We start from the raw sequence: 56711 nt of genomic DNA on the forward strand, positions 1-56711 counted from the left end.
GCCCATTGCTACGGTAGCGTCAGGCTGCGGCGACCAGTTGCAGGTGGTTCGTGTTGAGCAGCCGGACCCCGTCTGGAACGAGCAGGATCATGCGATCGCGGGCCAGCCGTGTCAGCGTCCGGCTCACCGTTTCGATCGTCAGGCCGAGGAAATCGGCAATGTCCTGGCGGCTCATCGGTAGCGGCACGGTCACCGACGAACGGCCGATGCGGGCCCAGCGCTGCTGCATGGTCAGGAGGAAGCAGATGATCTTCTCCTCGGCGCTGCGGCGGCCGAGCAACATCATCTGCTCCTGCGCCAGCGTCAGTTCATGGGTCGCGAGATCATGCAGCCGGCGCAGCAGGAAGGGTTTTGCATCAGCCAAGGCGGAGTAGGTCACACGCGGGAAGGCGCAGGCGCCGACCGAATCGATCGCATCGACAGAGATGCTGGCGGTTTCGTGCATCGACAGGCCGATGAAATCGCCCGGCAGCGCGAAGCCGACGATCTGCCGGCGCCCATCGGGCAGGAGCGTGTAGAGCCGCGCCGTGCCGGAGGTGATGTTGTAGACGGTCGGCGCGGCCTGCCCCTGCACCAGGAGCGTGTCCTTCGGGCCAAAGCGGACCGGATGGGCGAGCGCGTTGAGCATGGTCAGCTCTTCCCCCGAAAGGACGGAGCAGACGCTGAAGGGCCGGGTTTCGCAGGTCAGGCAGTTCGGCTCGGCGCGGAGGCCGGCGCAGCCATGGTGCAGGTTGTGATCCACGCGCATTCCTCACGGGCCTGCGGCGAGGGGTGTTCGCGGCGAAGGCCCGGCATGACTTCATAGCCGGTTATCGCGGGGCGGTCACCTGTCGTATTGCATTGCGGTATAGCCGTTTCGGCCGATCCGGTGCCCAGCGGCGATGGCGTCTTCAACTCGTCCGCGCTAGCTCTTTGCTGCCGATCATCCAGGGAAATCAACCATGACGATCACCATTGCCACCCCCCAGAGCCGGCGGATCGCACGCGGCGGCAAGGCGATCTATGGGGCGCCGCTGGGCATCCTGATGCTGGAGGCGCGATTTCCGCGGATTCTGGGCGATATGGGCAATGGCGCCACCTGGCCCTTCCCTGTGCTGTACCGGGTCGTTGGCGGTGCCAGCCCCGACAAGGTCGTGCTCAAGGGCGCGGCCGGGTTGCTGCCGGACTTCATCGCGGCGGCGCAGGATCTCGTCCGGCTCGGTGCCGAAGCCATCACCACGAATTGCGGCTTCCTGTCGCTGTTCCAGCGCGAGCTGGCGGCGGCGGTCGGCGTGCCGGTAGCGACCTCTTCGCTGATGCAGGTGCCCTGGGTGCAGGCGACGCTACCGCCCGGCAAGCGCGTCGGGTTGGTCACGGTCTCGGCCGGCAGCTTGAGCCCTGCGCATCTCGAAGGCGCGGGGGTGCCGCTCGACACGCCGGTCGCCGGCACGGAGAACGGGGTCGAGTTCTTCCGGGTGCTGATCAAGGCAGAGAAGGACGACATGGACATCGATCTGGCGGAGCGCGATGTCGTCAACGCGGCGTTGGATTTGATCGCGCGGCATCCCGATATCGGGGCGATCGTGCTCGAATGCACGAACATGCCGCCCTATGCCGCGGCGGTTCAGGCTGCGACCGGTCTGCCGGTCCATGACATCTATTCGATGATCACATGGTTCCATACGGGTCTAAGACCGCGCGTTTTTAGATAGAAGATCGGACCGAGCCGGGACACGCTCGCCTGTCTGTTATCTCGCTTTCGCGCGAGCGCTTGCATTGGGTGATCTTTTGCAGCGACAAAGATAGCGGCGCGAGCCATCGTGCGGGTCTATTAAACGAGTTTTACTCGAAAGGCAGAGCCAGAAATATGAGCTCTGAGGTCAATGTCGAAATGGGGCTCTGGGTATCAGCGTGAAGCGTGCCCCGTCCTCGATCCGAGTCGTAATTCTTTGGGTTCACCAATGGCGAGCCTACTGAAATTATTGGGAGCCGTGATCGCGAAACAGATGGTGTCAGAACGAAACGTTGGCAGCTCAAGCTATAGGTTGCTGACGCTAAGGATTCTCACTTTCATTGGACTGTCTCTGCCAAGTATTGCTTCGGTAGGCGCGGCAGAGCAGGCTCTTGTTTTTATGAACGGTACTTGGATCGGTGAGGGATATATGCTCACACTAGACACTGACCGGATGCAGGGAAATCAGCGAGCTGATTTACCTTTTCAACGTGAACCACTCCTATTGAGGAACGTATCAGCAAAGATGGTGGTCTTCGATATTGGGACAAGCCGATTCATCGGGTTGTTCGATCGCGATAATCTGACGTTGACGGGCCTTTCTTTCGATCGTAACATTCGCTTGCGTCGCGTGAAGCCTTAAGAATTGCCATTTAGTTCTCGCAATCGCGACTCGACCCAGGATCTCTTTTCTCAAAAACTTACAGGCAAAATTTCCTTTTCTGGTCGTGATTGGCCGGCGTCGTTTTCAATGGAAAAGCGATACTGATCGATTCAACCCAGCTTGGGCGGTGTTCTACTAGGCCGTAAACCCATAAGCGCGAGGGGCCGATTCCAGCGGCGGCGTTTTCGTGATTCAAGCTCCGAAAGAAGAGTTTGGCGATGGGACGCTACGAACTCAGCGATTTCGAATGGATGGCGATCGAGCCGCATCTTCCCAATAAGCCGCGCGGCGTGCCGCGGGTCAATGATCGCCGGGTTCTGAACGGCATCTTCTGGGTGCTTCGATCGGGTCGGCCCTGGGCGGACGTGGCGGCGCGCTACGGCCCGCCGTCCAGATAGATGCTCTTCACATGCGCATTGATGGCGGCGATGTCGGGCAGGGTGCCGCCATTGCGTTCGCGCAGATGACCCTCGTGCCAGTACCAGTCGTCGAAGCCGACATTCAGCCGGTGATAACCGGCCTCGGCGAGCAGGGTGCGCATGGTCTCGCGACGTGGTTCGACGAAGTTATGCTCGATGGTGAAGAGCGCGATGGCCTGCCGGGCGAGATCGATCGTTCTGAGGATGTCGAGCTCCGAGCCCTCGGTGTCGAGCGAGACATAGTCGAAACCGGCTTCGCCGCTGCCATCGGCCTGCGCCATCGCGTCGAAGGTGACGGTCTCGACGGTGATCAGGCCATTCTCGCTGATCGCCTGTCTTCGATGCTCGGCATAGCCGTCGGCCTCGGCATATTCGGCGAGCGTGCCGATCTCCTGCGAGGCGACGAAGGAGAGGAACTGCCCGCCCTCGCGATGAACGGCGCGTTCGAGGCAGGTCGCGCGGCGGCTGGCGGCGAGCTTCGCGAACAGGAGCGGGTTCGGCTCGACCAGCACGCCGCTCCAGCCATGGTCGGTCTCCAGGTAGAAGGTGTTGCTGTGGAGAATGCCGTCGAAGGCGCCGATCTCGGCGAAGCGCCCGCCACGCCGACCCTCGCACATCGCCAGAACCCAGCGCTCCTGCTCGATCTGCGCGTTGGTCGGGGTTTCGAAGGCGGCCTGCCAGGAGAGGCGGGGAGCGGATGGTCCGGACGGCACGATGAATGTCTCCCGAGGGCGGGATGACAGCCTAGGTCAGCGCCCTCGCAGAAGGAACCTCATCGTCATCCCGGATCGGCGCGGCTGCGCCGCTTGTCCGGGATGATGACGCGAATGGCCATCCCTGCGGAGGCACGTTGATTTGCCTCAGTGAATCTCCGGCTCCGGAATCTTTGCCGTGCCCTCGAGATAGTCGAAGTCGCAGCCCTTGTCGGCCTGGCGGATATGGGCGGCCGACATCTTTCCATAGCCGCGCGGATAGTCGCGGTCGGGCGGTGTCCATGTCTTCAGGCGCCCGGCGATCTCGGCGTCGGTCAGGTTGACCGAGATGGTTCGGGCCTCGACGTCGACGCTGATGACGTCGCCGGTCCGGACCGCCGCGAGCGGACCCTTGATATAGGCCTCGGGCGCGACGTGCAGGACGCAAGCGCCGTAGCTGGTGCCCGACATGCGGGCGTCAGAGATGCGCAGCATGTCGCGCACGCCCTGCTTCAGGAGCTTGCGCGGGATCGGCATCATGCCCCATTCCGGCATGCCGGGGCCGCCGACGGGGCCGCAATTCTTCAGGACCATGATGTGATCGGCGGTGACGTCGAGCGTCTCGTCGTTCACCGCCTTCATCATCGCATCGTAATCCTCGAAGACGAGCGCGGGGCCGGCATGCTTCAGCAGGCGCGGCTCGGCGGCCGAGGGCTTGATGACGCAGCCATCGGGCGCAATGTTGCCCTTGAGCACGGCGAGCCCGTTTTCGGTCGAGACGGCCCTGTCGAGCGGCCGGATGACGTTGTCGTCATAGACGGTGGCGAGCGCGATCGTTTCTGCGATCGGCCTGCCGGTCACGGTCATGGCGTCGGTGTGGAGCTTGCTCTCGAGCTGCTTCAGCAGGGCTGGCAGGCCGCCGGCATAGAAAAAGTCCTCCATCAGGAATTCGCCCGATGGTCGCAGATTGGCGATGACCGGGACCGTGCGCGAGAACTTGTCGAAATCGTCCGGCGTCAGCGAGACGCCGGCACGGCCGGCCATGGCGATCAGGTGGATGATGGCATTGGTCGAGCCGGCCACCGCCATGTGCACGGTCAGCGCGTTCTCGAAGCTCTTGCGCGTCAGGATGCGGTCGGGCGTCAGATCCTCCCAGACCATCTCGACGATGCGCTTGCCGGCAGCGGCGGCCATGCGGGGATGCGCTGCATCGGCGGCGGGGATGGCGGAGGCGCCCGGCAACGTCAGACCCAGCACCTCGGCATGGCTCATCATGGTCGCCGCCGTGCCCATCACCATGCAGGTGCCATGCGAGCGGGCGATGCCGCTTTCCATGTCCTTCCACTGGTCGTCGGTGATGTTGCCGGCTTCCTTCTCGGCCCAGTATTTCCAGACGTCGGCGCCGGACCCCAGCACCTTGCCGGCCCAGTTGCCGCGCAGCATCGGCCCGGCGGGCACGAAGATGAAGGGCAGGCCGGCGCTGCAGGCGCCCATGATGAGCGCTGGCGTGGACTTGTCGCAGCCGCCGAGCAGCACGGCGCCGTCGAGCGGGTGGGAGCGGATCGATTCCTCGGTCTCCATCGCCAGGAAGTTGCGATAGAGCATCGTCGTCGGCTTCTGGTACTGCTCCGAGACCGACATCACGGGGATTTCGACCGGGAAGCCTCCGCTAGCCCAGACGGCGCGCTTCACCGCGTCCGCACGGTCGCGCAGATGGGTGTGGCAGGGGTTGATCTCGGACCAGGTGTTGATGATGCCGATGACCGGCTTGCCCATGAACTCGTCATGGCCGAAGCCCATCTGCAGCGCCCGCGAGCGATGGCCGAAGGAGCGCAAATCGCTGGCGCCGAACCAGCGCTTCGAGCGCAGCGTGTCGGGCGTCTTGCGGGGGTGGGACATCGGCATTTCCTCGGGTCGTTTTCTTGAATCATTCTACGCCGTCATTGCGGGCGTAGCGAAGCGGAGACCCGGAATCCATCGTAAGACCTTGCGCTTTGCGATGGATCCGGGATCGGCGCCGCTTCGCGGCTTGCCCGGGATGACGGGGAGGGTGTGAGAGAGGTCTACTCCGCCGCCGCGCGCAGCGCGCCCCAGCCGGAGACGATCTGGCGCAGTTCGGACTTCTCGGCCGCGTTCAGTTCCGGCAGGCCGGGCAGGCGGACAGGGCCGACCGGCGTGCCCAACAGCCCGAGCGCCTCCTTGACCACGGTGACATTGGCGCCGTTGCCATATTTGGTGCGCAGCGTTTCGAAGCCGGCGATGGCATCGACCTCGACGCGGGCGGCGGCGTAGTCGCCTTTTTCCAGCGCGTGCCAGACGGCCAGCGAACGCTCGGGCGCGACATTGATCAGGCCGGAGGTGAAGCCGCGGGCGCCGAGCGCATAGAAGGGCGCGGCCCAGCCCTCGGCGAGGCCGCAGATCCAGTTCGCACTTGTGCCCTGCGTGGCGCGCACGCATTCGGCCAGCAGCATCATGTTGTTCGAGGCGAACTTCACGCCGGCGACGTTCGGGTGGGTCGCGACGCGGACGAGGTCCTTCACGCCGATCGCATCGGAGCGGATATAGGCCACGAGCGGGAGCGTCAGTGCCTCGGCGATGGCGATGATGTAGTCGGCCTGGGATTGCGGTGCCGCAAAGGGGTCGAGCGGGTGATGCACCATCACCGCATCGCAGCCCGCCGTGGCGGCGAGCTTGCCGGTCGAGACCGCCTCCCTGAGCGAGCGGCCGATGCCGGCCGTGACCCGCGCCCTGCCGGCAGCGGCTTCGGCGGCGACCGCATGGCTGCGCACGACCTCGTCGGTCGTCATGGGATAGAACTCGCCGGTGTTGCCGGCCGAGACGATGTTGTGAATGCCGGCTTGTGCGATACGGGCAACGATTTTGCCCGTCACCGCCCAGTCGGCCTCGCCATCGGCGCTCCAGGCCGTGACATGCACGCCCGAGATGCCGCGCAGCGCCGTCCTCAGGGCGTCCCGGCGACCCTTGTCATTCGTCATAGTTCAACCCTTCCGCATCGGCGCCGAAGACCTGCCGCACATGGGCTTTCGCCGAGCGGACGATGTGGGCGCGCATCCGTTGTTCCGCGAGCGCGGGCTCCCTTGCCCTCAGCGCGTCGAAAATCGAGCGATGTTCCTCGAAGCCCTGGCCGCGTTCGGACGGTTCGGACAAAAGCGCGATGCGCTGGGCGTGATCGTACATGCGCTGGCCGTCGAGCCGTCGCTCCAGATAAGTGCAGCCGGAAATGCGGTGGATCGCGCCGTGATAGGCCTCGTTCAGCGTGACGATGTCCTCAAGCGCGCTGTGCTGCGTGGCGTGGGCCATCTCCTCGATCAGGCGCGCGATCTCGGCGATGTCGGCGTCGCTTACCCGGTTGGCGGCGATATGGGTCATGACGCTTTCGAGCGCGGCGCGGCCGAGCGCCATCTCCAGGGCCTGACGTGCCGAGAATTCGACGAAGACGCCGCGGCGCGCCTCGGTGCGGACCAGCCCCTCGCTTTCCAGCCGGCGGATGGCATCCTTCACGGGGGTGGTACTGACACCGAGCATTTCGGCCAGATGACGCTCGTTCAGGCGTTCGCCGTTGCGGAACCGGCCCGCGACGATCGCCCGGCGCAGGCGCTCATGCACATGCTCGCGCAGGGAGCGCAGCAGATGCGGCGCGACAGGTTCGATCGTGAGCGGCTCAGACATCGTGGTTCCGACAGGTGGCGCGGATGGCGACCGCGAATCCCGCTGGAGGTCGCGCGGCCCTGACGCCATCCCCGCATCACTCACCACAAAGGACAAGCGGCATCAAGTCTGAAATTTCAGATTTCAAATCTGGAATCCTGTGCTATGTCCGCCATCAAGGGCCCGGTAACGGGCCACGCCGGCCGCGAACGCGCCGGCGCGAGGACACGCAAAACGGGAGGATTACCGATGACGATGACACGCAGGGCGATGATCGCCGCGGCATGCCTGCTGAGCGCTCCGGCCGCGCTGGCGCAGGCCGACTATCCGGGCGGCAAGGTGGTGACCATCGTGGTGCCGTTCGCAGCGGGTGGCACGACCGATCTGCTCGGTCGCGTGCTGGCAGACCGGCTCGGCGCCAGGCTTGGTGGCAAGTTCATCGTCGAGAACCGGCCCGGCGCCGGCGGCAACACCGGCGTGGCGGCTGTCGCCCGTTCGACGCCTGACGGCTATACCCTGACCATGGGCACGGTTTCGACCCATGCGATCAACCCGGCCGTCTACGCCAAGATGCCGTTCGACCACATCAAGGACTTTTCGCCGATCTCACAGGTCGCGAGCGTTCCCAACATCCTGATGGTCAATGTCGACCTGCCGGTGAAGACCGTTCCGGAACTGATCGACCTGCTCAAGAAAAACCCGAACAAATATTCGTTCGGTTCGTCGGGAGCCGGCACCTCGACCCATATGGCGGCGGAACTCTTCAAGGTCTCGACCGGCACCGACATGGTGCATGTGCCCTATCGTTCGAGCGGGCAGGTGACGCAGGACCTGCTCTCGGGCCAGATCCAGATCACCTTCGACAACATCACCATCGCCTGGCCGCATGTCGAGGCCGGCAAGATCAGGGCGCTGGCGACCGCCACGCCCGAACGCCTCGCCGTCGCCAAGGACATGCCCGCGCTGGCCGAGTTCATTCCGGGCTACGCGGCGGCCTCCTGGCATGGCTTCTTCGCGCCATCGGGCGTGCCCAAGGAGATCGTGGCCAAGCTCTCGGCGGAAACGCAGGCGATCATGCGCGAGCCGGCCGTCATCGAGCAGATGAAGAAGCTCGGCGTCGATCCCGTCGGTTCGAGCCAGGAGCAGTTCACCGCTCACATCGCGGCCGAAACCAAGCGCTGGGCCGATGTGGCGCAGAAGGCGAATGTCCGGATCGAGTGATCCGCCGCAGCAGGCGTCATGGTCGGGCTTGCCCCGACCATCTCGGGAACCAGAGGTACCTGGTCATGAGATTCTCGGGGCAAGCCCGGGAATGACGCCCGCTCCACGTCTACCGCGTAACGAAAACCGGACAACGCCGCCATGACATCGACTGCCCTCACCGACGACAACCGCACCAAGCTCAAGCGCGTCTCGACCGCGACGCTGACGACGGCCCTGTTCAAGCGCGGATTCCGCAATGTCTTCATCCAGGACGTGCGGCCGCTGAGCCAGAAGTCCGAGTCGATGGTCGGGGAGGCGTTCACGCTGCGCTACATCCCGGCGCGGGAGGATCTCGATCATCTCGGCACATTCGAGGGCACGCAGCATCCGCAGCGCCGCGCAGTCGAAGACTGCCCGGCGGGCCATGTCATGGTGATCGACAGCCGCAAGGACCCGCGCGCGGCGTCCGCCGGCGGCATCCTGGTGTCGCGGCTGATGCAGCGCGGCGTCGCCGGCATCGTCACCGATGGCGGCCTGCGCGACTCGCCCGAGATCGCCGGGATGGCGATCCCGGCCTATCACAACCGACCGAGCGCGCCGACGAATCTGATCCGCCACCATGCGCTCGACATCAATGCGCCGATCGCCTGCGGCGACGTCGCGGTCTATCCCGGCGACATCATCGTCGGCGACGGGGAAGGCGTCTGCGTCATCCCCGCCCATCTCGCCAACGAGATCGCGCCGGAGGTCTACGAGCAGACGGCCTATGAGGATTTCGTCGCTGAACGCGTGCGCGGCGGCCAGGGCCTGTTCGGACTCTATCCGGCCAATGCCGAGACCAAGGCCGAATTCGCGAAATGGCGGCCCGGCTGGTCCTGAGCGCAGGCCGGACACTCATCCGAGAAGACGGCGAAGCCGGCCGCGACACGGGCTGACAGGGACGCTGCCACCGCGGCGCGTCTCGCCATGACCAGAACCATAAAAAACGTGGAGGGAACAATGGTTGAAACATCGCGTCGTCGCCTGCTCGCGGGCGGTCTTGCCGCTGTCGGTTCCGCGCTTGCGGGCCCGGCTCTCGCACAGGCCTTTCCGTTCAAACCGAACCAGCGTTATCCCGACCCTTCGGTCGACATCCTGGACCCCAGTTTCGCCAAGTACCGGATCTATTCGAGCACGGTAGAGCAGCTCGCCACCGGCATGCGCTGGGCCGAGGGGCCGGTCTATTTCCCGGAGGGGCGCTACGTCCTCGTCAGCGACATCCCCAACAACCGGATCATGAAATACGACGAGCGGAAGAACAGCTTCACGGTCTTCCGCGACAACGCCAACTTCGCCAATGGCAACACCCGCGACCGGCAGGGCCGACTGATCAGCTGCGAGCATTCGGTGACGCGGCGCGTCACGCGCACAGAGAAGAACGGCAAGATCACAGTGCTGGCCGATGCCTTCGAGGGCAAGCGCCTGAACGCACCCAACGACATTGTCGTCAAATCCGACGATACGATCTGGTTCACCGACCCGCTGTTCGGCATCAGCGGCGAGTGGGAAGGCTCGCGCGCCAAGTCCGAGCAGGCAACGACCAATGTCTACCGCATCGGCACCGACGGCAAGCTGACCGCTGTCGTCACCGATCTGCTCAACCCCAACGGCCTCGCCTTCTCGCCGGACGAGAAGAAGCTTTACGTGGTGGAGTGGCGCGGCACGCCTAACCGCAGCATCTGGAGCTTCGACATCGATGCGCAGGGCAAGGCGTCGAACAAGACCAAGGTGGTCGATGCCGCCGACTTCGGGGCGCTCGATGGCTTCAAGGTCGATCGCGACGGAAATCTCTGGTGCGGCTACGGCAGCAACGGGGCGCTGAACGCCGAGGCTGCCGATACGGGAGGCCGCAAGGTCTTCGGCCTGCGCGGCAAGTCGGACGATCTCGACGGCGTCATGGTGTTCAGCCCGGCCGGCAAGCCGCTGGCCTTCATCCGCCTGCCGGAGCGCTGCGCCAATCTCTGCTTCGGCGGGCCGAAGGGGAACCGTCTCTACATGGCGAGCAGCCACTCGCTCTATGCGCTTTATGTCGAGGCCCACGGCGCCGTGTGAGGTCACCAGCCCTGCGGCATCGGCATGGGGCGATGCCGCAGGGAAACCCCAAGGTCGAGCGGTGTGGCGGCCGGCGCGGTCCCCACGAAAGGCGCAACGGCCCCGTTAACGGGGATTTGAGACCTCTCTGCGAGGGTCGGGCTCATCGATGCGTGCTGGAGCGACGGGCGAGCCCATGACGATGCGCAAGGCCATTCTGCCATGATCGCAGGCGGGACGTGGCCGGCGCGCTACGACGCCTGGGTCAACCGTCAATTCGGCATGGCCAGTCTCGGCGCGGCGGATGCGGCAGCATTGCGGGTGGCGCAGGCCGAGATGTTCGCGCGCATCCTTCCGCCCGTCCTGATGTCCAACCTGCTCTCGTCGGTCCTCATCGCGATCACCGCGATGTTTCGCGGCTGGTTGTGGTTTCCGCTACTGTGGAGCGCTTTGGTCGTGACCAGCGGTGTCTTCGGCATCCTGCGGATATCGCGGCTCAATGCGCGCAAGCGTGAGGACGCGCCCTCGGCGAAGTTCAACGACCGGATTCTGATCGACTCCGCCATCCTGGCCGCTCCCTGGGTGGTGATGGCGGTGGTGATCAATCCGACCGCCGCGCCGGACATGGAGGTGCTGACGGCGACCCTGCTGGCGGGGCTGGTCTGTGCGGGCACGTTCACGATGGCCAGCATGCCCTCGGCCGCGTTGCTGTTCGCCGGACTGATCTTTGGCGCGCGTATCATCCATATCGCGCTGTCGCCGGTCGACCGCATGCTGGAGAACCTGGCCTTCCAGATGATCTACGGTGCGGTCATGCTGGTGTCCCTGCGCAGCATGGCGCAGCTTTTCATCGACCGTGTCCGCGCCATCGGCAGCGCGCAGGGACTCAGCCTGGAGGCGCAGGCGCAGGCGCGGATCGAGGAGAAGCGGCGCGAGGAGGTGGAGGGCCAGGCGGAAGCGTTCCGGCGCGAGATCGGCGGCATCCTGAAATCGGTCTCCCTGTCCGTCGTCCATATGAGCGGCGCGGCCGAGCAACTCGTCGCGATCTCGCACAGATCACAGGACAAGCTCGCCGGTGTACTGACCAAGGTCGGCGATGCCCGGACCGATATCTCGTCAGTGGAGGTCTGCTCGCATCGGTTGACCGAGACGGTCGCGCTGATCCGCAACGAGGCCGACCGGACGACGCAACTGGTGCGGACCGCAGCCTCGGACGTCGCGGCCTCGATCGCCGTCAAGGCACAGTTGCGGCAGGCCGTGCGCGATATCGGAGAAGTCTCCGACCTGATCCGCGAAATCGCGTCGCAGACCAACCTGCTCGCCCTCAACGCCACCATCGAGGCGGCCCGCGCCGGGCTGGCGGGGCGCGGCTTTGCCGTCGTCGCGACCGAGGTCAAGGGGCTGGCGGCACGCACGGAGGCCGCGACGCAGGAGATTTCCGAGCGCATCGAGGAGGTCCGTGCCGCCACCGAACGCTCGCAGGCTGCCGTCATGAACATCAGCGTCTCGACGGATGCGATCGTGGCGGCGACCGGGGGGATTGTCGTCGCGGTCGACCAGCAGGCCGACGCGATCTGCACCATGGTCGACCTCCTGGCGCGTACGGTGCGGGAAACGGAGCTGGCGGCCGGTGCGATCGATCTCGTCGTCGCGGATGCCGCGCTCACGATGGACAATGGCCGGCAGGTTTCCGATGCGGCCGCGGGCGTTGATGTCTCGGCGCGGCGCCTCGACGAATCCGTCGCGCGGTTCTCCCGCGAGATGGTCAGGGGCTGATCACGCCGCCGGAGCTGTGCCGTAGAAGGCGCGATACCAGGCGACGAAGCGGGCGATGCCGGTCTCGATCGGGGTGTCCGGCCTGAATTCGACCCGCGCCATCAGGTCCGACACATCGGCATAGGTGGCGCGCACGTCGCCGGGCTGCATCGGCAGATGCCGCTTGATCGCGGCCTTGCCGCAGGCGGCCTCGATCACGGCGATGAAGCGGTCGAGCCGGACTGGCGTGTGATTGCCGATATTGTAGATCCGCCAGGGAGCCGCGGCCGTGGCCGGGCCGTGGGTGTCCCCACCAGGCGCGGCGGGCTCGGGCGGCAGGCCGGCCAGCCTGACGATCGCCTCGCTGATATCGTCGATATAGGTGAAGTCGCGGCTCATCTCGCCCTCGGCGTAGACGTCGATCGGCCTGCCTTCGAGAATCGCCTTGGTGAACTTGAAATAGGCCATGTCCGGCCGGCCCCAGGGGCCGTAGACCGTGAAGAAGCGCAGACCCGTCGCGGGGATGCCGTACAGCGCGGCGTAGCTGTGCGCCATCACTTCGTTGGCACGCTTGGTCGCGGCATAGAGCGAGACCGGATGGTCGGCCCCGTCATGCTCGCTGAAGGGTACCTTGGCGTTGGCGCCGTAGACCGAACTCGACGAGGCGTAGACCAGATGCGCAACCGGGTGATGCCGGCAGGCCTCCAGCACGGAGAGGAAGCCGTCGAGATTGGAGTGGGCATAGGCGCGCGGGTTGTCGAGCGAGTAGCGTACGCCGGCCTGCGCGGCGAGATGGATGACGACCTCCGGCCGGAAGGTGGCGAAGGCGGCCTGGAGCGCATCGTAGTCGGCGATGTCGACCGGCTGGAAGCTGAAGCCGTTGCGCGGCAGCAGCCGGTCGAGCCGGGCCTGCTTCAGCGCCGGATCGTAATAAGGCGTCAGGTTGTCGATGCCGAGAACCTGGATGCCGCGGGCAAGCAGCGCTTCGGTGACGTGAAAGCCGACGAAGCCGGCGGCCCCCGTCAGCAAAACGCGTTGCGGTGAAACGCTGGTCATCTGGCCGGTGGCGCCTTGTCAGGGAATGAGGGCGGGAGGGTGCCGGAACCGAACTCCCGCAAGGCCAAACCCAATGTTTCAGATCGCGGTGCGTGTCAATGAACCGGGCGGGCGCGCTCGGCGGCGACGGGGACCGCGCCATCGTCGAGGATTTCATCCAGGGCGCCGGTCTCGATTCCGAGGTCGTCGTCCTGGAGCATGCGCCAGCCCGAGCCTTCCAGATCGGCATACTGGCCGGTGCGCATGCACCAGAAGAAGCCGGCGAGGCCGATCAGGCCGAGTCCGAGCGCGAGCGGGAACAGGACTACCAGGATGTTCATGAGGCATGCCCTCCGGCGGTGTCCGGCCCGCGTCTGGCGGCGCGCAGCGCATTGAGCGTCACGACCAGCGAGGAGCCGGACATGGCGGCGGCGGCGACCAGCGGCGTCGCCAGGCCGGCGATCGCGATCGGCACGGCGACGGCGTTGTAGAGCACCGCGAACCAGAGGTTCTCCATCATCAGCGCGCGGGCCTTGCGGGCAATGGCGATGCCGGACGCTACCGGCCCGAGGCTGTCGCCGAGGAAGACGATGTCGGCGGCAGCCTGGGCGAGATGGGTCGCGCTGATCGGGGAGATCGAGACATGCGCCTTGGCGAGAGCGGGCGCATCGTTCAGGCCGTCTCCGACCATCAGCACCTTGCAGCCGCGCGCCGCCAGACCATCCAGCACATGCAGCTTCTCGTCGGGGCGAAGGCCGGATGTCCAGTTGGCGATGCCGAGCTCCCGGGCGACGGCGGCGACCGCGGTCTCCCTGTCGCCGGAGAGGATCATCACCTCGAGGCCAAGGCTCCCGAGCGCATCGATGCAGGAATGGGCATCCGGCCGCAGCCGCTGGCCGACCGCGAAGACGGCGCGGTGCTCACCGTGCCGCCAGGCGATCAGCGAGGCGGTAGGGAAGGCGGCTCCGACGCATTCGGCCAGGGTCCCGGCGTCGCAGAACGCGGCACTGCCGAGGCGCATCTCGACGCCGTCGACGATCGCGGAGAGGCCGAAGCCGCGGTGCTCCAGCGTATCGGCGCAGGGGGCGGGGCTGCCGGCCGCCCGGCTGATCGCCTGGGCGAGGGGGTGGCGGCTCGCGGCCGCCAGTGCCGCCGCGGCGCGCATGGCATCGGCGCCGATCTCGCTCGCGTTCAGCAGGTCGGGCTCGGGCAGGGTGAGCGTGCCGGTCTTGTCGAAGACGACGAGGTCGGCCTCCGCCAGCCGCTCGAGGGCGTCGCCCTCCTTCAGCATGATCTGGCGACGGAACAGCGCGGAGGCTGCGACCACCTGAACCGCCGGGATCGCGAGGCCGAGCGCGCAGGGGCAGGTGATGATCAGGACGGTGATGGCGATGATCAGCGCCTGCTGCCAGGCGAGACCGAAGGCGATCCAGCCGACGAGGGTCGCCAGCGCCGTGGCGTGGACGATGGGCGCATAGAGCCGCGCGGCCCGGTCGGACAGGCGGACATAGCGGGAGCGGCTCTCGACGGCCTGCGCCATCAGCCGGTCGATCTCGTCGAGCAGCGTGCCCGCGCCCGCGGCCTTGACGCGCACGGTGAGCGCGCCGGACAGGTTCATCGTGCCGGCATAGACCTGTGCTCCGGTCGCGATCGGGGCCGGGTCGGTCTCGCCGGTGACGAGGCTGCGGTCGATGTCGGACTGGCCGCTCTCGACGATGCCGTCGACGCAGACGCGCTCACCCGGCTGGACCAGCACAAGGTCGCCCGGCGAGACGGCGGCGATCGGCACGATCGTCGTGGTTCCGTCGGCCATCAGCCGCGTCGCGGTCTCGGCCTTGAGCGCCGCCAGATTGCCGGCGAGGTCGCGCGTACGCCGGCGCATCATCTGGTCGAGATAGCGGCCGATCAGCAGGAAGAAGATCAGCATCACGGCGCCGTCGAAATAGGCGTGCTCGGAGTGGTTGGCGGTCTCGACGACCGACATGCCGAGTGCCAGAACGATCCCGAGCGTGATCGGGACATCCATGTTGACGGCGCCGGCCCGCAGAGCCCGCAAGGCGCTCTCGAAGAAGGGGCGCCCGGCATAGGCTGCCGTCGGAAGCGCGATCAGGGCCGAGAGCCAGTGGAAGAAGTCGCGCGTGACCGGGTTGATGTCACCGTTGTTGCCGGACCAGACGGAGACCGAGAGCAGCATGATGTTCATCGCTGCGAAGCCGGCGACGGCGAGATAGCGCAGAAGCCGCCGCTCCTCCTGCGTGACGCTGTCGCGTTCCGCGGAGGGCAGGAAGGGATAGGCCTTGAAGCCCAGCGCCGCCAGGCGTTCGATCACGCCTTCGGGCCTGAGCGCGCCCTCCTTCCACTCGACGGTGACGCGCTTGAGGGCGAGGTTGACGCGTGCCTTCAGGATCGCGGCATCGCGGCCGAGCCCGCTCTCGATCGCATGCATGCAACCGGCGCAGCGGATACCCTCGACCGCCAGCTCCATGCCCGCGACACCGCCTTCACCGTGGCGGACGAAGACGGAGAGATCCTGCTGCGTCGCCATCGCTCAATCCTTCAGGATGACGCGACTGCGCGAGACGAAGACCTGCTCCTCCCCGCGCATCGCCGCGACGGCGAGCGTCCAGCCGCCGCCATGAACAGCGGAGAGCCTGGCCTCGTAGTCGCCGGGGGCCGTCTCGCGCAGGGTTGCGTCGCGGTCCTGGCGACGCGTCGCGGGATGCTCGAGCCGCGCGTCGACGGCGAGCCCGGTGACGGGCCTGCCGGCACGATCGCGCAGGGAGAACGTCACGACGGCATCGCTGCCGCTCCGGGCCAGATGCGCACTGGCCTGCCAGCCGCGCTCCGCCTGGGCCTGCATGCGCGCGATCTCGCCATTGAAACGCTGGCTGGTCTCATAGGCGCTCTTCACGTCGACGCCCGGCATGGTGCGGATGGCCATCGTCATCATCACCGCGTTGACGCCGGCGACGACGACGAAGAAGCCGATCATTCCGGCGAGCACCATGCGACCGCTCAGGCGGAAAGGGCGGTTCTGGCGCGGCTGCGCCGGCGCGGTGAGATCGACTGGCATGATGAAGGCTCCGCAGCAGGACATGGCTCTTGCCCCCTCAGGGTGCGATGAAATGGTCCGTCGCGGTCACGGTCTCGCCGGCGAAGAGATCGGAGGCGGTGAAGGTGATCGTCTGGGTCTTTTCGGAATGGCTGCCGACCGGAAGCGTGACCAGCACCCGGACCTCGCGCGAGGTGTCGGGCGGGACGGACACGATCGGCCGCAGATCGGCGGTGGGCGTCACGCCGACGGCCTCGATGCGCAGGCCAGGCACGCCATGAACCGTCAGCGCCACGGGGCGCTCGTCGGGCCGCTTATTCAGGATGCGGATGGTGTAGGCGTTGCGGATCGAGCCGTCGCTCAGCGTGACGAAAAGCGGGGCGCGATCGTGCAGGACGGAAATCTCGACGGTACGCCGTGTCGCCAGCTGGTACACCATAGCGCCGCCGACCACGAGGATCAGCGCGGCATAGATCATCGTGCGCAGGCGCAGCGGATTGTAGACGGGCTTCTCGCCGGCCATGCGCCGCTTGACGTTGTCGTCGGTGTCGTAGGCGATCAACCCCTTGGGACGGCTGACCTTTTCCATGACGTTGTCACAGGCGTCGATGCACAGGCCGCACTGGATGCAGTCGAGCTGGGCGCCGTCGCGAATGTCGATGCCGGTCGGGCAGACGGCGACGCATTGGCGGCAGTCGATGCAGTCGCCCGCCGGTTCACCCTGGGCGCGCAGCCGCTCGGCCTGCCGCAGCGAGACGCGCGGATCGCCGCGGTCGTAGCGGTAGGTGACGTTCAGGGCGTCGTCGTCGGTGAGCGCGGCCTGGATGCGCGGCCAGGGGCACATATAGTTGCAGACCTGCTCGCGCATGATGCCGGCGAGCGCATAGGTGGTGAAGGTCAGGATCGCGATGAAGGCATAGGCGGTGAACGGCGCCTGGAGTGTCGCGAGATCGCGCACCAGCGTCGGCGCGTCGGCGAAGTAGAGCACCCAGGCACCGCCGGTCCACCAGGCGATCAGCAGCCAGACGGCGTGCTTGGCGCTCTTGCGCCAGATTTTGTTGGGGGTCCAGGGACCTTCGTCGAGCTTGATGCGTTCGCGCCTGTCTCCTTCGAAGAAGCGTTCGACCACCAGAAACAGATCGGTCCAGACGGTCTGCGGGCAGAGATAGCCGCACCAGACCCGGCCGGCGACCGCGTTCATCATGAACAGCACGAAGGCCGCCAGGATCAGCAGGCCAGTGAAGTAATAGACCTCCTGCGGCCAGATCTCGATGAAGAAGAAGTAGAAGCGCGCATTGGCGATATCGGCCAGGACCGCCTGGTTGGGCAGGTTGGGGCCGCGGTCCCAGCGCAGGAAGGGCAGCAGGTAGTAGACGCCGAGGCAGAGCGCGAGGATCATCCACTTGGCGCGCCGGTAAGGACCGGACACGCTTTGCGGATAGACCTTCTTCGTCGCCGCGAAGAGCGGCAGATCGCCAAGGTCCGTCTCCTGGGAGGCCATCGCTACTGGCCCCCTCCGAGCGAATGGACGTAGATCGTCAGCGCCTTCACGGTCGTCGGGTCGAGGCGCTGGCCCCAGGCCGGCATCACGCCGGCACGGCTGTTGGTGATGGTCTCGGTCAGTGAGGCCATATCCATGCCGTAGAGCGAAATGGCGTCCGTGAGGTCGGGCGCGCCGAGCTCCTTGTTGCCCTTGCCGGCTTCGCCGTGGCAGGCCGCGCAATTCGTCGCGAAGAGTTCGCGGCCGCCGGCGAGATCGGCCTTGGGCTCGGTCGGCAGGCCGGCGAGCTCGCGGACATGGTTAGCCACGGCGCGAATCTCGGCCGGCTTGAGGACACCGTCCTTGCCGAAAGCCGGCATCTGGCTGAGGCGCGTGTCGTTGTCTCCGGCGACGCGGATTCCGTGCTGGAGCGTCTGCTGGATCTGGGCGAGCGAGCCGCCCCAGAGCCAGTCGTCGTCGTTCAGGTTGGGATAGCCCTTGGCGCCGGCTCCGCCGACGCCATGGCAGGCGGCGCAATTGTCGCCGAAAGCGGCCTTGCCCTGCGCCATCGCGATGCGGAAGAGCGAGGGATCGGCCTTGATCTGCTCGAGCGAGGCTTCGGATAATCCGCTCGCCTGAGCGCTGCGGTGCTGCTGCAGCAGCGCGAGGTCCTTGGCGATCTCGATGCGTGAGGCATAGCCGATCACGCCCTGCGTCGTGCTGCTGATCAGCGGCCAGGCCGGATAGATGATCCAGTAGCCGACCGACCAGACGATCGTGGCGTAGAAGATGCCGAGCCACCAGCGCGGCAGCGGCGTGTTGAGTTCGCGGATGCCGTCCCACTCATGGCCCGTGGTGGACTGGCCGGTATGGGCGTCGACTTCGTGATGGTCGTGAGGCTGGGCCATGGTTCAATCGTCCTGCAGCGGAGTGCGGGCAGCCTGCTCGAAGCGGGCGCGGTTGGCCGGCCAGAAGGCGTAGACACAGACGGCGAGGAAGATGCCGACGAAGTAGAGCAGGCCGACGGACTGCGCGAAGCGCGCGAGCCACTGATAGGTTGTGTCCATGATGACCTCGCTCAGCGGATGTTGGCTTTGTCGTCGTAGAGCTTGAAGTCGACGAGTGTGCCCAGCACCTGGAGATAGGCGATGAGGGCGTCGGCTTCGGTGATCCGGGTCGGGTCGCCGTCGAAGTCGCGGGCCTGGACCTTCGGGTAGCGCGCCTCGAGTTCGCCGGCCTTCGGGTGATCCGGCGTCGCCTGCGCCCGCAGATCGGTTGCCGCCTGCGCGATCATCTCGTCGCTGTAAGGCACGCCGCCACCGCGGTTGGCGCGCAACTCGTCGGCGATGTCGGCGAATTTCAGCTCGGTCTTCGCCAGGAACGGATAACCCGGCATGATCGACTGCGGCACCAGCGCGCGCGGATCGGCCAGATGGGCGCGCTGCCATTCGTCCGAGTACTTGCCGCCGACGCGGGCGAGGTCGGGGCCAGTGCGCTTGGAGCCCCACTGGAAGGGCTTGTCGTACATGCTCTCGGCCGCGAGCGAGTAATGCCCGTAGCGCTCGATCTCGTCGCGCAGCGGCCGGATCATCTGGCTGTGGCAGTTGTAGCAACCCTCGCGGACATAGATGGCGCGGCCGGCGAGCTCGAGCGGGGTGTAGGGCCGCATGCCCTCGACCTTCTCGATCGTGTTGCGGAGGTAGAAGAGCGGCGCGATCTCGACCAATCCGCCGACCGAGATCACCAGCAGCACGCCGATGATCAGGATGATGGAGTTGGTCTCGAAGATCTTGTGCTTCGACCAGAGGGATTTGCGCGGAGCTGCCGCGGGCAGATCTGAACTCGACATGGGGAGCGTTCCTCTACTCGGCCGGGACGAGATGCGGCTGGGTGGTCAGGTCTGCCTGGGGGGCGTCTGCCGTTCCGTGCCGGACAGTCATCCAGAGATTGAAAGCCATGATCAGCGCGCCGGTCAGGAACAGGGCGCCGCCGAGCGCGCGGATGACATAGAAGGGGTGCATCGCGGCGACCGTCTCGATGAACGAGTATTCGAGGAAGCCGAGCGAGGTGTAGGCGCGCCACATCAGGCCCTGGAGGATGCCGGAGACCCACATCGCCGAGATGTAGAGCACGATGCCGAGCGTCGAGATCCAGAAGTGCCAGTTGACCAGCTTGAGCGAGTACAGCTCCTTGCGGTTCCAGAGCCAGGGCACGAGGCAGTAGATCGCGCCGAAGGAGATGTAGGCGACCCAGCCGAGCGCGCCGGAATGGACGTGGCCGATGGTCCAGTCCGTGTAGTGCGACAGCGAGTTGACCGCCTTGATCGACATTAGCGGACCCTCGAAGGTCGACATGCCGTAGAAGGCGAGCGAGACGACCATCAGGCGCAGCACGGGGTCGGTGCGCAGCTTGTCCCAGGCGCCGGACAGGGTCATGATTCCGTTGATCATGCCGCCCCAGGAGGGCATCCAGAGCATGATCGAGAAAGTCATGCCGAGCGTCTGCGCCCAGTCGGGCAGGGCGGTGTAGTGCAGATGGTGCGGGCCGGCCCAGATGTAGATGAAGATCAGCGCCCAGAAGTGGATGATCGAGAGCCGGTAGCTGTAGATCGGCCGGTTCGCGCGCTTGGGCACGAAATAATACATGATCGCGAGGAAGCCGGCGGTCAGGAAGAAGCCGACCGCGTTGTGGCCGTACCACCACTGGAACATCGCATCCTGCACGCCGGACCAGACGATGTAGGACTTCGGCGAGAGGATCGAGACCGGCAAGGCGAGGTTGTTGCCGAGGTGCAGCACCGCGATCGTCAGGATGAAGGCGAGGTAGAACCAGTTCGCCACATAGATGTGCGGCTCCTTGCGCTTCGCTAGCGTCATCAGGAAGACCAGCAGATAGACGACCCAGACGATGGTCAGCCAGAGATCGGCATACCATTCCGGCTCGGCGTATTCCTTGCCCTGGGTGATGCCGAGCAGGTAGCCCGTGCCGGCGATGACGATGAAGAGGTTGTAGCCGAGGACCACGAACCAGGGCGACAGATCACCCGCGAGACGGGCACGCGAGGTGCGCTGCACGACATAAAAGGAGGTCGCGATCAGCACGTTGCCGCCGAAGGCGAAGATCACCGCCGAGGTGTGCAGCGGGCGCAGCCGGCCGAAATTGATCCAGGGCAAATCGAAATTCAGGATGGGGAAGGCGAGTTGCAGCGCGATGATCAGGCCGACGGTGAAACCGGCGATGCCCCAGAACATCGAGGCGATGGTGCCGAATTTCACCGGGTCCATGTTGTAGTTGGGCCGGCCGTCGATCTCCTGCGGAGCCGGGACAGCGCCCGGCTTGAAGCACCGATTCGCGATCAGGAAGATCGAGGCCAGTGCCGCCGCCATGCCGACGAAGGCATGGAAGGCGTAAGCCGGGTGGTCCGTCATCGCCGCGATGAGGAGAAGCCCGAGGAAAGCAACCGCAGCCAGCAATATGCCGGCGACCTCGCCCGTCGTCGCGTGTCTGATCGGATTGCCCGTCGTCGCCATGCCCAGCCCCTGCTCGTCCCGCCGCGCTCTTTGCGCACGCCGTCAGAGGTCACGCTTAGCGGGCGCGACGCAGGAGGGCCTTGATTCAGGTCAAGCAGGCCTGCGGCGGCGACTGCGCGAGCGGATTTCGAACTGCAGGGCCTGGCGACGGACGGTCGGAGGGGGCGCCCGGATGCAGGCCTCAGACCTCGAGATCCTCAGACCACGAGATCCTTGGCCGGGATCGGCTCGCCGCGCGAGACATGGGCGATGTTGGCGAACATGCGCGAGACGGTCGGCGCGAAGTTGTCGGCGGCCATCGCGGCGAGGTGCGGGGTGACGACGAGGTTGTCGAGCGTGAGCAGTTCGCTGTCGGCTGGCAGCGGCTCGACCGAGTAGACATCCATTGCCGCTCCCGCGATTTCGCGGTTTCGCAGGGCGACGACGAGATCGCTCTCGTTGACGACGCCGCCGCGCGCGACATTGATCAGCACCGCGGTCTTCTTCATCGCGGCGAAGGCCTTCGTATCGATCAGGTCGGTGGTCTCCGGGGTCAGCGGACAGTGCAGCGAGACGATGTCGGCTTGCGCCAGAATCTCGGACATCGAGGCGTATTGGACGCCGAGCACCGCTTCCTCGGCTGCGCTGAGCGGCTGGCGTTTCGTATAGAGGATCGTGCAGCCGAATCCCTTCAGCAGCCTCGCCACGTTCTGGCCGATCGCGCCAAAGCCGACGATGCCGACCGTCTTGCCCGACAGCATGAAGGTGTCGCCCGGCAGATGCCCCGTGCTCCAGTGACCCTTCTTCAGTTCGGCATGGCCGTAGCCGATATAACGCAGCGCCGAGAGCATCAGCCCGAGCGCGAATTCGGCGACGGGGATTGCGTTGCTGCCCGTGGTGCGCGCGACCCTGATGCCGAGCTCCTTCGCCGTGGCGATGTCGATATTGTCGTAGCCGACGCCCCATTTGTGCAGCAGCTTGAGCTTCTTTGCCGCACGCAGAACCTCGCCGGAGACGGCGACCTGGCCGGAGATGGCATAGTCCGCCTCCGCGATGATCTGCTTCATGTGCTCGTCGCCGCGTGCGGTGCCGTGGGTCAGCACGAAGCCGGGCGGTAGCAGCGCGCGCAGCCTGTCGGCGCGCTCGGGGCTGGTCAGGTCGAGGAGGCAGATGGTCTCGGTCATGGAGCGGTCCGTATCTGGCAGGGATCAGCAGAAAATCAGATGGTGAAGCGGGCGCCGACCCGGGCGAGGCCGCCCGAGATGGCGACGGGCGTGCCGTCGGCGCGCCAGCAGGCGGCGCCGGTCAGGGTGCCGTCCTCGTTGAAGCGGATCGCGTTCATGCCGCCGGCGATGCGGGGCATCCGGAGGATGCGGTGGCCACGCGCCCTGAGCGCTTCGGCGACCGGCTCGGGGAAGGCCTCCTCCAGTTCCAGCACGCCGCCTTCCGTCCAGATGCGCGGCGCCTCGACTGCCTCCTGCAAACTCATGCCGTGGTCGATCAGGTTGACGATCGCCTGCAGGGCGGAGGGGAAGATGCGCAGCCCGCCGGGCAGGCCTAGCGCGAAGGCGAGCTTGCCGTCCTTCAGCACGATCATCGGCGCCATCGAGGTGAAGACGCGCTTGCCCGGTGCGATCGAGAGCGCGCGGCCGGGATGGGGATCGAAATTGAACATGTAGTTATTGGTCAGCATCCCGGTGCCGGGGATCTGGGTGCAGGCGCCGAACAGGCCGTTGATGGTCTGTGTCGCGGTGACGACGTTGCCATCGGAATCCGCGACGGTGACATGGGTCGTGTCGGCTGATTCGCCGCCCGAGAGGCCGGCCTTCCAGTCCTGCGCCCTGTCCAGCTTGATGAGCGCCCGGCGCTCGGCCGCATAGGCCTTGTCGATCAGCCGCGCGACCGGAACCTCGACGAAGGCCGGGTCTGCGGTCGCGACAGCGCGGTCGGCGAAGGCGATCTTGAGTGCCTCCGCCAGCAGGTGGATAGCGTCGGGCGAACCGAAGCCGAGCGGGCCGATGTCGTAGCCCTCGAGGATATTGAGCATCTGCGCGATATGGACGCCGGAGGATGACGGCGGTGGCGGGCCGACGATCTCGTGGCCGCGATAGCTTCCCCGCACCGGCTCGCGCGTCTCGACCTTGTAGGCCGCGAGATCGTCGGGGCCGATGAGCCCGCCCTTCGCCGCCATGAATTCCGTCAGCGCCTTGCCGAGCGGGCCGTCATAGAGCGCGGTCGGCCCCATCTCCGCGATCAGGCGCAGGCTGGCGGCGTAGTCCGGCTGGACCAGGCGGGCGCCGGCGGCCATCGCCTTGCCCTCCGGCAGCAGCAGTGCCGAAAGACCGGGATCGCGGGCGAGATCGGTGGCATTGTCGGCGATGCAGTTCGAGAGATAGGGCGTGACGACGAAGCCGCGTTCGGCGAGCGCGATCGCGGGCTGCAGCACTTCTGCGAGCCGCAGCGTGCCGAAGCGGGCGAGCGCCTCGCACCAGCCGGCGAGCGCGCCCGGTACCGCGACCGCCTTGGGGCCGACGACGTTCTCACGGTCGCGGACATCGCGCTGCTTGCCAATCTCGTCGGAGAGGCAGTCATACATGTCGGCGGTTGCCCGCAGCGGGGCGGTCGAGAGCCCGTCGAGCACGACATGGCGGCCGTCAGTCATGCGGATATGGGCGACGCCGCCGCCGAGGATGCCGACCATCATCGGCTCGACCACCGTCAGGGCGAAAAGCGCGGCGACCGCCGCATCGACCGCATTGCCGCCGACGAGCAACATCTGCGAGCCCGCGGCGGAGGCGAGCGGATGATTGGTCACGACCATGCCGCGCGAGCCGGTCGCGGGGCGCTTCTCGCAGGTGAAAGAGGTCACGCGGGGAGCGGGAGGGACGGTGTTCATGGCGGGGATGCTTTCGGAGCGATGGCAAGCGGCGCCATCATCATCCGTCCTTGCAATGGAGGGGAGGGCCGCCGCGACATGGCGCGGCGGCATTGTCGTCAGGCTGGGATGGTCAGGCCGGGTTTCGTCAGGCTTCGACCTTGCTGGCGAAATGCGTGATGAAGCGGGCGCAGATGTCGGTCAGCTTCTCGGTCAGCGCGACGCCCGTCTCGGCCGAACACAGGCGCGGATCGCCCTTGGCGACGCCGAGATTATAGGTCTCGTCGTATTCGTTGGGCATCGCGACCTCGTGTCCCTCGAAGCTGGCGAGGCCGAGTCCCGTGAACGGCAGGTCGAGCACAGGGTCCCGCTTCAGCGGCTTGCCGTCGGGGATCAGGTCCTTGCGGATCAGCTCCGGGAAGAGGTGCAGGCCGATCGAGGTCAGCGGGTCGGAGCCGTGCCCCGCGACGGCCGCAGCCTTGTCGGCACCGCCGAGCACGCCGGGCAGCAGTCCGTAGCCGATGCGCCAGAGATAGAGGCTCGGAAGCACGATCTGCTCGCGCAAATAGAGTTCGCGGGCGACCTCCGAGATCGGGCCGACATTGCCGCCATGGCCGTTGATGACGATGATCCGGGTCAAGCCGTTGCGATGCAGCGAGTCGACCATCTCCGCGATGACGGTCGTGAGCGTCGCCTGCGAGATGGCGATGCCGCCGATCATCGAGCCGAACCAGTCGGCGCCGCCGAAGGGCAGGACGGGCGCGACCAGCGTGCGGGTGCCGGCCTTGCTGGCGCGGATTGCAGCCAGCTCGGCGATCTTCTCGGCCAGCAGATAGTCGCCCATCGGGGCATGCGGGCCCTGGTCCTCCTGGCTGCCCATCGGCAGCAGGATCACGGGATTATCCTTGTAGATCTCGCGGGCCTCGCCCCCGGTGATCGTGCCCATATGGACGAGGGGATCGGTCTTGGCAGCCATGGGCTTGGTCCTTGCTGGTTTGGATGATGTGAAGATCAGCGGCCGGCGGTGCGCGGATCGAGGGCGTCGCGCAAGCCGTCGCAGAGCAGGTTCATGGCGAGGATGGTCAAGGTCAGCGCCGCACAGGGCCAGACCAGCAGCAGCGGCGCCTGCTCCATCGTGGCGCGGGCGCCGCGGATCATCAGCCCCCAGGACGGAGCCGGCGGCACAACGCCGAGGCCGAGAAAGGAGAGGCCGCTCTCCAGTACGACCGCCGCGGCGACCGCGAGCGAAAGCTGAACCAGAATCGGCCCGGCGATGTTGGGCAGCACGGTGCGCAGAAGCAGGTACCAGGGCGGGGCGCCGAGCGCGCGCGTCGCCTCGACATAGTCGCGCCCCTTCACCGAGAGCACTTCGGCATGGGTGACGCGGGCGAAGCCCGGCAGATAGAGCACCGAGAGGACGAGGATCAGCGTCGCCGCGCCCGGCCCCAGCAGCGTCACGACCAGCAATGCGAGCAACACGGGCGGGAAGCAGAGCACCACGTCCATGCTGCGCACCGACAGGAAGGCCGCCGCGCCCTTGCCCCAGCCGCCGATCAGCCCGAGCAGAACGCCGACGGTGCCCGCGACCAGCGCCGAGGCGAAGGCAACGCTCAGGCTCGTCCGGGCCCCCCAGACCAACCGCGAGAACACGTCGCGGCCGAACTCGTCGCGACCGAGCCATGAGCCCGACATCGGCCCGGCGAGCCGGTTGGCGACATCCTGCCGAACGGGATCGGGCAGCGGAAAGAGCGGCGCGCAGAGCGCGGCCAGCACGATCAGGGCGACGAAGCCGCCGGGAAGCCAGAGCCGTTTCATGAGTGGGCGCCCCTCATGAGTGAACCACCCTTGGATCGAGCGCCGCGTGGATCACCTCGACGGCGAGATTGATCAGCAGGAACAGCACCGAGATCGTCAGCACGATGCCGACCACCATCGGATAGTCGCGACCCTCGACCGCGCGCAGTAGCGGCGTCGACATGCCCGGCCAGTTGAAGACGTATTCGACCAGAACCGTGCCGCCGAGCAGCGTGCCCATATGCAGGCCGAGCACGGTGACGACCGGGTTCAGCGCGTTGCGCAGCACATGCACGAAGATCACGCGGTTGGGCGAGAGGCCCTTGGCGCGGGCGGTGCGGACATAGTCGTTCGCGAGCGCGTCCAGCATCGCCGCCCGCGTCATCCGGAACAGCACGGCGGCGAGCCCCTTGGCGATGGCGATGGCGGGCAGGGTCAGGAGTTTGAGATGCTGCGCCGGGTCCTGTGAGAAGGCGACGAAGCCGCCGGCCGGCATGATCCGCAGCGTCTGGGCGAAGAGCAGGACCAGCAGCGTGCCGACGACGAAGACAGGCACGGCTAGAAGCAGGGCGGTGACGCCCGAGGCGATGCGGTCGAATCGTCCGCCGCGGTCGAGCGCGGCATAGACCCCGGCCGGCCCCCCGACGACGATGGCGAGCACGGTTCCGGCCGCGATCAGCTCCAGCGTGCGCGGCAGCCGCAGCGCGATCTCGCTCAGGACCGGATAGTCGTCGACCAGCGAGGTGCCGAGGTTGCCGCGCAGCAGCCCACCGAGAAAGGCGGCGTATTGTACGAGGATCGGCCGGTCGAGGCCGAGCTTCTCGCGCAGTTCGGCCACGGAAGCCGGGTCCGGCGAGATGCCGCCGGTCGAGAGCAGGAGTTCGGCGGGGTCTCCCGGGACCATGTGCAGCGCCAGGAAAACGATGGTCGCGACGAGCCAGGCGAGGCAAATCACCGTCGCCAGCTTGCGCGCAAGCCAGGCGGCGCTCATCCGAAATAGGTCTCTTCGAGCATGTTGCCGGACGAGTTCGAGAGTGCGCCCGGCAGGTTGGTGAAGCCCATCACGCCCTTGTCCATGCCATAGCCCTGCGAGCGCCAGGCGAGGCCGACGAGCGGCACCTCCTCAAGGGCGGCGCGCTGCATCTCCTTGTAGATCTCGACGCGCTTGGCCTGGTCGAATTCGGCGCGGCCCTTGGCCAGTGCTGCAATGGTGCGGGGCGCATCGACCTTGAAGGAGCGGCCATGGCTCGGCGAGAGCGTGGTATCGAGCACGACCGTCAAACCGTCGGGATCGTTGTTGTCCGACGAGACGCCGTGGATCGCCATGTCGTACTGGCCGCGCGAGCCGCGCGAGACCCGTGTCGACCAGTCGGGCAATTGCAGTTCGCACTGGATGCCGATGGCGGCAAGATGCTGCTGGACGATCTCGGCGGTGTCCTTGTGCATACCGAACTGGGCGGTGGCGAGCAGCGTGGTCTGGAAGCCATTGCCGAAGCCGGCCTCGGTCAGCAGCGCCTTGGCGCGGGCGGGGTCGTAGTTCCAGCCATGGGCGAGCTCCTTGTCCCACCAGGGCGTGCCCTCGACGATGGGCAGGCCTTCGAGCGGCTTGCCGCGGCCGAAGAAAGCGACCTTGACGATGTCGTCGCGCCTGACGGCATGGGCGACGGCGCGGCGCACGCGGGGGTCGTTGAAGGGCGGCTTCGAGCCGTTGAAGAGCACGTCCATGAACGGCCCCTCCTGGTTGTCGAGCTTCAGGCGCGGGTTGGATTCGACCGCGTCCATCGACTGCCACGGGACGTATTCGATCATGTCGACATCGCCCGATTGCAGCGCGGCATAGCGCAGATTCTCGTCGGCATAGGCGACGAACTTGATGCCCTTCAGCTTCGGAAAGCCGGGCTTGTAGAACTTGTCGAAGGCGGCGATCTCGACGGACGTACCGCGCTCCTGCCCGACGAGCCGGAACGGGCCGGCGCCGATCCAATCTGTCGGCGTCGATTTCCGCGACAGGATGAAGGTGTTGTAGTTGCCGAACCAGCTCGGCAGAGTCGCTTGCGGGGTCTTCGTCACCAGCCGGATCGTGGCCGGGTCGGGCATGTCGATACGGACGACCTCCTGGAACTGCGTGCGCATATAGGCGGTCGATTTCTCGCCTGCGATCTGCTCGATCGACCATTTGACGTCCTCGGCCGTGACCGGGTCGCCATTGTGGAAGAGGCAGCCAGGCCGGAGCTTGAAGACCCAGGCGCCGTCGCCGTCGAGCGACCAGGACGTCGCCAGCTCTCCGCGCAACTCGCCGTTCGGGCCGTAGGAGACGAGGCTGCGGTGGATCAGCATCTTGACCGTGCCGGCCGAGGCTCCGGTCGAGACCCAGGGCTGGAGGTTCGGCGGGAAGGCCGAGAGCCCGTAGCGCAGGATGCCGCTGGCGCGCTGGGCACGGGCAGGGCTGGAAAGAATGGGCAGCGTCGCGAACGGGGCAGCCAGGCCGGCTGCGAGCACGGTGCGGCGTGAGATCGTCAGGCGTGAGTCCGTCATCGGCTTTCTCCTCGCTGTCGTCGTTTCGCCGATGCGCTTGATGCGTCTGTCCGGCGTCCCCGTTCTGGCAAGAAGAGCGCCATTCGTGTCCGGTTGCCAGTCCCTCGGCGCATGCGCGTCATGCGCCGTGTATACGTGGTGGATTTTTGATGTCGGCACAGGAAAGGCCTAGACTGAAACCGGATATCAAGACTGGAGGCTGGCAGCGGTGAATGTGATGATGCCGGTCGCGGCGCAGGAAGCAGAACGGGGTCCGGCGCGGGAACGCGTCTACGCCTATGTCCGCGAGCAGATTCTGCGCGGTGTCTTCGCGGGCGGTTCCTTCATCGAGGAGGAAGAGATTTCGTCTGCCATGGGCGTCTCACGCACGCCGGTGCGGGAGGCCTTCCACCGCCTGGAGGCCGAGCGCTTCATCGATCTGCTGCCGCGCCGCGGCGCACTCGTCCGGCAGGTCACGGCACAGGAGCTCGCCGATCTCTACGAGACGCGGCGGATGATCGAGGGCTATGCGATCGCCCGCATCTGCCGCGAGAAGATCGTGCTGCCGGCGAGCATGGAGGCGATCCTCGACCGCATGGACGAGATCGCGGGGGCCGACCATTTCGCCCGCGTCGAGCTCAACCGCGAGTTTCATTTCGTCATGGTTCGGGCGCTCGGCAATGAGGTGCTCTCGGAACTCTACCAGTCGCTGGGCGCGCGCCAGCAGCGCGTGGCGATGCGCGCGCTCGCGGCCGATCCCGGCCGGATCGAACGCATTCGCCGCGAGCACCGCGATTTTCTGGCCGCCCTGCGCGAACATGACGAGGTCCGTTCCCGCGCCGTGCTCGAGGAGCATCTGCGCCCGGTCACGGGGGTGCTCTCGCGGCTGCCGGGCTATGTGCTGACCGGTGAGGCCGACGCGGTGGCGTGATCGCGCCATTGCCGAGGCCACCCCACCTATTCGTCTCATAGGAACTGTCTATTAGGCCGCGGCTGGCGGGCTGACCTATGGTCGAGGCAGACAGCCCGCCTCGGCCATCCGCGATGTCGACAGGCAACCGATGCAGCCGACCTGCAAAGCAGGCGCTGCGGCGGAGGGCTCGCCGAATCATAACAACAGGGGATCTGATCGATGACACGTTTCGCAATTGCATCGCTTCTGGGCGGCGTCGCCCTTACGCTGTTTGGAATGTCGGCGCAGCCGGCCCTCGCCGGCAAGGCCGACGACACCCTCAATGTCGCCTTCGCGCTCGAACCCGAGGCGCTCGACACCTATAAGATCGCCGGGCGCGAGGGGCTGATCCTGGCCCGGCACATCTATGACGGGCTGCTCTACAAGGATCTCGACACCGGCGAGATCAAGCCGGCTCTGGCCTCGGCCTGGCGCTTCGTCGATCCGATGACGATGGAGTTCGACCTGCGCGAGGGCGTGACCTTCCACAACGGCGCGAAGTTCAGCGCCGACGACGTCGTCTACACGCTCAACACCGTGCTCGATCCCAATTACGGCACGCGCTTCCGGATCTCTGTCGACTGGATCGAGAAGGTCGAGAAGGTCTCGGACTACAAGGTCCGGATCAAGCTGGCCAAGCCCTTTGCGGGCGCCATCGAGATGCTGGCGGACGCCCTGCCGATCTATCCGGCAGCCTATTTCAAGGAGGGCGGCTCGGCCGGCATGGCGGCCAAGCCCGTCGGCACCGGCCCCTACAAGCTTACCGAGATGACGCCCGGCATCCGCTATGCCTTCGAGCGCTTTGACGGGCACTATGCCGGCAGCCCCAAGGGCAAGCCCGCGATCGGCAAGATCGTGGTGCGCACCATCCCCGAGCTGAACACCCAGTTCGCCGAACTGCTCGCCGGCAAGCTCGACTGGACCTGGCGGATTCCGCCCGACCAGGCGGCCCGGCTCGCCAGCCGCGTCCAGATCGTCAACGGCCCGATCATGCGTATCGCCTATGTCGGCATGACCGTGACGGCCAAGGGCAAGGATTACCCGACGAAGAACGTGCTGGTGCGCCGCGCCATCAACCACGCTGTCAATCGCGAGGCGATCGTCAAGGCCTTTGCCGGCGGCGCCTCGCAGGTGCTGAACGCCGCCTGCAATCCCAAGCAGTTCGGCTGCGCGCAGGATGTCGCGAAGTATGATTTCGACCCCGCCAAGGCCAAGGCGCTGCTGACCGAGGCCGGCTTCCCGAACGGGATCGACATCGAGATGGTCTTCGCCGCGATGCCGCGTCCGGTCGCCGAGGCGGTCGCGTCCGATCTCGGCAAGGCCGGCATCCGCGTCACGCTGAACGAGCAGCAATTCGCGGCCGGCGTGCAGAAGTGGCGCGCGGGGGACCTGCCGGCCTTCTTCACCAACTGGGGTAGCTACGGCACGGGCGACGTCGCCTTCATCATCTCGAATTTCTTCGGCGGCGGCGCCGACGACATGGTGCAGGACAAGGAGGTGATCGATCTCGTCACCGCTGCCGATCAGGCACAGGATCGCGCGCTGCGGCAGGACAACTACGCCAAGGCTTTGAAGAAGATCGCCGATCAGGCCTATTGGCTGCCGATGTACGACTTCAACATCAATTACGGGCTGTCGGCCTCGCTGGTGTTCAAGCCGCATCCGGACGAGTTCGCGCGCTGGTGGCTGTCGAGCTGGAAGTAAGTCTCGCGGGTCTGGCTGTCGCGCCCGGCCTCGAAAACATATCGTCATCCTGGGCGGCCGCAGGTCGTCCCGGGATCCATCGTAGAGCGCAACATTCTACGATGGATTCCGGAGCTGCGCCGCTTCGCGGCTTGTCCAGGATGACGGTTCGCCCATCGGCCGGCGCTCGTCGCCAAATGCCCACTCATCACACAGCCTCTGGACGAAATCCGCGATGCTGCCTTTCCTCACGCGCCGCCTGATCGTCGCCGTTCTCGTCGCGCTCGCGGTCTCCGGCATCGCCTTCGGCCTGATGTTCGTCGCGGGCGATCCCGCTGTCGTGCTCGCCGGGCAGGCGGGACGCGCGCAGGATGTCGAGATGATCCGGCAGGCCTATGGGCTCGACCGGCCGGTCCTGATCCAGTTCGTGGCCTGGCTAGGCCGGGCGCTGACCGGGAATTTCGGCACGAGCCTCTATTTCAACATCCCCGTCGCCGCGATCATCGGGGAGCGGCTGCCGGTGACGCTGGTGCTCGGCAGCGCCGCCTTCGTGCTGGCGATGCTGGTGGCGGTGCCGCTTGGCATCCTCGCCTCGCTGAAGCCCGGCGGCTGGCTCGACCGTTTCGCCCTGCTACTCGCGGTGACGGGGCAGGCGATCCCGAGCTTCTGGCTCGGGCTGATCCTGATCGTCGTCTTCGGCGTCTGGTGGGACATGGTCCCGATCTCGGGCACGGAAAGCTGGCGCGGCTACATCCTGCCCGTCGTGGTGCTGAGCTATTATGCGATGCCGGCGCTGATGCGATTGACGCGGGCGGGCATGATCGAGGTGCTCGGTGCCGACTATATCCGCACGGCGCGCGCCAAGGGCGCGGCGCAGGCGCGCGTCCTGCTGGTCCACGCGCTCCGCAATGCCGTGCTGCCACTGGTCTCGCTGGCCGCGGTGCAGTTCGGCCTGATGCTGTCGGGCTCGATCGTGATCGAGAGCGTCTTCGCCATCAACGGGCTCGGCCGCCTCGCCTGGGAATCGCTCCTGCGCAGCGACCTCCCCGTCGTGCAGGCAATCATCCTGATCCTCTCGCTGGTCTACGTCACGCTGACGACCGCCGCCGATGTGATCAATGCCTGGCTCGACCCGCGCCTGAGGAGCGCTTCATGACGGTGCTCGATCTCGATCCCCGCATTCTGGAACGGCGCAGGCTGTGGCGGCGGGTCAGGCGCGAGACCGGCATCCTCGTCGGCGGCGGCATACTGGCCGTCCTCGCCCTGATCGCCCTGCTGGCGCCCTGGCTTTCCCCGCATGATCCGATTGCGCAAGACCTGACGAAGCGGCTGCTACCACCGTTCTGGCAGGCGGGAACCGACCCTTCACACTGGCTCGGCACCGACCATCTCGGGCGCGACTATCTCTCGCGGCTGATCTTCGGCGCGCGGGTTTCGCTCGGCATCGGGCTCGGCGTCACGCTCTGTGCCGGGCTGATCGGCACGATGCTCGGCCTTCTCGCCGGCTATTTCGGTGGCCGCACCGACATGGCGATCAGCTTCATCATCACGACGCGGCTGTCGCTGCCGATCGTGCTGGTCGCGCTGGCGGCGGTCGCGCTCGGCGGGGCTTCGCTGCAGACGCTGGCGATCGTGCTCAGCCTGCTGCTCTGGGACCGCTTCGCCGTCGTGGTGCGTACGGCGACGCAGGGGTTGCGCAGCCGCGAATTCGTGCAGGCGACGCGGTCCTTCGGCGCCTCGCATCTCTTCCTGATGCTGCGGAGCATCCTGCCGAACCTGCAGAACACGCTGATCGTGGTGGCGACGCTGGAGGTTGCCAACGTTATCCTGCTCGAGGCTGCCCTGTCCTTCCTCGGCCTTGGTGCCCGCCCGCCGACGCCGTCCTGGGGGTTGATGATCGCGGAGGGACGCGAGCAGATCCTGTTCGATCCGTGGCTGATCGCGCTGCCGGGTTCCGCCCTCTGCCTGCTGATCCTGGCGGTCAACCTGCTCGGCGACGGCGTGCGCGATGCGCTCGATGCCACGCGTTCCTGACCGCGTTCCGCCTCCGGACGACGAACGGCATGCGCCCTGCATGCCGAATGTTGCCGCCGTGCCTGCGGGAGCGCGACGCGGCGGGGGCTGGCTTGCGCTTCCGTTCCGCGGGGGCGACAAGGGGGCTTCGCGAGAGGAAGCCGGCGCAGAGCCGGGGAGAGGGTCCGTGACGGCAAAGCGTCCGAAACTGCATCACCTGAACTGGAACCTCCTGCACACGTTCCTGGTGATCGTCGAGGAGCGCAGCATCACGCGTGCGGCGGATCGGCTGCTGGTGCGCCAGCCCTCGGTCAGCGCCGCCCTGCAGCGGCTGGAAGAGACGCTCGGCGGCCAGCTCGTGCAGCGCGACAGCCGGCGCTTTGTCCTGACCAAGCGCGGCGAGCTGCTCTACAAGGAATGCGTCGACATCTATCGCAGCGTTGCGCGGATCGGCGACAAGCTGTCCGAGGAGCATGACGAGCTCACCGGGCTGGTGCGCATCCAGGTCGTCACCCATGTCGTCCTGCCGGCGCTCGACCGGGCTCTCAGCCGCCTCAACCGCAAGCACCCCTCTGTCACAGTCCGCATCGATGTCGCGACCAGCCACGATATCGTGCGCTCGGTATCGCAGAAGCTCGGGCCCTTCGGGATCTGCCTGTTGCCGAATCCGCTTGCCGGCCTGAGCTGCAAGCGCCTGCTGCGCGAGGAGTTCGGCATCCTGTGCGGGCGCGACCATCCGCTCTACGGCCGGCGCAACGTGCCGCTGCACGATCTGGTGGAGGAGCCCTTCGTCGCGCTCGCCTGCGGGCAGGATGGAGCGCTGGAACCCATGGTCGCGCTGCGCGAGGGGGCGGGACTCGGCAACCGTACCGTCGGGTCGAGCCCCAATCTGGAGGAGGTCGCGCGGATGATCGCGGCCGGCATGGGCATCGGCATCCTGCCGCTGGCCCCGGTACAGGACGCGGTCGATGCCGGCACGCTGTGGAACCTGTCGGGCGCGGGCGACGACCTCGGCGCCGATCTCTACTTCATCAGCAGCCCGACGATGGGGATGAGCGCGGCGGAGATCGCCTTCCAGCGCCTGTTCGAAGCCGAGATCGAGATCGACGAGGCGGAGCCCGCCGCCGTGTTCGAAGCGTATCTGTCGGACACGGCCTATCCGGCCGCGTAACGCGCAACGGGAGCATCCGGGTATGGCCGGCATGCTCCCGCGTCGGCCTTGCCCGAGCGGTCAGCCGGGCAGCATCTGCATTGGCGCCGGCAGGTAGCGGAAACCGTCGCCGGCCTTGGTGAGATTACCGAAGCCCGGCCAGGCGAAGTGATAGGACATCACCGGCATCCTTTCCTCGGCGAGCATCGTCAGCAGCCTGACGCGCGATTGCACCGCCTGCTTCGGGTCGCTGTCATAGGCGAATTCGAGGCGGGGGTTCTCGGTCAGCAGGACGGCGTGATGCGTCAGGTCGCCGAGGAAGGCGAAGGACTTGCCGGCAGAGGCGACTTTGAAGATGTGGTGGCCGAGCGTGTGGCCGGGCGCGGCCATGGCCTGGATGCCCGGCAGGAATTCCTGCTGGTCCTTGAAAAAGACGATGCGGTCGCGCACCGGCAGCAGGTTGGCGCGGGCATGCTCGATGAACGCCTTCAGCGGCGAACCGAGCTTGCTCTCATCGGTCCAGAAATCGAAATCGATCTGGCTGATATGGATGCGGGCATTCGGGAAGAGCGCCTTGCCGTCGGCCGTGCAGATGCCGCCGATATGGTCGATATGGGCATGGCTGCAGACGATGTCGTCGATGTCGCCGGGCTTGATGCCGGCTTCCTCCAGGCTCTTGAGCAGCCGGCCGGTGGTCGGGCCGAAGGCCTTCGAGAAGCCCATGCCGGTGTCGAACATCACCAGCCTGTCGCCGAAGTTCACGATGGGGATGTTCTGCTCGAGGACGACATTGTCCTTGGGCAGGAAGCTGGCATCGAGCATGCCGTAGACGGTCTCCTTGGGCACGCCGAGAAAGCTGGAGCCGGGGTCGCCCAGCGGCAGTGGCCCGTCGGAGACCACCGTGACCTCGGCCGTGCCGAGCATGAAGCGGTAGAAATAGGCCGGCTGGGTCTTCGACAGCGGCGCCTTCGCGAGGGCCGGGACGCTCATCGGGAAAGCAGCCCCCGCTGCGAGCGCCGCGGCCGAGCCCAGGAACCCGCGACGGCTGGCGGACGGCAGAGTGAACTGGTCGTTCGACATGGCATTTCCTCCTGTGTGGTGTGGGTTCCGGCGTTGGCCGCCGGCATGTTGTCGTTGGTCGTGCGGGGTCGGCCGCTCGCGTCCGCCATCCGCCCGCGGGGACGATGCACCTGCGCCGAAGCCCGGACCAATATCGGTTCGCTCTAGCCACCATAACGCAAAGCTGCCGCGCGCGGCGGTGGAGAGCGGCCGCGGCCTAGTCATCGCGGCGTCGCGCCGCTATTGAGGCGGGCGGCATCCGCGCGGCCACTGCGAGACGAAAACGGCGATGGACTTACGCCAGCTCCGCTATTTTGCGGCCATTGTCGAGCAGGGCTCCTTCTCGAAGGCGGCGACGAAGTTGCGCGTGGCACAGCCGGCGCTCAGCCAGCATCTGCGCCATATGGAGGACGAGCTCGGCGTCGCGCTGCTGCATCGGGGCACGCGCGGGGTGCTGCCGACGGAAGCCGGCGAGCGCCTGCTGACGCGGGCCCGCATCATCCTCGCCGAGTTCGGGGCGCTGCGCGAGCAGGTCCGTGGCGAGGCCGAGCTGCCTGGCGGGGAGGTCAGGATCGGGCTTCCCGGGACGGTGAGCGAGCAGTTCAGCGTGCCGCTGATCCAGGCGGCGCGGGAGCGCTACCCGGCGATCCGCATCCGCATCGCCGAGGCGATGAGCGGTTTCGTGCTGGACTGGCTGCGGCGCGGCGAAGTCGATCTCGCCATGATCTACTCGACCTCGGACCTGAAGGGCCTCGGCATCCACCATGTCCTGACCGAGGAGCTCTGCTTGTTTGCAGCCGTCGGGGCTGGCAGCCCGCCCGCAGCGCCGGGGGAGACGGTCGCGATGGCCGATGCGGCGGCGCTGGAGCTGATCCTGCCGGGCCTCGGGCATGGCCTGCGCGACCAGATCGACGAGGCGGCCGGAGAGGCGGGAGCCACGATCCAGCCGGCGATCGAGATCGAATCCTACAGCCAGATCAAGCGGCTGGTGGAGCAGGGCTTCGGCTACAGCATCCTGCCGCGCATGGCCGTGGCGGGACAGGAGAAAGCCGGGGTCTTCCAGACCTGGCCGCTCGCCCGGCCGTCGCTCTATCGCAAGGTATATCTCGCCTATTCGACCGAGCGCCCGATGCCGGCGGCAGCCCGCGCCATCGGCCAGCTCTCCTGGGAAATCCTGCGCGGCCTCGTCAGCGACGAGACCTGGACCGCGACCCTGGGCGAGGATGGCGGCCCGCCGACGCTCTACGGTTGAGGCCCGTCCCGGCGAGGCCCCTCACAGGGCGCGGGCCGTTCCCTCCATCCGCAGGCGCCCGTCGGCGCCCTCGGTCCAGGTCCGGATGGTTCCATCCTCCTGCCGCCGGGCTTTCACAACGAAGGCGGCGCCCGCGATCAGCGGGCTGACGCCGCGATAGTCGAGCTTCAGGGTCGAACGTCCCGTCAGGACCGCAGCGATGTTGAGCATCAGCGTCGCCTGGATCGGGCCATGGACGACGAGCCCGGCATAGCCTTCCTCCCGCGTCACATAGGGCAGGTCGTAGTGGATGCGGTGACCGTTGAAGGTCAGCGCCGAGTAGCGGAACAGCAGCACGGGCCCGGCTTCGACCGTCCAGCTCAGTTCGGCTGGCTGCGGCTCGGCTGCGGCGGCGGGCGCGGCGGGAAGGCTGGAGGCCTCGCGGTAGACGATGTCATGGCGCTCGCGCAGCGCCAGCCCGCGCGGCGTGGAGAGTTCGTGGTCGATGGCGACGAAGCAGAGCGGGCCGGTGCGACCCTCCTTGGCGGTGACGTTGCTGATGCGCGAGCGCCGCGTGACGAGGTCGCCCTCGCGCAACGGCGCCATGGTCGCGATGCTGCCGCCCGCCCACATCCGGCGGGGGAGCGGCACGGGCGGCAGGAAATCGCCCTTGGCCGGGTGCCCGTCCGCGCCGAGCGCCGCCATCGGGGCAATCGGCGGGGCGAGACACCAGTGCAGGGCGAGCGGAGCATCGCCCGCGGGGCAGGGCGCCAGATGCGGGGCGAAAGTCGCGGCGTAGCTTGCGATCAGGCGCGGCGTGACGAGGTCCGAGGCCTCCTCGGTGCGGCCCATCCAGGTTTTGAGATGCTCGATATCCATGATGCGCCCTTCCTGGATTGGGTGCGGGAACCCCCTCTCCTGTAAGGAGAGGGGCAGGGGTGCGGTGCTGGCGGTTTGACACCGCAGCTGTCGTCCAACGGCGGCTGCGGTGTCGAACGGCCGCCCCTCACCCTGCCCTCTTCCTATGGGAGCGGGTTCCCCGCGCCTTGTCTTCAAACGGATTTCAATACGATCGCGGCATGCCGAGGACATGCTCGGCGAGATAGGACAGGATCAGGTTGGTCGAGATCGGCGCCACCTGATAGAGCCGCGTCTCGCGGAACTTGCGTTCGATGTCGTATTCCTCGGCGAAGCCGAAGCCGCCATGGGTCTGGATACAGGCATTGGCGGCTTCGAAGGAGGCGTCCGCCGCCAGCATCTTGGCCATGTTCGCCTCCGCGCCGGGGTTCTCGCCGGCCTCGTAAAGCCGGATTGCCTCGCGCACCATCAGCTCGGCCGCGCGCATGTTGGCGTAGGCCTTGGCGATCGGGAACTGGATGCCCTGGTTCTGGCCGATCGGGCGGCCGAAGACCTGTCTTTCGCTGGCATAGGCAGAGGCTTTCTCGATGAACCATTTGGCGTCGCCGACGCATTCGGCGGCGATCAGGATGCGCTCGGCATTCATGCCCGAGAGGATGTAGCGGAAGCCCTTGCCCTCTTCGCCGACGAGGTTTTCGGCGGGAGTGCGGACGTTGTCGAAGAAGACCTCGGTGGTGGCGTGGTTCATCATCGTGCGGATCGGCCGGATCGTCAGGCCGGCCTTCAGCGCCTCGCGCATGTCGAGGATGAAGACCGAGAGCCCGTCCGTGCGCTTGGCGACCTGGTCGCGCGGCGTGGTGCGGGCCAGCAGCAGCATCAGGTCGGACTGGGCGGCACGGCTCGTCCAGATCTTCTGGCCGTTGACGACATAGACGTCGCCCTCGCGCCTTGCGGTGGTGCGCAACGCAGTCGTGTCGGTGCCGCTGGCCGGTTCAGTCACGCCGAAGGCCTGCAGGCGCAGCTCGCCCGAGGCGATCCGGGGCAACCAGGCCTGCTTCTGCGTCTCCGAGCCGTGCCGCAGCACCGTTCCCATGACATACATCTGCGCGTGGCAGGCCGCGCCATTGCAGCCCTGGCGCTGGATCTCCTCCATGATGACGGCGGCGGCCGAGAGCGGGAGCCCTGCGCCACCATAGGCTTCCGGGATCAGGGCCGAGAGGAAGCCGCTTTCCGTCAGGGCTGCGACGAATTCCGCCGGATAGGCCATCTCCCGGTCGAGCTTGCGCCAGTATTCGCCGGGGAAGCCTGCACAGAGACGCGCTACGGCGTCACGAATCTCGGCATGGTCTGAAGCTGTTGTCATGAGCCTTGTCTGTCGTTTCCCGATTTAGCGGCCGGCGCCGAATTCCGCCCGCAGCGCTTCATCATGCTGGCCGAGCGCCGGCACGGGCCGCATCCGCACCCGCTCGCCATCGACGATCGCCGGTGGGGCGAGAACCTCGACCGAACCGGAGGGAGTTTCGACCGGCAGCGCCGTCGCGGCAGGATGGGCGATGAGATCGCCGACGCTGGAGACCGTGCCATAGGCGATCGCGTAGTGGTCGAGCGCAGCCGTGACCTCGGCGAAGGGCCGCGTCGCGAGCAGGTCCTGCACCAGCGCATCGACAGCTTCGCGCTGCCGTACCCGCAAGACATTGCTGGCGAAGCGCGGATCGTCGGCCAGCGTCGCGCTGCCCAGCACCTCGCGGGCCAGGATCTGCCATTCGCGCTCGCTCTGGATCGAGATCAGCAGGTTGCCATCGGCGGTGGCGAAGACCCCGTAAGGTGCGATGGAGGGATGCGCGAGGCCCAGGCGCGGGGGTTCGATGCCGCCATAACGTCTTGTCAGATAGGGCACGTTCATCAGGTCGCCCAGCGTATCGAAGAGCGAGAGCTGGATGGCCGAGCCCTCGCCGGTTTTCGCCCGCCGCAGCAATGCCTCCAGGATTGCGGCATAGGCCGCCTGGCCGGTCGCGATATCGGCGATCGAGACGCCGATGCGCGAGGGGCCCGAGGCTTCCGTGCCGGTGATCCCCGCGAGTCCCGACTCGGCCTGAACCAGCAGGTCGTAGGCTTTTCGGGTGTGGTGGGGCGTGCCCGGCGCGTAGCCCGAGACGTCGCAGGTGATCAGCCGGGGATAGCGCGCGCGCAGTTCGGCCGCGCCGAGCCCGAGGCGGGCGGTTGCACCGGGCGCGAGGTTCTGGATGAAGATGTCGGCCTGCGCGAGCATGGCCTCGACCATGCCGCGGTCATCGGCCTGCTTGAGATTGACGCGGCAGGATTCCTTGCCCCGGTTCAGCCAGACGAAATAGGAGGACAACCCCTTCGCGTAGTCGTCATAACCGCGGGCAAAGTCGCCCTCGAAGCGCTCCAGCTTGATCACCCGCGCTCCGGCATCGGCCAGCTTGCAGGTCGCGGTCGGAACAGCCACGGCCTGCTCGAGCGCAACCACCAGAATTCCCTTGAGGGCGTCAGTCATCGTTCCGGCGGTCCGCATTGGGTCTGCAATTGTCGCAGACGGGGCGTGGAACGGGGTTTGAAGTCAAATAGGGTTTTGCGATGAGGGGCATAGCGAAATCCTCGCTGCCCGGTGATCTCCATAGAAAATCGCTATGGCCCTCATCGTTTTATCCTACTTGTCCTGCTGTGCCGCCCATGCCCCCCTCTGGTTCCAGGCAGTGCGCCGCCAAGAGCGCGCTCCGGAGGAATCCAGGGAGAGAGACGATGGCCATCAAGGGATCTGCTGTGGCTGTATTCGCATTGGGGGCGCTGATGGCGCTGCCGGCGCTGGCGCAGGACAAGCCGAAGGAACTCGTGGTCGGGGTCGCGACCTTCCTGTCCGGGCCGGCTTCGGTGTTCGGGGTGCCGGGCAAGAATGCGGCGGACCTGTTCTTCGAGGAGATCAACGCCAAGGGCGGCATTCTCGGCGTGCCGGTGAAGCCGGTCTATGTCGACGAGGGCGCCGGCACCAACCAACTCATCTCGGAATATCGTCGCGTCGTGCAGGACCAGGGCGCGCAGGTGATGTTCGGCGCGATCTCGTCTGGCTCCTGCAATGCGCTGGCTCCCGTCGCGGAAGACCTCAAGGTCGTCAATGTGATGTGGGACTGCGGCACGCAGACGATCTTCGAGGAGGGCAAGTGGAAGTATTCGGTCCGCACCCAGGGCCATGCCGGCGCCGAGATGATGGCCACGCTGCTCTACCTCATGAAGGTAAAGCCCGATTTCAAGACGATCGCGGTGGTCAACCAGGATTATGCCTGGGGCCGTGAGTCCTGGGCCTTGCTGCAGGCCGGGCTCAAGGCACTGAAGCCCGACGTCAAGGTCGTGGCCGAGCTCTTCCCGAAATTCGGAGCGCCCGATTTCTCGACCGAGATCACGCGGCTTTCTGCGCTGCGGCCGGATGTGGTGATCTCGACCTCATGGGGCGGCGATCTCGACACATTCGTTCAGCAGGCCGCGGCGCGCGGCCTGCTGAAGCAGTCGACTTTCGTGCTGCCGCTGGCGGAAAGCTCGATGGAGCGGCTGGGCAACGTCATGCCCGAAGGCGTCATCGTCGGTTCGCGCGGCGATCACTATTTCCTGCACCCGAAATATAAGAATACCGCCGAGATGCAGGGCTTCGTGAAGAAGTACAAGGACAAGACCGGGGTCTATCCGATCTACCCGACCTTCCACATGAACCAGGCCGTGACCGGGCTGGTGAAGGCGTATGAGAAGGCCGGAGCGGCTGCCGGCGGTAAATGGCCCAGCAAGGAGCAGGTTATCGCCGCCTTCGAGGGGCTGGAGTTCAAGTCTCTGACGGGCACGATCACCATCCGCTCGGACCATCAGGGGCTGGAAGACCAGATGCTCGGCACGACCAAGCGCGTGCCGGAATTCCCCTTTGCGGTCTACGACAAGATCGCGCTCTATCCGGGCAAGCTGGTGACGACGCCGGTCGGCGAGAAGTCGCTCGACTGGTTCGCCAAGGTGAAGCCGGAACTGGTCAACGACAAGTCGATCGAGACCTTCGACTATGTGAAGTAGGGGGCGCTGGAACCTCGGCCCTAACCCCTCCCCTTGTGGGGAGGGGTTAGGCTGCGGGGCGCAAAGCCAAAGTGATCGACGTCCTGATTGGGCACTGTCGCTGCTGCCATCTTGCTCCTTATCTTCAACCCGCTCGCCGAGCGGGACGCCCCCCACCCCTAACTCCTCCCCACAAGGGGGAGGGGGACAGGTCGCGGAAACCCAATGCCTCCTGACATGCTCTTCCTCGCCGCGCTCGACGGCATTGCCTATGGCTCGCTGATCTTCCTGGTCGCGGTCGGGCTGTCGCTGATCTTCGGCGTGCTCGGTGTGCTGAACGTCGCGCATGGCTCGTTCTACGCCATCGGCGCCTATGTCGCGGCGAGCGCCGTGCTCGCTGCCGCCGGGATGGGGCTGCCGACCTGGCTCGCCTTCCCGCTGTTCCTGATCTCCGCCATCCTCGTCGGTGTCGTGGTCGGCGGCGCGGTCGAGGCGCTGCTGCTGCGGCGGATCTACGGCAAGGAAGAGGTGCTGCAGCTCCTCGTGACCTTCGCCGTGTTCATGATCCTGGAGGATGCGCAGAAGGTGATCTTCGGCGTGCGGCCGCTCTTCGCCAACGCGCCGATGAACTGGCTCGGCACCGTCGAGGTCTTCGGCATCTACTATACCAACTACCAGCTCATCCTGATCCCGCTGGTGGCGCTCGCCGTGCTGGTCGGCCTCAGGCTGTTCCTGCGCCGGACGTCCTTCGGCCGCGCCATCGTCGCGGTGACGCAGGACCGCGAGGCGGCAATGGCGATGGGGATCAACGCGACCAGCATCTACCTCTTCACCTTCATGATCGGGGCTTCGCTGGCGGCGCTGGGCGGCGCGCTGTCCTCGGCCACGACCTCGCTGACGCCGGGTATCGGCTCAGGCATGATCGTCCTGTCCTTCGCGGTCGCGGCGACTGCCGGGCTCGGGCGGATCGAGGGGGCTGCGGTCGCGGCTCTGATGATCGGGCTAGGGCGTTCGGCTGCAGTCTATTTCGCGCCCGAATTCGATGTGCTGATCCCCTATCTGATCATGGTGGCGGTGCTGCTGATCAAGCCCGAGGGCCTCTTCACCACGCTGCAAACGAGGAAGGTCTGATGTCGCGCCAGATCGTCATCGGCGCGGTGCTGCTCGTCGCGCTCGTCGCCTTTCCGCTGGTCTCGCCCTGGTCGACGGTCATCCTCACCGTGGCGCTCTGCGAGGGGCTGGCGGCGCTCGGCATTCTCGTTTTGCTGCGGGCGGGGCAGGTCTCCTTCGGCCATGGGCTGTTCTTCGCCTTCTCGGCCTATGTCGTGGCCTTCATGGCGGCGGCGAAGTTCGGGCATGAGGTGCTGCTGCTTGTGCCGATCGCCACCGCGGCCTCGGGGCTGGTCGCAGCGCTGGTCGGACTCTTCATCGTGCGCTACCGTGCGATCTTCTTCGGCATGCTCAACCTCGCCATCTCGATGGTGTTCTTCTCGCTGCTGGAGAAGCTGTTCTCGATCACGGGCGGCGCCGACGGCAAGCGCGTGCCGCGCCCGACGCTGGCCGGCATGACGCTGGAGCGCGAAACCTTCGAGTTCTGGATGTTCTACATCACGCTGGCGCTTGCGGTGATCGCGGCGCTGGGCGTGGCGCGCTATCTGGTCTCGCCCGGCGGCAAGGCGCTGGAGGCGATCAAGACGAACGAGACGCGGCTGGAATATCTCGGCGTGTCCAGCCGCAAGGTACTCTATGGCGCTTATCTGCTGTCGGGTCTGCTGGCGGGGCTGGGCGGAGCGGTGATTGCGCTCGTCTCCGGCCATGTCACGCCGGAGCTGGCCTATTGGGTGCGCTCGGGCGAGTTCGTCTTCATCGCCATCCTGGGCGGTGTCGGCGGCGTCGCCGGCCCCTTCCTCGGGGCGCTGATGTTCCAGATCATCCGCGGCTATGCGGCTGTCTATGCGCCGGAGACCTGGCATGCGGTGCTGGGTGTGATGCTGCTCGTCATCATTTTCTTCGCGCCGACCGGGCTCTACGGCCTGATCGCCGGCCGCAAGCGGGCGGCCCCGGTGAAGGAGGGTGCGCGATGAGCGAGTTCATCCTCGAAGCCCGCGACCTCGAGCTGCGCTTCGGTGGCGTCCAGGCCGCCAATGGGGCGAGCCTGACGGTGCGCGCCAATGAGCGCATCGCGATCATCGGCCCCAATGGCGCCGGCAAGACCACCTTCATCAACCTCTGCACCGGCTATCTCAAGCCGCAATCGGGCCGTGTGCTCTTCGCCGGGGAGGATGTCACGGCGCTGTCGCCGCGCGCGATCACAAGGCGCGGCATCGGCCGCTCCTTCCAGATCCCGCAGCTCTTCAGCGACAACACCGTGATGGAGAACCTGCTGCTGGCGCTGAGTGCGCGCGAGGGCACGTGGTCGCCCTTCCAGCGGCTCGACCGTCACCCGAAGCGAGACGAGATGGTCGCGCTGCTCGACAGCGTCGGCCTGCGCGAGACCGCCGGGCGGCCGGTCCGGGAGCTGCCCGAGGGCATGCGCAAGCTGATCGACATTGCGCTCGCGCTCGCACTCGAACCCAGGCTGATCTTCATGGATGAGCCGACCTCGGGCGTCTCCAGCCACGAGAAGTTCCAGGTCATGGACACGCTGACACGCGCGCTCGACGCCCGCGCCACCACGGCGATCTTCGTCGAGCACGATATGGATGTCGTCGCCCGCTATGCCAGCCGCGTCGCGGTCTGGTCGGGCGGGCGGATCGCGCTGGAGGGCACGCCCGACGAGATCCTGAACCATCCGGAGGTCCGCGAGACTGTGATCGGGGTGGGGGTCTGACCATGCTGGAGATCAAAGGCCTTTCAGCCGTGATCGAGGGCGTGCAGGTGCTGCGCAAGGTCGATTTCACTCTGGCCGAGGGCGCGACCGTGGCGCTGATCGGCCGCAACGGCGCGGGCAAGACCAGTTTGCTGCGTGCCATCATGGGCTTCATGACCGTGACCGAGGGCATGATCGCCTTCGACGGCCGGCCGATCCTGACGGTCCCGCCGCATGAACGGCCTCGTCTCGGCATCGGCTATGCGCCGGAGGATCGCCGGCTGTTCTCAAGCTTCTCGATCGAGGAAAACATCCGCCTGCCCGCCGAGGTGATGAAGGTGCCCGCGGCCGAGATCGCGAGGCGCCTCGACCGCATCTACCAGGTGCTGCCAGAACTCGCCGATCTGCGCCACCGCGCGGCGGCGGGGCTTTCGGGCGGGCAAGGCAAGATGGCGGCGCTGGCGCGCGCGCTGATGGTCGGCACACGCATCATCCTGCTCGACGAACCGTTCCAGGGGCTCGCGCCGGTTCTGGCCCAGCGCTACGCGGCTGCCCTGCGCACACTGCGCGACAGCCATCCGGATATCGCGTTGCTCATCACCGAATCCAACCCCAGTCTGCTGCGCAGTTTCGCCGAACGCGCCTATGCGATCGAGCGGGGCGAGGTTACGGAAGTGGCCGGCGGCCTGGCGGCGAGTTCACTCGCTGCGGCAGGGCTGCATTAGTTCGTAGACGTGGTTCTCGAGACAGAAGCCACCGATTGTCGCATTCGGAGAATTCCCATGACCCAGCACTTCATCAACGGCCGCCATGTCGCGGGCCGCAGCGGCGAGACCATGGCCGTGCTGGCGCCCGCAACGGGCGAAGAATTCACCCGCATTGCCTGCGGCACGGCCGAGGACATCGACGATGCGGTCAAGGCCGCGCGCGCCGCCTATGAAGGCGCCTGGGGCAAGCTGACTGCTGCCGAGCGCGGCCGGCTGATCGCCAAGCTCGGCTTGAAGGTGCTCGACCATTTCGACGAACTCGCCCGCACCGAGGCGCAGGACACCGGCAAGCCGATGGCGCAGGCCCGGGCCGACATCGACGCGACGGCCCGCTATTTCGAGTTCTATGGCGGCGCGGCCGACAAGGTGCATGGCCACATCATCCCCTTCCTCAACGGCTACAACGTCAACGTCATCCATGAGCCGCATGGCGTCACCGGCCATATTCTGCCCTGGAACTATCCGGCGCAGATGTTCGGCCGCTCGCTGACGGCGGCGCTCGCCATGGGCAATGCGGTCGTGCTGAAGCCGGCCGAGGAGGCCTGCCAGACGGCGCTGCGCCTCGCGGTGCTGGCCTCCGAGGTCGGTTTCCCCGATGGCGCGATCAATATCGTCACCGGCCGCGGCCATGAGGCGGGCGCGGCGCTTTCGTCCCATCACGGCGTCGACTTCATGTCCTTCACCGGCTCGCCCGAGGTTGGCAAGATGGTGCAGCATGCCTGCGCCGATCATCTGATCCCCTGCACGCTCGAACTCGGCGGCAAGTCGCCCCAGATCGTCTTCGACGATGCCGATTTCGACGCCGCCGTGCCGATCGTCTGCAAGGCGATCGTCCAGAACACCGGGCAGACCTGCTCGGCCGGCAGCCGCGTCCTGGTGCAGGAGCGCGTCTATGACGACTTCATCGGCGCCGTCACGAAGGAGTTCACCAAGCTGCGCGCCGGCACGCCGGAGATGGATCTCGACTGCGGCCCGGTGATCAACGCCAAGCAGCGCGGCCGTGTCCAGAGCTTCATCGACAATGCCCGCGAGGCCGGCATTCCGGTGATCGCCGAGGGGCAGATCGCGCAGGGCGTGCCGAATGGCGGGTTCTATGTGACGCCGACGCTGTTCGGGAAGGTGCCGCGCGGCAACCGGCTGGAGCAGGAGGAGGTCTTCGGCCCGGTGCTCGCCGCCTTCCCCTTCACGGACGAAGCCGATGCGATCAAGCTCGCCAATTCGACCGAATACGGGCTTGTCGCCGCCGTCTGGACCAGGGATGGCGGGCGCCAGCAGCGCGTTGCCAAGAAGGTGCGGGCGGGCCAGGTCTTCATCAACGGCTATGGCGCCGGCGGTGGCATCGAGCTGCCCTTCGGCGGCACCGGAAAATCCGGCCACGGCCGCGAGAAGGGCTTCGCCGCGCTGGAGGAATTCGCTGTGACCAAGACGATCGTGCACAAGCACGGGTGACGCCAGCCGCTCTGGCTCACCGTCATGGTCGGGCTTGTCCCGACCATCCACGTCTTTGCTCTTCGCGGGCGGCGTTCAAGACGCGGATGCTCGCCACACGGGCGAGCATGCCGGGTTAGATCGCCCGAGAACGGCGGCCTCTCACATCATGATGATGTGGCGGATCGTGCGGCCCTCGTTCAAGGCGTCGAAGCCTTCATTGATGCCGTCGAGCCCACTCTGGCTGGTCATCAGCCGGTCGACCGGCAACTTGCCGCGCTGGTAGAGATCGACGAAGCGAGGGATGTCGCGCACCGGGATGCAGGAACCGACATAGGAGCCCTTCAGCGTGCGCTCCTCGCCCACCAGCCGGACGGGGGCGAGCGAGAGCGTATGGGCCGGGTTGGCGAGGCCCGCCGTCGTCGTCGTGCCGCCGCGCCGCGTGATCTGGTAGGCGAGATCGAGCGCCTTGACGGAGCCCGCCATTTCGAGCCCGTGATCGACGCCGCCTTTGGTCGCGGCGCGGATGGCGTCGATAACGCCCGCATCGCCGGCGTTGAAGGTGTCGGTGGCTCCCAGTTCGCGCGCAACGGCGAGCTTCTCCTCCGAGAGATCGACGGCGATGACGCGCGAGGCGCCGCAGGCGGCCGCCCCCAGCAACGCGCTCAGGCCCACGCCGCCGAGGCCGACGACCGCAACCGTCTCGCCGGCCCGGACCTTGGCGGTGTTCACGGCCGCGCCGACGCCGGTCAGGACCGCGCAGCCGAACAGCGCCGCGATTTCGTGGGGAATATCCGCCTCCAGCTTCACCAGCGAATGGCGCGAGATCACGGCATGTTCGGCAAAGGCGGAGACGCCGACATGGTGATGCACCGGCTTTCCACTGAGCGAGAGCCGGCGCCCGCCGCCGAGCAGTTCGCCGACGCCATTGGCGGCATTGCCGGGTTCGCACAGGGCCGGGCGGCCCTCGCTGCAGGGCGAGCAATGGCCGCAGGAGGGCACGAAGACCATGATGACGCGGTCGCCCTTCTTGAGATCATGTACGCCCGGTCCGGGCTCCACCACCTCGCCAGCCGCCTCGTGCCCGAGCACCATCGGCACGGGCCGCGGCCGGTTTCCGTCGATCACCGACAGGTCGGAATGGCAGAGGCCCGCGGCCCTGACCCTGACCAGAACTTCTCCGGGGCCGGGTGGAGCGAGGTCGACCTCCTGGATCGAAAGCGGCCGGCTTTTGGCATAGGGCGCGGAAACGGGGCTGGCGTTCAGGACTGCGGCGCGGATCTTCATGCAGGCGTTTCCTCGACGGACTTCTTGGGTGGGCTTGTTGGGCGCCATCGGGCCGCAAAAGCCGTGGGCTGTCAAAGACCGAATCGTGATCCGCCCCATAAGTCCGGGAGATCGGGCAACCGCCGCATTGCCCATAGGATTTCCGTCTGAGCGGGATCGCCAAAACGAATTGGCCGGGAGCGTCGCGCCCCTCCAAAGATGGGGGCTCCAGAAAAGACGAGGAAGCACCATGAGACTGAAGGGCAAGACCGCGCTGGTTACCGGCGCGGCGCAGGGTTTCGGGCTCGGCATCGCCGAGACCTTCGTGCGCGAAGGCGCGCGTGTCGCCGTGCTCGACATCAACGGTGACAAGGCGAAGGAGGCGGCTGCGGCGATCGGCCATGGCGCCTTCGCCGTCGCCTGCGATGTCGCCAAGGCAAGCAGCGTCGAGGAGGCGGTCAGGAGCGTGCTCGCGACCGTCGGGAGGCTCGACATCGTCGTCAACAATGCCGGCATCAGTCACCGCAACCAGCCGATGCTCGACGTAACCGAAGACGAGTTCGACCGTGTGTTTGCCGTCAACGTGAAGTCGATCTACCTGATGGCGAAGGCTGTGGTGCCGCATTTTCGCGAGCATGGCGGCGGCGTCATCCTGAATATTGGCTCGACGGCGGGCTTGCGTCCGCGCCCCGGCCTGACTTGGTACAACGGCTCGAAGGGCGCGGCGAACCTGCTGTCGCAATCGATGGCGGTGGAGTTGGCGCCGGACCGCATCCGGGTCAATGCGATCGCGCCGGTCGCCGGCGAGACGCCGCTGCTGGCGACCTTCATGGGCGAGGACACGCCCGAGAGGCGCAAGGCCTTCACGGCGACGATTCCCTGGGGGCGTTTCTCGATGCCGCAGGACATCGCTAATGCGGCCCTGTTCCTCTGTTCGGACGAGGCCGAGATGGTCAACGGTACCGTGCTCGCGGTGGATGGCGGCCGCTGCGTCTGAGGCCTCTGCTGGTGCCGGTGGGTTGCGCATCTGCGCCTCCGCCGGCATTTCCCGTGTCGCGATAGCCTGAGCGTTGCGGCCCCTGCGTCTTCCCGCCGCCGCGGCAAGCCATGGCATATGTCGTGGAATCTGCGCTAGGCATGTCTCGGTTAGGCATGTCTCGACGGCGCCGGGATGTTTCCGGGCGGCGTCGGCGACATGATCCGTCGGGGGCCGGCAGGCTCCGGGCAAGGCAGGGTGACAGATGAACCCTATACTGCGTTTCCACGGCGCGGCCGGCGGCGTGACCGGATCCTGCTACGAAATCGAGACCCGCGCGGCGCGCGTCCTGATCGATTGCGGCCTTTTCCAGGGCTCGAAATCCGAAAAGGAGCTGAACTACGGCGCGTTTCCGTTCGAGCCGGCATCGGTCGATGCAGTCGTCCTGACGCATGCCCATATCGACCACAGCGGCCTTCTGCCGAAGCTCGTCAAGCACGGCTTCCGGGGTGCGATGCATGCAACATCCGCCACCATCGATCTGTGCTCGGTGATGCTGCCCGACTCTGCCCATATCCAGGAGATCGAGGTCGAACATCTCAATCGCCGCAACGCTCAGCGTGGCCGCCCACTCGTCGCGCCGATCTACGATTTGGACGACGCCATGGCCTGCATCACCTTGTTCAAGGCTGCCGGATACGGCGCGTGGTCGCAGGTCGCCGAAGGCATCAAAGCGCGATTCTGGAATGCGGGGCATCTGCTCGGTTCGGCCTCCGTCGAGATTGAGATCGATCAGGAAGGTGACGGCAGACCGTTGCGACTGCTGTTCTCGGGGGATGTCGGCCCCGGTCACAAGCTGTTCCAGACGGGGCCGGAAGGGCCGTCGGATATCGACTACCTGATCTGCGAATCGACCTACGGCGATCGCGATCGGCCTGAAATGTCGCGCGAGAAGCGGCGCTCCCTGCTGGCTGCGGAAGCCAACCACGCGGTGCGGGCGCAAGGCCCCCTCATCATTCCGTCCTTCGCGGTCGAGCGAACCCAGGAACTGCTGGTCGATCTGTTCCTGCTGACCCAGGCGGGGACGATCCCGAATGCCCCGATCTTTGTCGACTCGCCGCTGGCGACGCGCGCGAGCGCCATCTTCGAGCGCCATGCCGGCGAGATCGAGCAGGGTCAGGTCCTTCGGCAGGCGCTGAATTCCCGCGATATCCGCTTCACCGAGACGGTCGAGCAGAGCAAGGCGATCAACCGGCTGAGCGGATTCTTCGTCGTGATCGCCGCCAGCGGCATGTGCGATGCGGGGCGCATCCGCCATCATCTCAAGGCCAATCTCTGGCGCAAGAACGCCACGATCATGATGGCAGGCTTTCAGGCGCAGGGCTCTCTCGGCAGAATTCTCGTCGACGGTGCCAGGCGGGTGCGAATCCAGGGCGAGGAGATCGAGGTTAGGGCGCGGATCAGCCAGCTCGATCTCTATTCCGGCCACGCCGACGCGAGTGAACTGGTCGACTGGGTCAAGGCGAGACGCCCGCTCCGCCACACCGTCTTCCTGACCCATGGCGAACAATCCGGGATCGATGGCCTGCGCGAGCGGCTCTCGGCCGTGTTGCCGCCGGAAACGATCATCGCCCCCGAACTGGACCAGGCTTTCGAACTGAGCGTGTCCGGTGCCGATGCGGTCGAGCTCAACCGGACGCGGCGTCTGGCTCCGGAGAAGATCGGCCGCCTCGACTGGCATAACGACCTTTCGCGGCTCCTCCTCGATGTCACGGAAACGGTCAACCGGGCGGCCGACGAGAAGGGGCGGGCGGCGCTGATCAGGAAGCTGCGCCGGGCACTGGACGAGATCGAATCCTGACGCGCCGTCACCAAGCGGCTAGGGTGGGGTTTGCGTTCGGCCAGCTTAGAATCAATATAACATACTGATTATATTGATTTTTATGGCTTCATGCGTTAGCTGATCTGGTCTTCGGGCAAGGCTTTTCCGCCAGCCCAGCATCCGGTCGCCGCATTGCAGCTCTTCTCGAACAAGCTCTCCCTGTCCGCCGGCCGCTTCCAGGTCGAGGCGGGCGAGCGCGTCGTCGGCCCGATGCGGGCGGGGTTGAAGATCGGCGTGATCCTCGACGGACGCCAGTCGCTGGAGCTGGACGACCGGCCCGCGGTGATGGTGGCAGGTCCGTCCCTGCTGATCGCCGCCAACAGCGGCGAACACATGCAGAGACGCACCGGCCTGGCCGGCGGCAAACTGCGCTGCGCGCTGCTTCAGTTCGACCTCGATTTCGTCGAGAGCGAGTTCGGCGCGCAGTTCGATGCGCTGCACGGCTTCATGCGGGGCGACGCCGCGCTCTGGGTCAGGCCGGCCAGCGCCGCGCTCTGCGCGCTGGCGCTGCAACTGGCCGAGCCCGCCGTCGCCGACAACCTGCATCGGCTCTATCTCGCTGGCAAAGCGCTCGAACTCGCGGCGGTGGCGCTGGACACCGTGATGACGGATGTGCCGGCGCGTCCGGCGCGCATGCCGCATCGCACGGCGGAGCGCGTGCGCGAGGCCCGCGACATCATGCTGTCGCGGCTGCAGGACCCGCCGGGGCTGGCCGAACTCGCCCGGATGACCGGCCTAAACCCGACCAATCTGACCTCCGGTTTCCGCCAGCTCTTCGGCGCCAGCGTGTTCGGCTATCTGCAGGAGCAGCGGTTGCAGCGTGCCCATGCCCTGATCGATTCCGGCGAGATGACGGTGGCGGAGGCGGCATTCCAGGTCGGCTACACGCCGGCCCATTTCTCCAGCCTGTTCCGGAAGCGTTTCGGCATGCCGCCGAGCGCCCTGCGCTGAGCCGGCTGCGCATCGGCGCGAGGGTCCGGCGGGCCATCGTTTCTGATTACAGGCATTCGAAACGCAATCGAAAGCAATGCTGCCGGAATCGAAAGCAGAGCGTGTTGCCCCGCAACCCTCCCCTCCCGCAATACCAAGGCAGGGGTCCGGCCTCAGGTCGGCGAGACGGGGTTGCATGATGGAACATTCGAGCGTCACCACGGTGAAGGCCACAGACGGCGCGGCTGGAACGACGCCCGCACGGCGGGCACCTCTGACGGCTCTCGCCGGTGTCGCGCTCGGAGCCATCATCTGTGCGGGCACAGCCCGGGCGCAGAGCGGCGACGACATCACGCTCGACACGATCCAGGTTCAGGGCGAGCGGGCGAGCGGGCCGGTCAACGGTTATGTCGGGCGGCGCAGCGATACGGCGACCAAGACCGACACGCCCCTGATCGAGACGCCGCAATCGGTGACGGTGGTGACGCGTCAGCAGATGGCCGACCAGGGCGCGCAGAGCGTCGGTCAGGCCCTGCGCTACACCGCCAGCGTGCTGGCGGAGACGCGGTTGTCGGCGGGGCGCTATGACAGCGCCTTTATCCGCGGCTTCGGCGGCAGCGGCGGCGGAGCCGGCTTCATCAACAATCTCGATGGGTTGCGCTATCAGCGCGGCGTGAGCTTCCTCGTGCCGGCTTACGAGCCATGGGGGCTGGAGCGTGTCGAGGTGCTGCGCGGTCCGTCCTCGGTGGTCTTCGGGCAGGTCAAGCCGGGCGGCATCGTCAACATGGTCAGCAAGCGCCCGAAGGACGAGGCGCATGGCGAGGTCCAGCTCCAGTTCGGCAGCTATCAGCGCGCCCAGATGGCTTTCGACATCGGCGGGCCGATCGATCCCGAGAAGACCTGGCTCTATCGTGTGGTCGGTCTCGGCCGCGCCGCCGACACGCAGGTCGATTTCACCCGCGAGGAGCGCATCTTCGTCGCGCCATCAGTGACCTACAGGCCGAACGGCGCGACCAGCTTCACGCTGATGGCCTCGTTCCAGCGTGACCCGGAGACCGGCTTCTACGGCTTCATCCCCGCCGTCGGCACAGTGCTGCCGAGCCGCGCCGGCCGCATCCGCAGCGACTTCTTCCCGGGCGAGCCGAGCTATGAGGGCTACAGCCGCAATCAGGCCAATCTCGGCTATGCCTTCGAGCATCGCTTCAACGACGTCTTCTCCTTCCGGCAGAACGTCCGCGTCTCCGACCTCGAATCGCGCATGCATACGGTCGCCGTCGCTGGCATCGGCGCCGACCAGCGCACGCTGACCCGGCGCGTCACCGCTTCCAACGAAAGCGCCCGCACGGCCGGCATCGACAATCAGCTCCAGGCCGATTTCCGCACAGGCCCGCTGACGCACAAGCTGCTGTTCGGCATCGACGGCTACTGGATGGACGGCAAGGCCTTCACCGGCGCCGGCGGCACCGTCCAGACGCTCGACTTCACCAACCCGATCTACGGCCGGCGGCCTTTCGTCGTGCCGGCCATACCGGGCACTTCGCAGACCACGACGCAATACGGCGTCTATCTGCAGGACCAGATCAAGCTCGACCGCCTGTCGTTGCTCGTCGGCGGCCGCTTCGACAGTGCCGAGGCGCGCACGCGAGCCCTCACCACGGGCGTCCTGACCAAGCAGGACGACACGGCACGCACCGGCCGCGTCGCCCTGATGTATAATTTCGACAACGGCTTTGCGCCCTATGCGAGCTACTCGACCTCGTTCGAGCCGGTCGCGGGCACGACCTTCGCCGGAACGCCGTTCAAGCCGACCGAGGGCGAGCAATACGAGGTCGGCTTCAAATACGAGCTGCCGGGCGCCAACGCGTTCATCCAGGCGGCGGCTTACGAGCTGACGCAGACCAATGTCTCGACGAGCGACCTGGCCAATGTCGGCTTCCAGGTCCAGACCGGCGAGGTGCGGGCGCGCGGCATCGAGGTCGAGGCGCGGGCTACGGTGTTCGACAATCTCGATCTGATCGCGGCCTATGCCTATACCGATGCCGAGGTGACCAAGAGCAATGGCGTCGATCTCGGCAAGCGCCCCACCGTCGTGCCGCGCCACATGGCTTCGCTGTGGGGGCACTACACCTTCAGGACGGGCATGCTCGCCGGTCTCGGGCTCGGCGCTGGCGTGCGCTATGTCGGCGAGGGCGCGGGCGACCCCGGCAACACCTTCTTCACGCCGGACTACACGCTCGTCGATGCCGCGATCAGCTATGATTTCGGCGCGGCGAACCCGGCCCTGAAGGCCTGGAAGCTGCAGGTCAACGCGCACAACCTGTTCGACAAGGAATACATCTCGGGCTGCTACGCTGCCGTGCAGTGCTCCTTCGGGCTGCGCCGGACCGTGCTCGCGACCTTGTCCTATCGCTGGTGAGGAGCGAGCGCGGCGTGCCGAGAGCGGTGACATCCGACGATCCGGTCAGCCTGCCGGGAACCGTGCAGCGTGACATCACGACACGCGACGGGCTGGCCTATCGGCTCCTGCTGGGGATGCCGGCGGAGCCGGCGCCGCCCGGGGGCTTTCCGGTGCTCGTCCTGGTCGACGGCAATGCACTGTTTGCGACGGCTGCGACCGCCGCGCGGCTGCAGGCCGGGCGCTCTGAGGTGACAGGCGTCGGCCCGGCCATCGTGCTCGGCATCGGCTATCCCGGCGACAAGCCCTTCGACGTTGAGCGCCGGCAGCGCGACCTGCTGCCCGTGACTGACGGGGCGGATCGATTCCTGGACGTCATCGCGGGCGAGATTCTGCCTGCGGTGGCCGCGATCGCACCGCTCGATCCCAGTCGGTGCGCGCTCGTCGGCCATTCCTATGGCGGCCTCTTTGCCTTGCACACGCTGTTCACCCGGCCGGGCCTGTTTGCGTCCTACGTCGCGAGCAGCCCATCGATCTGGTGGAACGACCGGGCGATCCTGGCGACGGAGGAGGCATTTCGCGCCCGGGCCGGCGGCCATCCCGGTCGCCTGCTGATCGCCGTGGGCGAAGACGAGCAGGCCGGGGCAGCCCGCACGCCGCCATCGCGTGCGCAGCGTCTCAGCATGGCCCGCATGGTCGACAATGCCGCCGAGATGGCCGTGCGCCTTCAGGCCTCCGGGCGGGTGTCCTGCGAAAGCGTCGTCTTCCCGGGCGAGAACCACGTCTCCGTCATTCCGGCGATGCTGTCGCGCGCCGTCGCCTTCGCGCTCGCCGATCTTGCCATGCAGAGGACAGCAGCCGCATGACCCATGCCGGAGCGGTTCTTATCCGCCTGTCCCGACGGGCCTTCGCCATGGCGCTGGCTTCGCTTTCGCTGGCAACCGTTGCCCTCGCGCAGCCCGTTGTCGTCACGGACGTTTTAGGCCGCACCGTCACGCTGCCTGCCCCCGCGAAGCGGATCGTGCTGGCGCAAGGCCGCCAGCTCAACGCGCTCGGCCTGCTCCATCCCGATCCGCTGAGCCTCCTGGCGGGCTGGGGCGCCGACCATCAACGCCAGAACGCAGATGCCTATGCGCGCTACCGCGCCCGCTTCCCTATGATCGACAGCATTCCGACGGTCGGCGACGGCGTGACGGAGGGCGGTTTCTCGCTCGAGAAGACGGTTGCGCTGGCGCCAGACCTCGTCGTGCTCAGCGGCTCGCTCGCCGGCACGCGGCGAGGTTCCGGCGATCTCGTGCAGCGACTGGAGGCGGCGGGAATCACGGTGGCCGTGGTCGATTTCTACCTGCGGCCGCTTACCGACACGGTGCCGAGCCTGCGTATCCTCGGGAGGCTGATCGGGCGCGAGCAGCAGGCGGAGGATTTCATCCGCTTCTACGAAGGCAGGCTCGGCCGGATCGCCCAGCGACTGGAGGGCGCGACGCGTCCCTCCGTCTTCATCCATGCCCATGCCGGCGGGCCGGAATGCTGCATGACGCCGGGCAAGGGCACCTTCGACGATTTCATCACGGCCGCCGGCGGGCGCAACATGTCCGCGCCGCTGCTGCCAGGCGCGACCGGGCAGATCAGCCTGGAGCAACTGATCACGTCGGACCCGGAGGTCTATGTCGCGACCGGCGGCACGCATATGGCCAAGTCCGGCGGCCTCGTGCTTGGGCTGGGCGTGCCGCGAGAGACGGCTGCGGCGAGCTTCGCGAAGCTGCTCTCGCAGCCCGGGCTGGCCACTCTGAGCGCCGTGCGGAATAGCCGGGTGAGTGCGATGTGGCAGCTCTTCAACGATACGCCGCTCCATGTCGTCGCCATCGAGGCGCTGGCCAAATGGATCCACCCCGAGCGCTTCGCCGATCTCCACCCGGCGGAGACCCTCGCCGAAGCCACCCGGTTTTCAGCGATCCCACTCGACGGGACGCTCTGGCTCGATGCGCCTGGCGGAGGGCCGAAGCCGCCACGCCCGTGAGGGCGATGCGGAGGTTTCCGCCGCCGCAGTCGATCGACCCAAGGACGATACCTGGATGAGCCCGCTTTTTGCCGAAACGACGATCGCACTGGCCGTGCCCGAGACGGTGCTGACCCCGCTCTGCGCTCACCTGCTCGATCACGACGCGCAGATTCACCGCGACCCGGACCAGACCGTGATCCGGCTCGGGCAGGGGCTGGCGCGGCTGCGGGTCGCCCGGGGCACGCTCGCGGTCACCGTCGAGGCGCCCGACCTCGCCTCGCTTCGAGAGCTGAAGCGGGCGATTGCGAGCCATGTCGTCGAATTCGTCCCTGCCGGGGAGCGACCGAACATCGTCTGGAGCGGCGATGGCAGCGCGCCGTCCCTGCCACCCGACTTCCGACTGCTCACCGTCATCGGGGTCGAGCAACTCTCGCCGCATCTGAAGCGAATCCGCTTCAGCGGGGAGGACCTTGCGCGCTACGCCTCGCTGGAGGCGCTGCATGTCCGTCTGTTCCTTCCGACGGACGGCACGGCGGAGCCGGTCTGGCCGACGCTCGGCGCCGACGGTCTGCTGCATCCGGTCCCGCCGGAGCAGCGACCGGCGATCCGCAAGTATACGATCCGTCAGATCGCCCCGGCCGCCGGGACGCTGGCGATCGATTTCGTGCTGCATGACGACGCCGGACCGGGCTCGGCGTTCGCGGCGCGGGCCTGTGCGGGCGACCGGATCGGCATGGCCGGGCCGGGCGGTCGCGGCCTGAAAGCCGCCGGGCGCTACCTCTTCATCTGCGACGAGACCGGGCTGCCGGCCGCGGCCCGCATGC

General features: G+C 66.8%; 50 protein-coding genes and 1 pseudogene (1 of these 51 cut by a window edge). 26 read left to right on the forward strand and 25 right to left on the reverse strand.

Going from position 1 to position 56711, the window contains the following annotated elements; all coding sequences use genetic code 11:
• Window positions 1-19: 19 nt before the first annotated feature.
• A complete protein-coding gene (locus C8D03_RS16435; RefSeq protein ID WP_248308503.1) occupies window positions 20-742 on the reverse strand; it encodes a Crp/Fnr family transcriptional regulator in 723 nt (240 codons plus the stop codon).
• A 199-nt stretch (window positions 743-941) separates the two neighbouring features.
• Between C8D03_RS16435 and C8D03_RS16440 the strand changes: the two genes are divergently transcribed.
• From C8D03_RS16440 to C8D03_RS16445, 3 genes and pseudogenes are all read left to right on the forward strand, one after another.
• Entirely contained in the window at window positions 942-1691 is a 750-nt protein-coding gene (locus C8D03_RS16440) for an aspartate/glutamate racemase family protein (protein WP_108047760.1), read from the forward strand.
• Between the two features lie 249 nt (window positions 1692-1940).
• Complete coding sequence (locus C8D03_RS26225; RefSeq protein WP_146170208.1) at window positions 1941-2354, forward strand: hypothetical protein; 414 nt, start codon at window positions 1941-1943, stop codon at window positions 2352-2354.
• Window positions 2355-2593: 239 nt separating this feature from the next.
• A pseudogene (locus C8D03_RS16445) lies at window positions 2594-2761 on the forward strand (transposase); the annotation flags it as partial.
• Here C8D03_RS16445 and C8D03_RS16450 read toward each other — a convergent pair.
• The 4 genes from C8D03_RS16450 to C8D03_RS16465 all read right to left on the reverse strand — a co-directional run bounded on the left by C8D03_RS16450 (window position 2752) and on the right by C8D03_RS16465 (window position 7176).
• Window positions 2752-3411 (reverse strand): FkbM family methyltransferase, encoded by a 660-nt coding sequence (locus C8D03_RS16450; RefSeq protein ID WP_248308697.1) that lies wholly within the window; start codon window positions 3409-3411, stop codon window positions 2752-2754. The pseudogene C8D03_RS16445 and the gene C8D03_RS16450 overlap by 10 nt on opposite strands.
• 243 nt (window positions 3412-3654) lie before the next feature.
• Window positions 3655-5385, reverse strand: a complete 1731-nt coding sequence (gene araD / locus C8D03_RS16455) for an L-arabinonate dehydratase (protein ID WP_108051722.1) — start codon at window positions 5383-5385, stop codon at window positions 3655-3657.
• A 164-nt stretch (window positions 5386-5549) separates the two neighbouring features.
• Window positions 5550-6482 carry a dihydrodipicolinate synthase family protein gene (locus C8D03_RS16460; protein WP_108047764.1) on the reverse strand — a complete coding sequence of 311 codons (933 nt, stop codon included), beginning with the start codon at window positions 6480-6482 and terminating at the stop codon, window positions 5550-5552.
• Window positions 6472-7176, reverse strand: coding sequence for a GntR family transcriptional regulator (locus tag C8D03_RS16465; protein WP_248308504.1), 705 nt, complete (start codon window positions 7174-7176; stop codon window positions 6472-6474). The genes C8D03_RS16460 and C8D03_RS16465 overlap by 11 nt, the downstream gene beginning before the upstream one ends.
• Before the next feature lie 228 nt (window positions 7177-7404).
• On the opposite strand from C8D03_RS16465, the gene C8D03_RS16470 reads away from it, so the two are divergent.
• The 4 genes from C8D03_RS16470 (at window position 7405) to C8D03_RS16485 (ending at window position 12204) form a co-directional block, all read left to right on the forward strand.
• Complete coding sequence (locus C8D03_RS16470; protein WP_108047766.1) at window positions 7405-8376, forward strand: Bug family tripartite tricarboxylate transporter substrate binding protein; 972 nt, start codon at window positions 7405-7407, stop codon at window positions 8374-8376.
• A 141-nt stretch (window positions 8377-8517) separates the two neighbouring features.
• Window positions 8518-9237, forward strand: coding sequence for a ribonuclease activity regulator RraA (locus C8D03_RS16475; protein ID WP_108047768.1), 720 nt, complete (start codon window positions 8518-8520; stop codon window positions 9235-9237).
• 120 nt (window positions 9238-9357) lie between these two features.
• Complete coding sequence (locus C8D03_RS16480) at window positions 9358-10449, forward strand: SMP-30/gluconolactonase/LRE family protein (RefSeq protein ID WP_181301042.1); 1092 nt, start codon at window positions 9358-9360, stop codon at window positions 10447-10449.
• Window positions 10450-10650: 201 nt separating this feature from the next.
• Window positions 10651-12204, forward strand: a complete 1554-nt coding sequence (locus C8D03_RS16485; protein ID WP_108047772.1) for a methyl-accepting chemotaxis protein — start codon at window positions 10651-10653, stop codon at window positions 12202-12204.
• Here C8D03_RS16485 and C8D03_RS16490 read toward each other — a convergent pair whose 3' ends face one another.
• The 15 genes from C8D03_RS16490 to C8D03_RS16560 all read right to left on the reverse strand — a co-directional run bounded on the left by C8D03_RS16490 (window position 12205) and on the right by C8D03_RS16560 (window position 28463).
• Window positions 12205-13239, reverse strand: a complete 1035-nt coding sequence (locus tag C8D03_RS16490; protein ID WP_108047774.1) for an NAD-dependent epimerase — start codon at window positions 13237-13239, stop codon at window positions 12205-12207.
• Between the two features lie 95 nt (window positions 13240-13334).
• Window positions 13335-13559 carry a cbb3-type cytochrome oxidase assembly protein CcoS gene (gene ccoS / locus C8D03_RS16495; protein ID WP_108047776.1) on the reverse strand — a complete coding sequence of 75 codons (225 nt, stop codon included), beginning with the start codon at window positions 13557-13559 and terminating at the stop codon, window positions 13335-13337.
• On the reverse strand, window positions 13556-15763 hold the full coding sequence (locus C8D03_RS16500) for a heavy metal translocating P-type ATPase (protein ID WP_108047778.1): 2208 nt from the start codon (window positions 15761-15763) through the stop codon (window positions 13556-13558). Before C8D03_RS16500 ends, ccoS begins: the two co-directional genes overlap by 4 nt.
• A 3-nt stretch (window positions 15764-15766) precedes the next feature.
• On the reverse strand, window positions 15767-16291 hold the full coding sequence (locus C8D03_RS16505) for a FixH family protein (protein ID WP_181301044.1): 525 nt from the start codon (window positions 16289-16291) through the stop codon (window positions 15767-15769).
• Window positions 16292-16328: 37 nt separating this feature from the next.
• Window positions 16329-17771 carry a cytochrome c oxidase accessory protein CcoG gene (gene ccoG, locus C8D03_RS16510; protein WP_108047783.1) on the reverse strand — a complete coding sequence of 481 codons (1443 nt, stop codon included), beginning with the start codon at window positions 17769-17771 and terminating at the stop codon, window positions 16329-16331.
• Window positions 17772-17773: 2 nt separating this feature from the next.
• Entirely contained in the window at window positions 17774-18658 is an 885-nt protein-coding gene (ccoP, locus tag C8D03_RS16515) for a cytochrome-c oxidase, cbb3-type subunit III (protein WP_108047785.1), read from the reverse strand.
• Window positions 18659-18661: 3 nt separating this feature from the next.
• Window positions 18662-18817, reverse strand: a complete 156-nt coding sequence (locus tag C8D03_RS16520; protein ID WP_108047787.1) for a cbb3-type cytochrome c oxidase subunit 3 — start codon at window positions 18815-18817, stop codon at window positions 18662-18664.
• Window positions 18818-18828: 11 nt separating this feature from the next.
• Window positions 18829-19599: a cytochrome-c oxidase, cbb3-type subunit II gene (gene ccoO, locus C8D03_RS16525; protein ID WP_108047789.1), complete on the reverse strand. Its 771-nt coding sequence runs from the start codon at window positions 19597-19599 to the stop codon at window positions 18829-18831.
• Between the two features lie 13 nt (window positions 19600-19612).
• A complete protein-coding gene (gene ccoN, locus C8D03_RS16530; protein ID WP_108047791.1) occupies window positions 19613-21280 on the reverse strand; it encodes a cytochrome-c oxidase, cbb3-type subunit I in 1668 nt (555 codons plus the stop codon).
• 197 nt (window positions 21281-21477) lie between these two features.
• A complete protein-coding gene (locus tag C8D03_RS16535; RefSeq protein ID WP_108047793.1) occupies window positions 21478-22443 on the reverse strand; it encodes a 2-hydroxyacid dehydrogenase in 966 nt (321 codons plus the stop codon).
• Between the two features lie 35 nt (window positions 22444-22478).
• Complete coding sequence (gene ggt / locus C8D03_RS16540; protein ID WP_108051726.1) at window positions 22479-24155, reverse strand: gamma-glutamyltransferase; 1677 nt, start codon at window positions 24153-24155, stop codon at window positions 22479-22481.
• Window positions 24156-24282: 127 nt separating this feature from the next.
• Complete coding sequence (locus C8D03_RS16545) at window positions 24283-25110, reverse strand: creatininase family protein (protein ID WP_248308505.1); 828 nt, start codon at window positions 25108-25110, stop codon at window positions 24283-24285.
• 35 nt (window positions 25111-25145) lie between these two features.
• Window positions 25146-25949: an ABC transporter permease gene (locus C8D03_RS16550; RefSeq protein ID WP_108047795.1), complete on the reverse strand. Its 804-nt coding sequence runs from the start codon at window positions 25947-25949 to the stop codon at window positions 25146-25148.
• 13 nt (window positions 25950-25962) lie between these two features.
• Complete coding sequence (locus C8D03_RS16555; RefSeq protein WP_108047797.1) at window positions 25963-26919, reverse strand: ABC transporter permease; 957 nt, start codon at window positions 26917-26919, stop codon at window positions 25963-25965.
• Window positions 26916-28463 (reverse strand): ABC transporter substrate-binding protein, encoded by a 1548-nt coding sequence (locus C8D03_RS16560; protein WP_210203937.1) that lies wholly within the window; start codon window positions 28461-28463, stop codon window positions 26916-26918. Before C8D03_RS16560 ends, C8D03_RS16555 begins: the two co-directional genes overlap by 4 nt.
• 217 nt (window positions 28464-28680) lie before the next feature.
• Here C8D03_RS16560 and C8D03_RS16565 point away from each other — a divergent pair, with 217 nt between their 5' ends.
• From C8D03_RS16565 to C8D03_RS16585, 5 genes are all read left to right on the forward strand, one after another.
• The gene (locus tag C8D03_RS16565) at window positions 28681-29373 is read left to right on the forward strand and encodes a GntR family transcriptional regulator (RefSeq protein ID WP_248308698.1); all 693 of its coding nucleotides are present in this window, start codon (window positions 28681-28683) and stop codon (window positions 29371-29373) included.
• 201 nt (window positions 29374-29574) lie between these two features.
• Complete coding sequence (locus C8D03_RS16570; protein ID WP_108047799.1) at window positions 29575-31098, forward strand: ABC transporter substrate-binding protein; 1524 nt, start codon at window positions 29575-29577, stop codon at window positions 31096-31098.
• Between the two features lie 214 nt (window positions 31099-31312).
• On the forward strand, window positions 31313-32233 hold the full coding sequence (locus tag C8D03_RS16575; protein ID WP_108047801.1) for an ABC transporter permease: 921 nt from the start codon (window positions 31313-31315) through the stop codon (window positions 32231-32233).
• Window positions 32230-33111: an ABC transporter permease gene (locus C8D03_RS16580; protein WP_108047803.1), complete on the forward strand. Its 882-nt coding sequence runs from the start codon at window positions 32230-32232 to the stop codon at window positions 33109-33111. The genes C8D03_RS16575 and C8D03_RS16580 overlap by 4 nt, the downstream gene beginning before the upstream one ends.
• Before the next feature lie 166 nt (window positions 33112-33277).
• Window positions 33278-34261 carry a LysR family transcriptional regulator gene (locus C8D03_RS16585; protein WP_108047805.1) on the forward strand — a complete coding sequence of 328 codons (984 nt, stop codon included), beginning with the start codon at window positions 33278-33280 and terminating at the stop codon, window positions 34259-34261.
• A 60-nt stretch (window positions 34262-34321) separates the two neighbouring features.
• Here the strand turns inward: C8D03_RS16585 and C8D03_RS16590 are convergent, their stop codons facing one another.
• Entirely contained in the window at window positions 34322-35320 is a 999-nt protein-coding gene (locus C8D03_RS16590; protein WP_465246448.1) for an MBL fold metallo-hydrolase, read from the reverse strand.
• Window positions 35321-35588: 268 nt separating this feature from the next.
• Between C8D03_RS16590 and C8D03_RS16595 the strand changes: the two genes are divergently transcribed.
• Complete coding sequence (locus C8D03_RS16595) at window positions 35589-36551, forward strand: LysR family transcriptional regulator (protein WP_108047807.1); 963 nt, start codon at window positions 35589-35591, stop codon at window positions 36549-36551.
• A gap of 21 nt (window positions 36552-36572) precedes the next feature.
• Here the strand turns inward: C8D03_RS16595 and C8D03_RS16600 are convergent, their stop codons facing one another.
• The 3 genes from C8D03_RS16600 to C8D03_RS16610 form a co-directional block, all read right to left on the reverse strand.
• Entirely contained in the window at window positions 36573-37409 is an 837-nt protein-coding gene (locus tag C8D03_RS16600) for an HTD2 family dehydratase (protein WP_108047809.1), read from the reverse strand.
• A 184-nt stretch (window positions 37410-37593) separates the two neighbouring features.
• Window positions 37594-38751: an acyl-CoA dehydrogenase family protein gene (locus C8D03_RS16605; RefSeq protein ID WP_108047811.1), complete on the reverse strand. Its 1158-nt coding sequence runs from the start codon at window positions 38749-38751 to the stop codon at window positions 37594-37596.
• A 24-nt stretch (window positions 38752-38775) separates the two neighbouring features.
• Window positions 38776-39906, reverse strand: coding sequence for a CaiB/BaiF CoA transferase family protein (locus C8D03_RS16610; protein WP_108051736.1), 1131 nt, complete (start codon window positions 39904-39906; stop codon window positions 38776-38778).
• Between the two features lie 245 nt (window positions 39907-40151).
• Between C8D03_RS16610 and C8D03_RS16615 the strand changes: the two genes are divergently transcribed.
• The 6 genes from C8D03_RS16615 (at window position 40152) to C8D03_RS16640 (ending at window position 46460) form a co-directional block, all read left to right on the forward strand.
• Window positions 40152-41456 (forward strand): ABC transporter substrate-binding protein, encoded by a 1305-nt coding sequence (locus C8D03_RS16615; protein ID WP_210203939.1) that lies wholly within the window; start codon window positions 40152-40154, stop codon window positions 41454-41456.
• 204 nt (window positions 41457-41660) lie between these two features.
• Complete coding sequence (locus C8D03_RS16620; protein WP_108047815.1) at window positions 41661-42566, forward strand: branched-chain amino acid ABC transporter permease; 906 nt, start codon at window positions 41661-41663, stop codon at window positions 42564-42566.
• On the forward strand, window positions 42566-43519 hold the full coding sequence (locus C8D03_RS16625) for a branched-chain amino acid ABC transporter permease (protein WP_108047817.1): 954 nt from the start codon (window positions 42566-42568) through the stop codon (window positions 43517-43519). Before C8D03_RS16620 ends, C8D03_RS16625 begins: the two co-directional genes overlap by 1 nt.
• Complete coding sequence (locus C8D03_RS16630) at window positions 43516-44265, forward strand: ABC transporter ATP-binding protein (RefSeq protein WP_108047819.1); 750 nt, start codon at window positions 43516-43518, stop codon at window positions 44263-44265. Before C8D03_RS16625 ends, C8D03_RS16630 begins: the two co-directional genes overlap by 4 nt.
• A gap of 2 nt (window positions 44266-44267) precedes the next feature.
• Window positions 44268-44969 carry an ABC transporter ATP-binding protein gene (locus C8D03_RS16635; RefSeq protein ID WP_108047821.1) on the forward strand — a complete coding sequence of 234 codons (702 nt, stop codon included), beginning with the start codon at window positions 44268-44270 and terminating at the stop codon, window positions 44967-44969.
• A 57-nt stretch (window positions 44970-45026) separates the two neighbouring features.
• Window positions 45027-46460: an aldehyde dehydrogenase family protein gene (locus C8D03_RS16640; RefSeq protein ID WP_108047823.1), complete on the forward strand. Its 1434-nt coding sequence runs from the start codon at window positions 45027-45029 to the stop codon at window positions 46458-46460.
• Window positions 46461-46601: 141 nt separating this feature from the next.
• On the opposite strand, the gene C8D03_RS16645 is transcribed toward C8D03_RS16640, so the two are convergent.
• Window positions 46602-47726 carry a zinc-dependent alcohol dehydrogenase family protein gene (locus C8D03_RS16645; protein WP_108047825.1) on the reverse strand — a complete coding sequence of 375 codons (1125 nt, stop codon included), beginning with the start codon at window positions 47724-47726 and terminating at the stop codon, window positions 46602-46604.
• A 229-nt stretch (window positions 47727-47955) separates the two neighbouring features.
• On the opposite strand from C8D03_RS16645, the gene C8D03_RS16650 reads away from it, so the two are divergent.
• The 7 genes from C8D03_RS16650 to C8D03_RS16680 form a co-directional block, all read left to right on the forward strand.
• Window positions 47956-48702, forward strand: coding sequence for a glucose 1-dehydrogenase (locus tag C8D03_RS16650; protein ID WP_108047827.1), 747 nt, complete (start codon window positions 47956-47958; stop codon window positions 48700-48702).
• Window positions 48703-48946: 244 nt separating this feature from the next.
• Window positions 48947-50542, forward strand: a complete 1596-nt coding sequence (locus tag C8D03_RS16655; protein WP_108047829.1) for an MBL fold metallo-hydrolase RNA specificity domain-containing protein — start codon at window positions 48947-48949, stop codon at window positions 50540-50542.
• 153 nt (window positions 50543-50695) lie between these two features.
• Window positions 50696-51514 (forward strand): helix-turn-helix transcriptional regulator, encoded by an 819-nt coding sequence (locus C8D03_RS16660; protein WP_108047831.1) that lies wholly within the window; start codon window positions 50696-50698, stop codon window positions 51512-51514.
• 175 nt (window positions 51515-51689) lie between these two features.
• Entirely contained in the window at window positions 51690-53909 is a 2220-nt protein-coding gene (locus C8D03_RS16665) for a TonB-dependent siderophore receptor (protein WP_181301046.1), read from the forward strand.
• A 14-nt stretch (window positions 53910-53923) separates the two neighbouring features.
• Window positions 53924-54754 carry an alpha/beta hydrolase gene (locus C8D03_RS16670; protein ID WP_146170209.1) on the forward strand — a complete coding sequence of 277 codons (831 nt, stop codon included), beginning with the start codon at window positions 53924-53926 and terminating at the stop codon, window positions 54752-54754.
• Entirely contained in the window at window positions 54751-55905 is a 1155-nt protein-coding gene (locus tag C8D03_RS16675) for an ABC transporter substrate-binding protein (RefSeq protein ID WP_108047837.1), read from the forward strand. The genes C8D03_RS16670 and C8D03_RS16675 overlap by 4 nt, the downstream gene beginning before the upstream one ends.
• A 55-nt stretch (window positions 55906-55960) precedes the next feature.
• On the forward strand, window positions 55961-56711 hold the 5' portion of the coding sequence (locus tag C8D03_RS16680; protein ID WP_181301048.1) for a siderophore-interacting protein. 362 nt of this gene lie beyond the right edge of the window; 751 of the gene's 1113 nt are visible here — the first part of the coding sequence; its start codon is at window positions 55961-55963; its stop codon lies off the right edge, out of view.

Source organism: Bosea sp. 124 (assembly GCF_003046175.1).
GTDB lineage: Bacteria > Pseudomonadota > Alphaproteobacteria > Rhizobiales > Beijerinckiaceae > Allobosea.

Coding starts and splice junctions, on each gene's coding strand:
- C8D03_RS16440 (WP_108047760.1), top strand. CDS start 942: ATGACGATCACCATTGCCACCCCCCAGAGCCGGCGGATCGCACGCGGC.
- C8D03_RS26225 (WP_146170208.1), top strand. CDS start 1,941: ATGGCGAGCCTACTGAAATTATTGGGAGCCGTGATCGCGAAACAGATG.
- C8D03_RS16450 (WP_248308697.1), bottom strand. CDS start 3,411: ATGTGCGAGGGTCGGCGTGGCGGGCGCTTCGCCGAGATCGGCGCCTTC.
- araD (WP_108051722.1), bottom strand. CDS start 5,385: ATGTCCCACCCCCGCAAGACGCCCGACACGCTGCGCTCGAAGCGCTGG.
- C8D03_RS16460 (WP_108047764.1), bottom strand. CDS start 6,482: ATGACGAATGACAAGGGTCGCCGGGACGCCCTGAGGACGGCGCTGCGC.
- C8D03_RS16465 (WP_248308504.1), bottom strand. CDS start 7,176: ATGTCTGAGCCGCTCACGATCGAACCTGTCGCGCCGCATCTGCTGCGC.
- C8D03_RS16470 (WP_108047766.1), top strand. CDS start 7,405: ATGACGATGACACGCAGGGCGATGATCGCCGCGGCATGCCTGCTGAGC.
- C8D03_RS16475 (WP_108047768.1), top strand. CDS start 8,518: ATGACATCGACTGCCCTCACCGACGACAACCGCACCAAGCTCAAGCGC.
- C8D03_RS16480 (WP_181301042.1), top strand. CDS start 9,358: ATGGTTGAAACATCGCGTCGTCGCCTGCTCGCGGGCGGTCTTGCCGCT.
- C8D03_RS16485 (WP_108047772.1), top strand. CDS start 10,651: ATGATCGCAGGCGGGACGTGGCCGGCGCGCTACGACGCCTGGGTCAAC.
- C8D03_RS16490 (WP_108047774.1), bottom strand. CDS start 13,239: ATGACCAGCGTTTCACCGCAACGCGTTTTGCTGACGGGGGCCGCCGGC.
- ccoS (WP_108047776.1), bottom strand. CDS start 13,559: ATGAACATCCTGGTAGTCCTGTTCCCGCTCGCGCTCGGACTCGGCCTG.
- C8D03_RS16500 (WP_108047778.1), bottom strand. CDS start 15,763: ATGGCGACGCAGCAGGATCTCTCCGTCTTCGTCCGCCACGGTGAAGGC.
- C8D03_RS16505 (WP_181301044.1), bottom strand. CDS start 16,291: ATGCCAGTCGATCTCACCGCGCCGGCGCAGCCGCGCCAGAACCGCCCT.
- ccoG (WP_108047783.1), bottom strand. CDS start 17,771: ATGGCCTCCCAGGAGACGGACCTTGGCGATCTGCCGCTCTTCGCGGCG.
- ccoP (WP_108047785.1), bottom strand. CDS start 18,658: ATGGCCCAGCCTCACGACCATCACGAAGTCGACGCCCATACCGGCCAG.
- C8D03_RS16520 (WP_108047787.1), bottom strand. CDS start 18,817: ATGGACACAACCTATCAGTGGCTCGCGCGCTTCGCGCAGTCCGTCGGC.
- ccoO (WP_108047789.1), bottom strand. CDS start 19,599: ATGTCGAGTTCAGATCTGCCCGCGGCAGCTCCGCGCAAATCCCTCTGG.
- ccoN (WP_108047791.1), bottom strand. CDS start 21,280: ATGGCGACGACGGGCAATCCGATCAGACACGCGACGACGGGCGAGGTC.
- C8D03_RS16535 (WP_108047793.1), bottom strand. CDS start 22,443: ATGACCGAGACCATCTGCCTCCTCGACCTGACCAGCCCCGAGCGCGCC.
- ggt (WP_108051726.1), bottom strand. CDS start 24,155: ATGAACACCGTCCCTCCCGCTCCCCGCGTGACCTCTTTCACCTGCGAG.
- C8D03_RS16545 (WP_248308505.1), bottom strand. CDS start 25,110: ATGGCTGCCAAGACCGATCCCCTCGTCCATATGGGCACGATCACCGGG.
- C8D03_RS16550 (WP_108047795.1), bottom strand. CDS start 25,949: ATGAAACGGCTCTGGCTTCCCGGCGGCTTCGTCGCCCTGATCGTGCTG.
- C8D03_RS16555 (WP_108047797.1), bottom strand. CDS start 26,919: ATGAGCGCCGCCTGGCTTGCGCGCAAGCTGGCGACGGTGATTTGCCTC.
- C8D03_RS16560 (WP_210203937.1), bottom strand. CDS start 28,463: ATGACGGACTCACGCCTGACGATCTCACGCCGCACCGTGCTCGCAGCC.
- C8D03_RS16565 (WP_248308698.1), top strand. CDS start 28,681: ATGATGCCGGTCGCGGCGCAGGAAGCAGAACGGGGTCCGGCGCGGGAA.
- C8D03_RS16570 (WP_108047799.1), top strand. CDS start 29,575: ATGACACGTTTCGCAATTGCATCGCTTCTGGGCGGCGTCGCCCTTACG.
- C8D03_RS16575 (WP_108047801.1), top strand. CDS start 31,313: ATGCTGCCTTTCCTCACGCGCCGCCTGATCGTCGCCGTTCTCGTCGCG.
- C8D03_RS16580 (WP_108047803.1), top strand. CDS start 32,230: ATGACGGTGCTCGATCTCGATCCCCGCATTCTGGAACGGCGCAGGCTG.
- C8D03_RS16590 (WP_465246448.1), bottom strand. CDS start 35,320: ATGTCGAACGACCAGTTCACTCTGCCGTCCGCCAGCCGTCGCGGGTTC.
- C8D03_RS16595 (WP_108047807.1), top strand. CDS start 35,589: ATGGACTTACGCCAGCTCCGCTATTTTGCGGCCATTGTCGAGCAGGGC.
- C8D03_RS16600 (WP_108047809.1), bottom strand. CDS start 37,409: ATGGATATCGAGCATCTCAAAACCTGGATGGGCCGCACCGAGGAGGCC.
- C8D03_RS16605 (WP_108047811.1), bottom strand. CDS start 38,751: ATGACAACAGCTTCAGACCATGCCGAGATTCGTGACGCCGTAGCGCGT.
- C8D03_RS16610 (WP_108051736.1), bottom strand. CDS start 39,906: ATGACTGACGCCCTCAAGGGAATTCTGGTGGTTGCGCTCGAGCAGGCC.
- C8D03_RS16615 (WP_210203939.1), top strand. CDS start 40,152: ATGGCCATCAAGGGATCTGCTGTGGCTGTATTCGCATTGGGGGCGCTG.
- C8D03_RS16620 (WP_108047815.1), top strand. CDS start 41,661: ATGCCTCCTGACATGCTCTTCCTCGCCGCGCTCGACGGCATTGCCTAT.
- C8D03_RS16625 (WP_108047817.1), top strand. CDS start 42,566: ATGTCGCGCCAGATCGTCATCGGCGCGGTGCTGCTCGTCGCGCTCGTC.
- C8D03_RS16630 (WP_108047819.1), top strand. CDS start 43,516: ATGAGCGAGTTCATCCTCGAAGCCCGCGACCTCGAGCTGCGCTTCGGT.
- C8D03_RS16635 (WP_108047821.1), top strand. CDS start 44,268: ATGCTGGAGATCAAAGGCCTTTCAGCCGTGATCGAGGGCGTGCAGGTG.
- C8D03_RS16640 (WP_108047823.1), top strand. CDS start 45,027: ATGACCCAGCACTTCATCAACGGCCGCCATGTCGCGGGCCGCAGCGGC.
- C8D03_RS16645 (WP_108047825.1), bottom strand. CDS start 47,726: ATGAAGATCCGCGCCGCAGTCCTGAACGCCAGCCCCGTTTCCGCGCCC.
- C8D03_RS16650 (WP_108047827.1), top strand. CDS start 47,956: ATGAGACTGAAGGGCAAGACCGCGCTGGTTACCGGCGCGGCGCAGGGT.
- C8D03_RS16655 (WP_108047829.1), top strand. CDS start 48,947: ATGAACCCTATACTGCGTTTCCACGGCGCGGCCGGCGGCGTGACCGGA.
- C8D03_RS16665 (WP_181301046.1), top strand. CDS start 51,690: ATGATGGAACATTCGAGCGTCACCACGGTGAAGGCCACAGACGGCGCG.
- C8D03_RS16675 (WP_108047837.1), top strand. CDS start 54,751: ATGACCCATGCCGGAGCGGTTCTTATCCGCCTGTCCCGACGGGCCTTC.